Origin of the sequence: Loigolactobacillus backii, assembly GCF_003946275.1 — a bacterium.
In the GTDB taxonomy this organism is placed as follows: Bacteria; Bacillota; Bacilli; order Lactobacillales; family Lactobacillaceae; genus Loigolactobacillus; species Loigolactobacillus backii.
In genome coordinates this window covers 1-56,999 of record NZ_RHNQ01000006.1, presented here as the reverse complement: position 1 = coordinate 56,999, position 56,999 = coordinate 1, and the positions used below count along the sequence as shown (strand labels likewise).

The following is a 56,999-nucleotide window of genomic DNA, read 5'->3' as shown; positions in this document are numbered from 1 at the left end:
AGCTAAATGGTTAAATTAATTAAAATATGCCCTGTGATACCAAGGGATCAGTCTGTCTTCATACTTTCAAGTTTCAGTAAAGAATTTAATACAACTAAGAAAATTCGTGAAATACTAACTAGCTGGGGAATTCGATTATTGCCAACAAATTTAAAAACAGGTGTTTTCGCCGAAATAGGCCAAAATGATGGTCCAATACTTGGGTTACGAGCGGATATTGATGCATTGCCGATTGATGAGGCGGCAAATGTTACATTTCGTTCAAAAAATCCAGGAGTCATGCATGCGTGTGGTCATGATACACACATTGTTTCTTTACTAGGTGGGGCATATTTATTAAAGCAGCAGGAGCAAGTGTTGCCTGGAAGAGTGAGATTAATTTTTCAATTGGCCGAAGAGGCAGATGAAGGTGCACTTCAGGTGATTCATGATGGAAAAATTAAGGATTTGGCCGCCATTATTGGCTTTCATAACACACCTAATCAGCCCGTTGGCCAAATTGGCTTTAGAGCAGGAATCACTAGTGGAGCAATTGATAAATTTAAGGTTACATTGACTGGTATTGGTACACATGCTTCTGCACCACAAAATGGTCAGGATCCAATTGTTGCATTAGGTGCCGAGATTGGCGCCTTACAAACCGTTATAAGCCGTCAGATTGATCCCCTACAAGGTGGGGTGCTGAGCATAACACATGTAGCGGCGGGAAATACGTGGAATATTATTCCCGAGACGGCCTTTTTTGAAGGAACAGTCCGAACGACTGATAAAAAGATTCGTCAAACCATCAAGACGCATTTTTTTGATATTGTCAATAATACGGCGAAGGCCTACGGAACGACGGCCACAATCACTTGGTATACTGGTGATCCGTCTGTTGATAATGATAAAGAGTTAACACAGATCATGATTGACGAAAGCAGTCAGTTTACGACAACGTATGATTTACAACCACGATTAGGAAGTGACGATTTTTCTTGTTATCAAACTTATATTCCAGGCGTATACGCAAATATAGGGAACGGCGGTACTGTCAGTAATCACAATTCACGGTTTACGGCCGCCGATGAAACGGTTATTTATGGTACTAAGTTTTTTGAACGTAATGCGATTAGATTACTCAAAGAGTTATCAACCAATTAATATTGCAACGCCACTGTTGTTAATATCAATTTATTAGACTTTAAAGGAGGAATCATTAGTGTCTGAACAAGATTACGATACATTGAGAATTCATGCGGGTTATCGGCCTAAAGAACATTTATATGCATCTTCCGTACCAATCTACGAGACGGCGGCATTTGGTTTAGGTGATGCTCAAACCGCGGAAGAAATTGCAGCGGGGGTTAAAAAGGATCGTTATAGCTATTCTCGAGTGGGCAATCCAACCGTCAAAGTCCTTGAAGATAGAATAGCAGCTTTAGAAGGTGGAATTGGTGCAGTTGCAGTTAGTTCCGGGATGGCCGCTATTTCATACGCAATCCTGAACGTTGCTGAAGGAGGTGGCCGTATCATCGCGCCAATCAATATATATGGCGCTAGTCTTGATGAATTTAGAACTCTTTTACCTAAATTTAATATTAATTTTGATTTTTATGATGAAGTTAACGATTTAAAGCGGGTCAAACAATTGATTCGGCCGAATACCAAGGCAATTTATGTTGAAAGTATTGCCAACCCAAGTACGGAAATCGCTGATATTGAAGGGCTTGCTAAAATTGCACATGCTGCAGGAATTCCATTAATTGTTGATAATACATTGCCGACATCTTACTTGTTTAGACCATTTACTTTTGGTGCCGATGTTGTGGTATATTCGTCAACCAAGGGAATTAACGGACATGGAAATGCGATTTCTGGCTTAATTGTTGATCATGGGCAATTTGATTGGACAAATGGGCATTTTCCTCAGTTTACGGAAGATGAGTTCATTTTAACCGGCGAGTCGCAAGATACCAGTACTAGTTTTTCAACTAAATTTGGAGCAAATGCATTTATTGCGCGGATCAAAATGAAATATGCGCGCTTATTTGGTGGCACTTTAGGCCCTTTTGATGCGTATTTAGCCTTATTGGGTTTGGAAACAATCTCAGAAAGGTTAACAAAGGAAGTGCATAACGCTACAGCTATTGCACAATATTTACAGACTAATTCACATATTGAGCAAGTTTATTATTCTGGAATTGATAAAGCTGATCCATTATTAGCCAAATATTTTCCTAAGGGTATCGGGGGTATTCTGTCCTTTAAAGTGGCAGGCAATGAAGAACAAACAAAAAAGATACTTGATCAAGTAAAAATCTTCAATTATTTACCGAATATAGGGGATGTCCGTTCTTTGATTGTTAACCCAACACGGGTAACACATCGAGAAATCCCCAAAAATATGTTATTAAGGCAGCATTTAACAAACGAAGTACTCCGCTTATCGATTGGTTTAGAAAATGTGGAAAATCTTATATCTGATTTAGATCAGGCAATTACGAAGGCTTTTCAATAAAGATCACAAATATTTTTTGATGGATAGTCTTGTTAGATGCTATCAAAAATAGGTTTAAAACGTTTGAAAAAATGGGTAATACTAATTTTATAAATTAGTTATTCCTGAGAAGTATAAAATAATAAATGCTTTGAAGGATTACGCTTATTTCAATGTACTCGATTTTACGTACCTGTATTTAATTTAAATTTATGTATAGAAAAGAGATCAATTCTTAAAGAAATTGATCTCCATAAATCAGGAGGCCGGGACAAAAGTCCAGGCCTCTTACTATTTTCGGGCATTACTCTAGAACGTGCGCCAAAAGTCTGGATTAGCCTACGTTACGCAGTAAATTCAAAACCGACTCTTATTCCACGCTTTTTTTCAATAATTATCTATTCGGCAACGGGTGCTATCCAGTCAAGTGCAAGTAATTGGTGAAAGTGGCGACCAACTGGGACCCAGAGCTGCGCGTGTAAAATATTTTTTAATGATTCCCAAAATAATGGGTCATCTTGTTGTTTTTCTGAAGTATTAATTGTGATTAATTCGCCAAGTTCGTCTTGGGCAATAACTTTAGGGTAGGCCACTTTAACAATTTTTGCAGCGATAATATTTTTAATTGTTTTTCCATCATCTAAGAGCATTAAAATCATCCTTTTCTTGTGTTCAATGCGGGTGCTTTCTTGATTAGAACAACTTCAGTTTATCGATTAGAGATGATGAAAACCGGACAAAGCTATGATAAATGTGTGACGGATTGCTTAGGAATTATTTAAGTAGTCAAAGAAAAGCTTAAGTAGAAACGTATTAGCGTGTTCCAAAACCAGCGCGGGTGTGCTTGAAACCGCTTTTGCCAATAACGGCAACTGCGAAATAGAATCTAAGGTCTTTTTAAATATTTTCTAGCAATTAATTCGTAACTAAATACTTGGTTAAAAAATGGGCAACGTGGTTCTGATAACGAACAGGGTCTAGCCAGAAGCTTTCAACGTGAGAGGCACCCTTTACAATCCACAATTCGCGTGGGCCCTGAGTTGCGTCATAGTTACGAAAAGCCATGCTATGGGGAACATAAACGTCCTTATCACCATGAATAAATAAAATCGGCAAGTGATTTTTACTTAATTGACTAGTGGATTCAACATCGCTTAAGTAGTACCCCAGCCGGCGTTTATTGATCATGCTAACTAAAGGTACAAATGGATATTTTGGCAAGTGAAATTGTTTTCTAAGCAAATAGCTCAATTCGGCCTCAATACTTGAATAGCCACTATCGGCAATCAGAGCCTTGACTTGTGGCGGTAGCTTTTCGCCGCTCATCATTTCCACCGTTGCACCACCCATACTTGCACCGTACAAAACAATGACACTGTCAGTACCAAGTTTGACGATAATTTTATTCAACCATTCTAGATAATCAAGGCGATCTAACCAACCAAAATTGATGTAGTCACCAGCACTTTCGCCGTGGCTTCGGTCATCAGGTAGTAGGACATTGTAGCCAAGGTTGTAAAAAAGTTGGGCGTAATTCGCCATTATTTCGCCATCACCCTTGTAGCCATGTGAGATAATGACCGTCTGCTTGGATGGTTTAGGCGCCGGAATAAAATTAGCAACTAATCGATTTTCAAGATCATCAGGGTGAAGCACCCATTTTTCTTTTGGAATTTGTTTATACCAATCAACGTAATGGTAGTAGGCAGTTGCGTATTTTTGCTTATCAGCAGAAGTCTCAGGAATGTAATCAACGCGCTTAAAAGCGTAATCGAATAGTCGTAAACTAGCAGCAAGGGCGCTAGAGGCGACAACTGCCGGTGCGGCCAACTCAAGGATTGTTTTTTTCTTCATTTTTTTGGCCACCTCGTAAATTTAAAGATACAGATTGCAACAGTTATTATAAACTAATTTCCTTTCATTTGTCAGTTAACGTGCTCACGGACCGTGTGGGTGGGAAGCCCCATTCTGTCGTAAAAGAAAATTGGACAATAAAAGACCGGGATAAATTTAATTTTATCCCGGTCAATTAAATGGTAATTAAACGCCTAAAATTTCTGCGATTGCCTCTTGCATCGCATTTGGTTCTACTATTTGCTTGTGCAAAACTGGTGCGCTTCGCAGTTGTTCAATTGGTTTGGGTAGTGGCAAATTAATGAAGCTAGCCAGTGTTTCATCGGCCGGAATACCATCAACTGGTGCCGCCTTGCCGGATAGAGCTTGTAATACCGGGTTAGGAAATTTAAATGGACTAGCCGTTGAAACGACAACTGTTAAGGCTTTATCGCCAGTTGCTTCGTGATATTTACGGGCTACAGCAGAGGCAACAGCAGTATGGGGGTCAATCGTATACTGATTTTCCCGGAAGACACGATTAATTTCGTTAGTTGTCTCTAATTCGCTAGCATAATCCGCGTAAAAATCATCTAAGCTACGCCGCATATTATCGTTAACTTGATAGTTGCCAGTTTCGTTAAGTAACTGCATAAAAATTCGGGTTTGCTGATCATTTTTCCCACTAAGTTGGAAAATTAAGCGTTCAAGATTACTTGAAACAAGAATATCCATTGATGGCGAGGTTGTCACGTAGAACGGACGATTTTTGTCGTAGACGCCACTATTAAAAAAGTCAGTCAGAACATTATTTTTATTTGACGCACAAATTAATTTACCAATCGGGAGGCCAATTGCTTTGGCGTAATAAGCCGCCAAAATATTGCCAAAATTACCCGTTGGAACAGAAAAATTAACTTTATCGCCATTCTTAATGGCACCTTTTTTGAGTAACTGCGCATAGGCGAAGACGTAATAGGCAATCTGTGGAACCAAACGGCCAATATTAATCGAATTAGCCGAGGAAAACTGGAAATCTTTGGCGGCTAATTGTTTCCGAAACAAGGTATCATTAAAGATTTTTTTGACGTTAGTTTGTGCTTGATCAAAATTACCATCAATTCCCACAACGTGCGTGTTGGCACCAGTTTGCGTGACCATTTGTTGCTTTTGGATGCTGCTGACACCGTCTTTAGGGTAGAAGACAATAATTGAGGTTCCGGGAACATCGGCAAAGCCAGCCATAGCGGCCTTGCCCGTATCACCAGAAGTTGCCGTTAGAATGACAATCTCCTTATCCAGATGATTCTTCTTGGCGGCGGTAGTCATTAAATACGGCAGAATTGATAATGCCATATCCTTGAAGGCTAACGTTGGACCGTGGAAAAGTTCAAGAAAATAGCCGTCTTCAGATTTTTTTAACGGCGCAATGGCTGGTGTCGTAAATTTTTTATCGTAAGCCTTATTAATACAATCGCGTAATTCCTGTTCAGTAAAGTCAGTTAAAAAGGCGTGTAAAATTTGGTAAGCAACCTCTTGGTAAGGCGCATTGATTAATTTAGCAAAGTTAAGTTCAACTTGGGGTAGGTCAACAGGTACAAATAGGCCACCATCGGGAGCGAGTCCCTGTAAAATTGCCTGCGAGGCAGTTAATGCCTTTTCTTCAGGGCCACGAGTACTTCGATACAAGATTTCCATAGGTGATACCTTCCTTTGCATTTCTATTAATGAGAAATCAGTTAGAGTGTTTACCAAAATAATACCATATAACGTCCTTAAGTTGCGCTTATAAGTGAAAACATTAAGTAATTTTAGTAACCAATTGAAGAATGCTGTAGACGGTAAAAACTTTTTTAACCGCGTTTACACTAAGGAGACCAAGGAGATCCTAGTAAAAGTATCTTCTAATCACGATTTAGTTACTAAAATGGGCCTTAGAATTGTTATGGAGCAGTGTGAAAAATTGCTTCATACCTATTATCATTTTAGTGTAAGCGCGTCAATTAACGTTTAACAAGCAAAAAAATTAGGAAAATGTCTGCACGATTATAAAAGCATTAATAGAAGATTAATTTAATATTATAAAACGAGTTGACATTTCACATTTAGACGATTAATATAAATACCAACAACAAATAAAGTGTTTAAAGGAGGTCATCAATATGAATTATTTTTCAACTGCAAAATTGAATAAATCTAACCAAGAGATGGCCACTTTAGCACTTGCCCTACTCCTCTAACCAGGACTCTACACATCATCGTGTTGAGCCCTATTCGCGTTAGGAAGTAGGGCTCACAAGCAAAGCATTCAAGCCGAGCACCCTACTTTTTAAGTAGGGTGCTCGTTTTATTTTTCAGAGGTGCGTGTACTAGCGACAATTTACACGCTAACTAATTGCAAATAGAAAAGGAGAGCTTGAATATGAAAAAAATCCATTTTTTTGATACGACGTTACGCGATGGTGAACAGACAATTGGGGTTAACTTTAGCATTCAACAAAAGGTTGCAATCGCTAAACAATTAGAGAAGTGGGGCGTTGACGTGATTGAAGCAGGCTTTCCAATTGCTTCACCGCAAGACTTTGAAGCCGTCGCGGCCGTTTCAAAGGCTGTTGATCACACGATGATTACAGGGCTGGCTCGGTGTAAAAATGCCGACATTGATTCGTGCACCAAGGCAACTAAGGACGCCGCGATTAAACAAATTCATGTTTTTATTGCAACTAGTCCAATTCATCGCGAATCTAAATTACACATGACTAAAGAACAAGTGATTGAAAGTATTAGAGCACACGTCAGTTACGCCAAACAATTTTTTGATATTGTTCAGTTTTCACCTGAAGATGCAACTCGAACCGAACTTGATTTTTTAGCCGAGGCTTGTCAAACCGCGATTGATGCTGGAGCGACCGTTATCAATATTGCCGACACGGTTGGCTACACAAATCCAATTGAATACGGGCATCTATTTCAATACTTACAACAACATATTCAACAGTTTGATGACATTATTTTTTCTTCTCATTGTCATAATGACTTGGGGATGGCCACGGCCAATACGTTAGCTGCCATCGAGAATGGTGCGACCCGGGTCGAAGGGACGATAAATGGGATTGGTGAACACGCTGGTAATGTAGCCTTAGAACAAATTGCGGCTAATTTCTACGTCCGCAAAGACTATTATCAGTGCACCGACAACATCAATATGAAGGAAACGAAGCAAACAAGTGAAATGGTCAGTAATTTTGCTCAGATGCAAGTCGCCAATAATCAACCAGTAACAGGTGTTAATTGTTTCTCGATTGAATCGGGTATTCACCAAGATGGTTATCTGAAAAATCCGCAAACTTATGAAATTTTAACGCCAGAAACCGTGGGTATGAAAGCAACGGCATTGCCATTAGGTAAATTGTCAGGTAGTCACGCAATTATGGTGAAGTTAAATGAGATGGGTTATGACGTTAATCGGGAAGAAATGCGAACTATTTTTCCAATTTTCAAACGAATTGCTGATCAAACTAAGTTGGTTTCGGAAGATGATTTACACCGGATGATGACCGCCATTGCAAAAGATGGTGCCTGTGAAGAAACAGTTGTAAAGGAAGTGGTTTCGGCATGAGTTATGAAATTGCAATTTTGCCAGGTGATTACATTGGACCAGAAATTATGGCGGCCGGGCTAAAGGTTTTTGCGGCAGCGGCTAAGGTCACAAATTTTAATTATCACACTACCACGTACCCATTTGGCGGGGCGGCAATTGATCAGGTTGGTGAGCCACTACCGGCAGCAACTATTAGCGGTACCAAGGCGGCCGACGCAATTTTATTGGCAGCAATTGGTGGGCCTAAATGGGATCAGGCGCCTAAACGACCAGAGCAAGGATTACTAGCAATTCGCAAAGCCTTGAATTTATTTGCCAATATTCGACCAACTCACGTTAATCCAGCACTAGTTCAACGCTCACCGTTAAAGGCAGAAATTGCACAGGGGACTGATTTTGTTATTGTTCGTGAACTAACCAGCGGCATTTACTTTGGTGAACCACGCTACCAACACGCTGCTGAGGCACTTGACACAATGTATTATTCTCGTAAAGAGATTCAGCGTATTTTAAAGGCGGGTTTTGAACTGGCCAAGCAGCGGCGCCAACACGTTACAGTGGTCGATAAAGCAAATGTCCTAGCAACTAGTAAATTGTGGCGAGCGATCGCAAATGAGATGGCAACAGATTATCCCGAAATTCGGTTAGATTTTGAATATGTCGATGCCGCGGCAATGAAAATTGTGCAGCAACCCACTAATTTTGATGTGATTATTACAGAAAATTTATTTGGTGACATTTTAAGTGACGAGGCGGCAACGGTTACTGGTTCACTTGGCACAATTCCTTCCGAGAGCCGGGGTGATAGCGGCCCAAGCCTTTACGAACCAATTCACGGATCAGCGCCAGATATTGCCGGCAAAGGAATTGCTGATCCACTGTCGATGATTAACTCGATTACCATGATGCTGCGGAACTCGTTTCAGGAAACTCAGACAGCAGATTTAATTGATGCTGCGGTGACCGCAACACTGCAAGAAGGAATTCTTCCACCAGATTTAGGTGGAAAGGCAACAACGCAAGTAATGACGAAAGCAATTATTCAACATATTTAAACGAAAGCAGGTTTTTAAAATGGCACAAACAATGTACGACAAAATTTGGAATAAACACGTTATTAGTGGTAAAGCGGGTGAACCGCAATTAATCTACGTTGATCTTCACCTAGTTCATGAAGTAACGTCGCCGCAGGCTTTTGAAGGATTATGGGAAAACAACCGTAAAGTTCGGCGACCAGATCGTACATTTGCAACCATGGATCATAATGTACCAACTGAAGATATTTTTAACGTTAAAGACGTTATTTCCCGTAAACAAATGGACACTTTACGAAAAAATTGTACTGATTTTGGCGTTCGTTTGGCGGCAATTGGCGAAGAACAGCAAGTAATTATCCACGCAATTGGACCGCAGCTAGGGTTGACCCAGCCTGGTGAAGTCATTGTTTGTGGGGATTCGCACACTTCCACGCATGGTGCCTTTGGGTCGATTGCCTTTGGGATTGGAACTTCAGAAGTGGAACATGTTTTCGCAACCCAGACGATTTGGCAGGCCAAACCGAAAACAATGGGAATTCACGTTCATGGTGATTTTCAAAAGGGTGTTTACGCTAAAGATTTAGTTATGGCGTTAATTGCGCAAAATGGCGTTGATTTTGGAACGGGTTATGCGATTGAATTTTACGGTAACACGATTGAAAATATGTCGATGGATGAACGGATGACTTTATGTAATATGGTGATTGAAGGTGGTGCCAAGAGCGGGATTATTCGCCCGGATCAGACGACCTTTGATTACGTAACTGGTCGCGAATACGCACCAAAAGATATGGCCGCCGCTAAAGCATACTGGCAACAATTTTATACGGATGACGAAAGTGCTTTTGATGACCGAATGGACTTTGATGTTTCTAGTCTGGCACCTTACGTTTCTTGGGGGACTAATCCGGGGATGGCCGTTCCGATTGATCAGCCATTTCCAGAGCCAAAAGATATTAATGACCAAAAGGCTTATGACTATGAGGGCCTGAAGCCAGCGCAAAAGCCAGAAGAAATTGATATTGGTTTTGTCTTTATTGGTTCTTGTACTAACGGGCGTTTATCTGATTTAAAAATTGCCGCTAATATTTTAAAAGGGCGGCACATTAACCCAAAGATTACGGCGTTAGTTGTGCCGGCTTCTCGAGCCATTCGTGAAGAGGCCGAGCGACGGGGATACGATAAAATTTTCAAGGACGCTGGTTGTGAGTGGCGTGAACCTGGGTGCTCGGCATGTCTGGGAATGAATCCAGATCAAGTGCCAGCCGGAGTACATTGTGCATCAACTTCTAACCGTAATTTCGTTGGTCGCCAGGGAGTGGGGTCAATGACCCATTTGGCAAGTCCAGCAATGGTTGCAACGGCAGCAATATACGGGCACTTTGTTGATATTCGTAAACAAACAGTTACGGCTTAATTCAGAAGGGAAGAGAAAAAATGGAACCAATTACTGTACATACAGGAAAATCAGTTGCTTTAATGCGAAATGATGTCGATACTGATCAAATTATTCCGAAACAATTTTTAAAGAATATTCTAAAAACTGGTTTTGGTATTCACCTTTTTTATGATTGGCGCTATTTGAAAAATGGTCGGCCAAATCCTGATTTTATTTTGAATCAACCAACTTCAAAGGGAGCCACAATTCTAGTAACCGGGAACAATTTTGGTTGTGGTTCTTCACGTGAACACGCTGCTTGGGCATTAAAGGATTGGGGGTTTAAAGTTATTATTGCCGGCGGTTACAGCGATATTTTTTACATGAACTGTACTAAAAATGGTCTACTACCAATTGTTTTACCCCAAACGGCCCGCGATATTTTGGCCAAGGCGACGCCGGAAGAGACAATCACGATTGATTTGGTGCACCAACGCGTAAAGTACGCTAACCATGAATTTACTTTTGAAATCAATCCAACTTGGAAAGACAAGTTTTTAAAGGGAACTGATGATATTGATTTAACGATGACTTACGAAGACCAAATCACAGCATTTGAAGCAAAGATGCCGGTATTTGACTAAAAAATAGGCCTTTGCGCAAAATGTTTCTAAAAGAATGAGGAGGACCATGTTTCGAGTGCGCAGTTTAAGCGCTAGGAGAATGGCTATCATCCGAAGATAATTAGTTTGCGTGTCAACGCAAAGTGTTCCTATAAAATGAGGAGGAGATTCAATGGCAGCTCAAGCAATGAGTTTAGAACGGCGACTGGACCATACCAGCACAACGCCACTTTTTTATAAAATTTTTGCATTAGTTTCTGGAGGTATGTTTTTGGACGCCATTGATGTTTACATGGCAAGTGGTGTTGCCAGTGTTCTCCTGAAATCTGGCTGGTCAACTTTAATGAAAAACACAGTATTTTTATCAGTTGGGTTCCTTGGCCTCTTTATTGGCTCGTTGTTGGCCGGTTTTATTGGTGATTTGCAAGGCAGGCGCAAGGCCTATCAGGTCAATCTTGTTTTATTTGGCGGATTTACTTTTATTGGGGCATTTGCACCCAATATGAGCTTCTTGATTTTTTGTCGGTTTATGAGCAGCGTTGGGCTTGGTTCAGAAATCGTAACGGGCTATTCAATGCTAAATGAATTTGCACCGATTAAATCACGGGGACGTTGGTGTGCGGCTGCTTCCTTAATTGCTAACTGTGGTGCACCGATTACGATGTTGCTGTGTACGTTGATTATTCCTCGTTTTGGCTGGCGGATTATGTTCGTGATGGTCGGAATTTTTGCAATTGTGTTATGGATTTTACGCCGCGATATTCCGGAATCCCCACGTTGGTTAATCGCACACGGTAAGCGAGAACAGGCGGCCGCCATTATTGAAAAATTAGAAGACAATCAACCAATAATTGAGCAAGAAGAACAGGCCAAGGCACCAGCCGTTCACACCCCAAGGCTTGGAATTAGTTTACTAGTCGCAATTGTTGCCGTTTCAGCGACGATTATTTGCCAGTACACTTTTACAACCTGGGTGCCAACTTTATTGATTAAACGGGGAATTAATGTTGTTCACTCACTTGGATTTTCAACGATCATGATGTTAGGTGCGCCAGTTGGTGCCGCGATCGGTACTTTATTGGTTGATCGAATTGGTCGAAAATGGGTAATCGTTCCAAGTTTTATTCTAGTAGCAGTGTTTGGCATGCTATACGCTTACCAAACTACTTCTGTCGGTGTAATGATTGTTGGCTTCTTCTTAACCTGTTGTTTTTACGTTTTAATGGCCACCGTGGTCGCCGTCTACGTTGCTGAATTATTTCCAACTACTTTTCGTTTTCGTGGTTCCGGCATTGCTAACGGTATTGCAAAATTATTTACCGTTGCCATGCCGTACGCGGTAACTGCATTTTTGACCTGGTTTAGTCCCACGTTGATTTTTGTTATGATTAGCGGAATTGCTTTAATTGCGGCGGCTGTTGTCTGGTACTTTGGTCCAGAAACAAAACAGAAAATAATCGAATAACAAATAAGGGAGTTGGATAAAAGTCGGTTTGGAGTTTACGTTACGCAGTGAATCCAAATTTTTAGCGCATATTCTAGAAAATAGTAAGCGGCTGTGAAGTGAACCCCCGGTATTAGATTTTGGTCCAATACCGGGGGTTCACTTCACTGAGACAAAAGTCCCAGCTGCTTACTATTTTTAATTGAAACTTAAAGAGGGAATTAAGATGGAATGGAACGCACAAAAATATGATACAAAGCACGCTTTTGTGGCAAAATCTGCTGGCCGAATTACCTAAAACACCGCAGCATATTATTGATATTGGTTGTGGGACTGGCACACTAACAAATGAGATTGCTCGGGCCGGTCATCAGGTTGTTGGGATTGATCAATCGGCCAATATGATTAAACAGGCCAGAGCTAAATTTCCGCAATTGGACCTTCAAATAAAGAATGTTTTGCTGCCAGTAATGCAAACAGAAAGATATGATGTTGTATTTTCTAACGCAGTTTTTCACTGGATTAAGGATCAAGATAAACTATTACAAAATATTTTCACTTTATTGAAAGCAAATGGTCAGCTGATTTGTGAATTTGGTGCTGCCGGGAATATTGCTCGGATTCAGCAGGCTTTTCAGCATGAACTTACACAACTAGACCGGGAATACCATTCGCCGTTCTTTTTCCCGACGCGGCTTGATTACGCAACCTTATTGCGTAGCCATCAATTTAAGGTTGAGGAGATCACTGTTTATGATCGGCCAACAGTACTTGCAGGTGGCGCTGCTGGTTTGAAAAATTGGATTGAACAATTTTTTGCAACTGATTTATTTAAATTAAGTCAGGCGAAACAGACGTTGATCATCCACAATATGGTTCAAAATTTGAAGGACAGTTTGTGGAAACAAGATCATTGGGAGGCCGATTATCGCCACATTAAAGTACGGGCAAGTAAGTGATGTAGATTTTGGCGCACGTTCTAGAGTAATGATCGGAAACAGTAAGAGGCTAGGATTTTTGTCCCAGCCTCTTTGTGGATCTTATTAGCGTAATTAATTAATTTAGTTTAACGTCTTCATCGTTAGACTTAGCAACTTTACTACCCGTTAGCACCTTACCAATTGCTGGAATAGTGCCTAGGCTATCAAGTGATTTGTTAGGTAAAACAATGGTATTATTTTGTCCGGCGGCAACTTGTTCCATGGCTTCGACATTCTTATATTGAAGGAATAATTCACCGTTATTGGCTAAGGCCGAATTAATTTGGTTGATTTGATCACGGACAGATTCAGCGACCAACCGTTGACTTTCGGCCTTACCTTGAGCCTCAAGGACTTGCGTTTGTTTATTGGCTTCGGCCTCAAGAATGGTACTTTGTTTTTGACCTTCAGCTTTAGCAATTGCCGCTTGTTTGTAACCTTCAGCCTCGGTGATATTGGCCTGTTTTTCACGAGAAGCACGGAGTAATTTATTCATTGATTCTTGAATATCGCCGTCAACCTTAATCGAATCAATGTTGACCCGATCAACGTTTAGGCCGTAACCGGCTGTAGTTGACGCAATTTGTTGGAATAAAGTGGTATTAATCTTCTCGGTTCCATTTAAAACATCATTTAAATCCATGTTGCCGATGATGCCACGAAGGTTAGCCCGAGTATCCTGAACCATACTCAAAACGGAATTCTTATTTTTATAAACATAAGCATTGACGTCAGTAATGTGGTATTTCAGGGTTTCAGAAATCTTAACAACAACGTTATCCTTAGTAATAACTTCTTGTTCTTCCACTTTTAAGGGGATTTGTTTCATATTGACAATCTGTGTAATTCGGTAAATTATTGGTAAGACAACGTGGAAGCCTGGTTCTAATGTACGCACGTAAACACCAAGTCGTTCAACGATGCCAACCTCACCGGTATGAATAATAGCAAAAGTAGAAAAGAAAAGTATCCCAAATAAAATAAGTACAACTAAAACGATAACCCCAATGATCCAACCAAACATAATCAATTTCCTCCTTTTTAATACAATGAAACCTATTTATCTAAAAATCTTTCAGAATAGAGACTAGAACAAAAACCCCTAGCCGCTTACTACTTTAGACCATGCGCTAAGGTCGCGGGGTCCATGTGCCTGCTAAGCTAATGACTATAGTGCTGGTTATTGAAATTAGCCTTCGTTACGCACGTAAACCAAAAATCAATTTTTTTATCACGCTCGTGTTCTGAAATCATTTTTTACAAAAGTTCTACACCTAAAAATTGACCTAAATATTTCCTAAAAGTACTGCTGTCCGATTTGCTAGCCTGACTAGTCGACAGCTAATTTATGCTTTTTTCACCAAATAATTGATTAAAATTACGCAGTCAAATTTGAACACCTTTTAAGACATATTCTACTAACAAGGTTCCCACATAGTGTACCTTAAGTTGATTAGTTAAGATAGTGTAGTAATTAACAAATAGGCTAAAAAACGTCTAATTATTGTTTTATAATTAACGATTATAGATGGTAAATGTAAATTGGAATTTAGATTAGGTACTGGCTAAAAATTGAGCCGATAATTATTAATAACGGTAGCTTTTGAGTGACAAGCTAGTACTCTAAGTTGGTCTCCTGTTTACGAACGTACAATAATAAAGGAGTAACGCGAACAATTGTGACGGTATCACCAGCAGTGGCGGTATCTTCCACGAGATAATGGTACCAAATCCCGTAAAATTCGATAACGCCTTGTAAATCACTTGTTGTTAATTGAAAAGTTTGCCCTAATAACCGATCATCTAACATGTAATTGCCTCCTCCTATTATTTTACTCATTCTATGCGTCCGACTTCTGGATGACAATAGAAAGTAAATTTATTGTTGTAAGGTTTAGTTTACTTAGTAGCTCCCTTGTTAAGAAGGGAAACCAGTTGGTTATAGTTGACGTCTTGTTTTTATGAAGTAGAATCAAATTAGAATCAATAGTGCCAGTCAAAGGACGGGAGAAAATTTACATGAAAGTTGTTATTGTTGGCTGTACCCATGCTGGTACGGCCGCCGCTAAACAAATATTGGCTAGTTCTCCAAATACAGAAGTAACCGTTTACGAGCGCCACCAAGATATTTCATTCTTATCTTGTGGCATTTCGCTTTATCTTAGTGGCAAAGTTAAATCATTGGAAGAAATGTTTTACGCAACGCCAGAGGATTTAGAGCAGTTAGGCGCTAAAGTACGGACTAACTGTGATGTTTATGCTATTGACACTAAGCATAAAACACTTCGAGTTGAAGAGCTACAAACAGGGATTAAATACCAGGATACTTATGATAAATTAGTAATGGCAACTGGTTCGGTACCAGTTGTGCCGCCAATCGAAGGTGTTAGTTTGCCCGGAATTTTAATGTGTAAAGATTACGAGGATGCCAAGCAAATTTACCAGACGGCTAAGTCGGCTAAACGAATTGCAATTATCGGCGGAGGATACGTTGGTGTTGAGCTTGTTGAGGCCTATAGTCGGACTGGTCACGATGTTATGCTGATTAATGGGCTGCACCGACCTTTAAGTCATTACGTTGATGTACCGTTTGCTAAAGAAGTTGAAGCAGACATGAAACAGCATGGTGTTCAACTCTATTTAAATGAGGTTGCACACACTTTTGATAGTGATGATCAACATATTTACATTAAAACGAATAAGGCAGAACGTGAAGCGGATTTAGCGGTAGTTTGTGTTGGTTTTCGCCCGCAGACCGATTTATTAGAGGGCCAAGTTGAGCTGACAAAAGATGGTGCAATTCATGTTAATGATTATATGCAAACATCTGATCCAGATATCTTTGCGGCAGGTGATTCGGTTGCCGTTCACTTTAACCCAACCCAAACTGATGCGTACACACCACTGGCAACTAATGCAGTTCGGCAAGGTGCCTTAGTTGGAAGAAATATTTTTAAGCCAACACTAAAGTATTTAGGTACCCAGGCTACCTCAGCCTTACATTTGTACGGGAAAACTGTTGCATCAACTGGCCTAACCTTAGAACGGGCGCAAAAGCACGGCTTTACGGCAGCGGCGGTTGATCTAACGGATAATTATCGACCGGAATTTATGGAATCGACTACACCGGTGGAAATGCGTTTAGTTTACGATCAAAATGATCACCGAATATTAGGTGGTCAATTAGTTAGCAAATACGACATAGCTCAATCGGCCAATCTATTATCAGTTTGTATTCAAAATAAAAATACCATTGAAGATTTAGCATTTGTTGACATGCTATTTTCACCGTATGATGATCGACCATTTAATTATTTAAATTTACTAGGCCAGGCAGCAATGCAACAAGAAGAAGCACGTTAGTAACACTAAATAGCGCACAATTGCCGGATTTATTCTGGGCAATTGTGCGCTTATTTAATGGCATTGAACTGCTGCAAAGTAGAAGCTAAACTTTTTTTCAAATAGTTGCTAGCTAAAACCTAGCGATTAAATGGTAGAACTTGATCGATAATCAGGCCGCTTGCACGTAAAAACATAGTTGTGACAATTGGACCAACGTATTTAAACCCCCACTGTTTGAGATCACGGGCGACTTTCTCGGCAATTGGTGAGGTTGTTGGAATATCATCATCTTGCTGATAAGTGTTAACAATTGGTTGGTTGTTAACAAATCCCCAAAGATACGTGGCGAAGCTGCCAAATTCGGATTGGACTTGGTGGAAGGCTTGGGCGTTAGTAACCAAAGCGTATGCTTTCCGTCGATCGGGTATCATCCCGGGAGCGACTAAAGCTTTTTCAATATCAGTGCTTGTCATTTTGGCGACTTCAGTAGGTACCATTTTACAAAAATTTCGGCGAAAAACATCACGTTTCCCGGCAGCCTCCCACCAGGTTAACCCTGATTGAAACATACCAACTGCAAGTAATTGAAAGAGCAGTACATCATCGTGGGTTGCTGTCCCCCATTGTCTTTGGTAGGCCTCCACAGCAGGTCCTTGATTATAACGCAGCCGTTCAGGACTGGGCTGTTGGGGTTTTTTTGGCCGTTCAGGTTCACCAAATAGATTAATTTGTTCGTAAGCCATTTTAATACCCTCCTTGTCGATGTTTGCTTAGAAATAGCTGGTGTTAGGTCGAAATGATACGTAAGTTTTAAACTAAAACTTGAATTTGAAATCGAATATCAGTATGATAATACTATACGCGTCGGTAGTGTAATGGATAGCACGTGAGATTTCGGTCCTTACGATCGGGGTTCGATTCCCCGCTGACGCATAATTTGAGCATGGCTTAAGGATGAGGGTTAGTTCCTCATCCTTTTTTGTTGTCTAAGGCAGGATGGATGTTTAAACAATATTGGTGTGGGTTCTTTTCTGATTAATTTAACCTAAACGTGTTTAGCAAGCAGCTTTTGCGGATAAAAGGTTAGCTTTCTCTAAAATGAGAGCGTAAAATTTGGCAGGTAAGGACAACTTGGAGGTGACTTTTGTGTTAGAGGTGACAAATTTAAGCAAATCATTTGGTAGTGCCCAAGTTTTAAAACAGGTCAGTTTTAAAGCTCAGGATGGTCAAATATTGGGGTTGATTGGCCAAAATGGTGCTGGTAAATCAACCACTTTTCACAGTATTCTTAATTTCATTCAATTTACTGGCACAATAAGCTGGAATGGTCAGGCACTAACTGAAAAAGACTACAATATCATCGGTTATTTACCGGAAGAGCGTAGTTTGATGCCCAAACTAACGGTTCAGCAACAGATACGTTACTTGGCTCGATTAAAAGGGTACCAGACGGCAGATATCGACCGCCAAATACCAAAGTGGCTAGAACGTTTTGCGGTTAAAGGTGATAAAAAGGATAAGATCAAAAGTTTATCTAAAGGAAATCAACAGAAAATTCAGTTGATTTGTACGTTGCTCCACCAACCTAAGTTAATTATTCTGGATGAACCTTTTAGCGGACTAGATCCAGTCAACGCTGATTTGTTGAAGCAGGCAATTCTAGAGGCCAAGCAAGCAGGTGCGACAATTATTTTTTCCGATCACGATATGAGCAACGTGGAAGATCTTTGCGATCAAGTTTTGATGTTGAAACAGGGCAAGGTGGTACTAACCGGTGATTTACAGGCTGTTCGGGAGCAGTTTGGTCGTAATCGCTTATTCGTTAAGACGGATTGGTCAACAGAAAGGTTAGCGGCGTTACCCCACGTTATTCAGGTAGCACTGACTCGGGCGGGAACTTATCGGTTGACGCTGGATACTGAAAGTGCTGGCCCGGAAATTTTTACGGCGTTAACGCAGGGGCACTATATTCAAACGTTTGATCAACAACCGCCAACTTTAGACGAAATTTTTAGAATGAAAGCAGGTGCCACTGATGACTAAAACAGGAATTGTTGCTGGTGAAACATACGCACGACAGGTTAAGTCGTGGAGCTTCTTGATTCTAGTTTTGTCACCGTTTCTTTTTATATTATTATCGTTTGGGGTTGGTTATTTATCGGCCAGTACTAGCCAAGCTAGGAATACGATTGCAGTGGTTGCCAATGATTCAAACTTACGCCAGGAATTTATTCAAAGCAATACACTTCAGACAACCGGTAAACACGCTACTTTACCAACGGCCAAGCAAGCACTACAACAAAATAAAATTCAGGGTTATTTGGTTTTGAAAACAGAAAACAATCAAATCCAAGTGACATATCATGGTACAAAACAGTTAGAAAGTTCCGCTAAGCAGGCATTGCAGCAATTTGTAATCCAGAAACAACAACATTTGAATCAACAAGCGGCTAATTTAACTAGCCGCCAATTGCACCAGCTAAATCAGTTACCGCAAATTCAAGAAAAAGTTGAAAAAGGTGAATCCACTACTGATCTAGCAAAGTTGGTTTCATTTTGGGTGTTGCTTTTCCTAATGTACTTTATTTTAGTGACGTACACGTCTACAACGGCACAGGAAATTGCTTCCGAGAAGGGTACAAAGATTATGGAAATCATTTTTTCTAGTACTACTGCCCGCAAGTATTTTTACGGAAAGATGTTAGGTGTTTTTGGTGTCATCGTTACTCAGATTGCCATCTATTTAGTTGGTGGATTTGCGCTTTACGGGTTAGCACCCCATTTAGCAATCACCAAAACGCTTTTTCAACAATACCGTGATTTAATTGATCAAGTTTTAAAGAATTTCTTTTCGGTCAATTTACTCTATGTGTTGTTAGGGGTTGTTATTTTCACTATTTTGGCGGCCTTATCTGGTGCACTGGTAACGCGACCAGAAGATGCAACTAAGGCCGCACAACCAGCGCTCTATTTAGTCATGCTGGGTTTCTTTGGGGCGCTAACTCTAAATAAACAGGCAGAGTTGCTAGTGGTTAAAATTCTATCCTACGTGCCCTTTTTATCTTCCTTCTTTATGCCATTACGCGTTATCGATGGCTCAGTTAGTGGCCTGGAGGTGCTAGGCTCCTTAATCATTTTGGTACTTAGCATTGCGGGACTAACTTATTACGTTGGCGGTATTTACTCAGGTTTAATGCTTCAAACGGATAACGTCGGTTTCTGGAAGAGTTTTAAACGAGGAATTCAAATTCGCTAAAAAAGCAGTTGTGGCCATTTAATAGAGTTAGTCGGCCGCAGCAAGACTTTTTTTAAACATTAATAGATCCAAGGTTGGGATACCATTTTCAATGCTAGGCTGTTGGTGCGTTGAAAAGTAGTCGGCTTTAATTGCGTATAGGCGCATCCCCATTTTTTGATAAAAAGCAATATTTTTAAGGCTCGAATTAGCGGTACCAACTAATAATGTTTGGTAACCATGTTGTTGGTAGTAGCTGAAAAAGTGGCGCAAAGTATATTGCCCGAAACCCTGGCCCCGTTTATTGGCAATGATAGCTAAGTTCTTTAGCTCGATTGTGTGGTCGTTTTGGGGAACAAAAAGCGCCACGCCGATTGTTAAATCATCTAATTGTAAAGCAAATAGATCACCTTGATTTAGATAGGTTGTTATAGTTGTTTCGTCCTCGACGGCTAGAATCAAGTAAGGTAAATACCGTTCTTTATTATCAGTAATTAAATTAAAAGCTAACGCCATGATTTTCCCTCTTTTTAAAATGTGTTTAATTTTATGCTACAGTTCTACGGCAGAGGGTGCAAGTTATAGCAAGTTAAATTAAATATAGATATTCAAAGCAAATTAAATTTGTTATTCTAAAACTAATCTGTATGAGGGGAGTGACTTATTTGGCTGATAAAAAAGCGTTAAGCGATTATGAAGTTGATATTCCCCGTGTTGCGGAGTTGTTAGCGGATGAGGAAAGTTTGAAAACTTTTTTTGATGATCTGACGCCAGGCTACCAACGTGAATGGGCCCGTTACATTTACGGTGCAAAGGCTGAAGCGACAAAGAAACGACACATTGCGGATATGCGTAAAATCTTGGCCGCAGGGTATAAATCTAAGCGGGGCTACGGTCAGCGCGCAAAATAAAGTACCAACTAATTTACGCATTCAGGTAACCTAAAAAGCTTCCGGTAAGTCAGCGATATTTCTGACTTACCGGAAGCTTTTTAGTGATCTAACCGTTGAATGTTGGTATCTTTTTAAATGTGCTTTAGTGGAGTGTAGCGCTCATATTTAAATTATATTGCTATTAAAAATAATGCTTGTGCTGCTTGGCTACTTAATTACACGTGAATAAATGTAGTTAGGTTCCATTCCACCTTGGCAGTGGTTGAGCTTTGATTATTGATTAATTTAATCGTTTAGTTAATCCAATTGAGTAGGTTTAATGCTGCGCAACTTAGCGGTGCCTTTAATTAGCCATCAACAATGACAAAGGCGGCCATCACCTACTTGCAACGCAATAACTGGTTGACAGTAACTGCCAGAGACACAAATAACGCTTAAATGTTCCACTGCGCCCCGGAATAGAATCTCACCTGTTCTGGCTTGTTCCCGTTAAGTTTTGGCGTTCTGAAAACTAGCTAATATTTTTAAATATAGTTGCTACGTTGTACTAGGATCAGCTCGGAAAGTCATAATATTAGGTTAATTCGGCTAAGGCCTGGTGGAGTAATGGATCACAGGCGTAAAGGTAGAGTCCGTGAACACCACGTTTCATTAAAACGTTAATTGAGTTTAAAATAATTTTTTGTTGTGTTTGCTGAATCTGTTTTTGATCAGTAAAATCCGCCCGCCGTTTAAAGGCCTCGTGATCCTGGTAGTACTCTGGCCGAATTAAAAGTTGGTTCTTGGCTGGATCAAAGGAAACAGAGGGACCTAAAATAACACCGACGTAGTTTAAATCAAAACCCTGAATGGTGTAAATCGAACCGACTTCATTAATTGTTTCGGGACGTTCGGCCCAAGGAATGATTGGGTCCATATTTTTATCCCACGGCACTTTAAAGTGCTTTGTGGCCACGTAGTAAGTTTTTCCATCTAATTTATAAGGAAAGTCGGCAGTCGCAACTAAGCGGGCCAGATGAGTTTGATGATCACGTTGCTTTAATGTTTGGTAGAGTTGATTGGCATCGGAAAAAATACGAAAATCATAATTAGGATCTTGCGGAAGTGCCAGCAATTTTTGCTGTTTTGCAAAACCATCAATCCAGCGTAAAACACTGGTATTGGCGGCCACACGAAATTGCTGATCAAGGTGGTAAATCTGGTGAGTGTGTGTTCTTAAAATTTGCTGCAACATCTGCTGATTCCAGTAACTTTTCATTTTTAAAACTTGATCAGGATCGAAGACCAAAATAACAACGTGGCTATGCTTAATGATTTCCGTTAATTGATTATTTTGCCGAAATTGATTGTAGCGATCAGGCTTAGTTAATAATAAATGGGCTTCATCTACTAAAGTGATGTCGGCCCTTTCCTGTGACTTTGCCATTTGATTGATAAAGGGAGTTGGTTTAGCAAAATCTTTTTTTCGCAAATAAGGGAAATCTGCCGCAATTTGCTTATAGATTTTTAACATTTCAGGGTGATTTACTAGTAGGTAGTTGTTAGTGCGGTACAAGTAATCTGTTGGTTGGTGACTGGCCTTTTGTAGATCATTGAACAGAGAACTAAGGACAACACTTTTACCAGTGCCAGCATCACCAGTAATTACAAATAGGGCGGTTTTATCATCGTGTAAGTGTTGCTGGCAAAAGGTCAGTGCCTGCTGTTTCAATTGTTGTTGTTTTGGTGATAATGGTTTTAATGGACTTAATTTAGTTGTTGCCTGATTATTGCGAGTTGCTGGTTTCAAAATAACGCGACCTTTCCATAACTGTCAGTTATTTAATGGCAGTTAATAAATTTAAAAAATCGCCTAACAAAGGCGATTAGTGGTATTAAGGGATAAAACGATTAATTTCTTTTTGCAAATTATGTATCTCAAGCATTGTGATGCGCGGAAATATTCTAAAAATAAATGAAGCAAAATTATCATGGTGGTATTTATAGTTCATCTTACCAATAAAACGGCTTGGCTGCTCCGTAGGTTGTTTCTCGAGCACTTCTAAGTCGTAGGTAGCGCCGGGAATTAAATTAATGTAAGTAGTGGCAGTAATGTAGATCGCGTTAGGTGTCGTTTCAGATTTCATCATTGCAATCAGGCTTCCTTTATTCAAATTAGTAGTTCCATCATACAAACATACGTTCCCGATTGTCAAGGGCCATTTTTAATGAAAAATAATGAAAGCAAGTTAGGAAAGGGATTACTGCAAAAAAGATTTAGCACTGCTTATCTTTTTTGCGGCGCGCCTAGTCGATTTAAATTTTTTAAGGTAAAACCAAAGGATTCTGTTTAAAAAACACATTTGGTTCGTCCCAGCCTTATCTGGATTGTTACAAGTATTTAACGTCGGCTTTGGAATCCTGTGAAGTTAAAATTTTAGGGCCGTCTTTAGTAATCGCCAAGGTGTGTTCATACTGCGCCGCCGGGGAACCGTCCGCTGTAACGTAGTAGCGCCAAGTGTCGTGAGGAACGACTTTGGTTGCTAGCTGCCATGATCCAGTCACAATCATTGGCTCGATTGTGATTGTCATTCCTTCACGTAAACGAAGTCCACGACCTGCCTCGCCATAGTGGGGAATTGCGGGTTCTTCGTGGATAGATGGCTGAATCCCATGACCGATGAGGGTTCGAATATCACCAAAGCCATTTTCATCCTCGGCATAAGTTTGAATGGCGTGGCCAATGTCGCCAATGCGATTACCAATCACTGCTTGATCAATCCCGAGGTAAAGGGCCTTTTTAGTCACGCCCATTAATTTTTGAATTTCGGCCGAAACTTTGCCAACGGCGTAGGTCCAGCAGGAATCACTTTGGTAACCATCGTATTCAACACACATATCAACTTTGACAATATCACCATTTTTTAGGTTCAGGCCGCGCCGGGGAATGCCATGGGCAACTTCGCTGTTAACACTAATACAAGTTGCGTATTTGTAACCATCAAAGCCAATTTGTGAAGCCACGGCGCCGTGTGATTCAATATACTGGCGCGCAAATTTTTCAATTTCCCAAGTTGATAGGCCAGGCCTAATTAAGTTACGGAGACCCAAGTGAACACCGGCAAGAATAGCGCCAGATTTACGCATACCTTCAATTTCTCGTGATGATTTTAATGTAATCAAAAAAGTTCCTCCAAATAATTAAGCTTAATTTTAAGCGGTAAATAGCAAATAACACTATTTTAATCCTTTTTAGGTGAAATAACACGCCCGTCGCTACCGAATAACCTGATCCGTAATTTATTAATTGTTAGTCTAATTTTATTTTTTTCACAAGTAAAATATAGGCAGTATTTTGCCTAAAATAAGCGTACTATAAGTTTAGTCATTTTAAAAAGTAGGCAATGATGGATGTGGTTAATTGCTTGAAATAGGCAGGCAGATTAGGGTGAGAGACCATTTTTTCAGTACGCCTTTAAGCAAAATGATCGAATTTACACTGCTTATTCGCTAAAATAATTAGTATAAAATAAAAAAGAAAGAGGTTATCGACAGTGAAATTAATTGAAGTTCCAATCAAGGTTAACGTTAGCTTGCGTAAGATGATTCCGAATACGATTTCGTACCTGTATGGAAACACAGCAATCCGTTATTTTCGTAAGTATACGCTTGGCAATACCAGTGTTTATTATGTCGATAGTTTCCGTCGAATTGACGTTATTCTAACAAACACAACACGTAATATTCGGACGGACGAAATCGATTTTGTAGTGAATCAATTATTAAATGAACAAACACTTGGCGAAGTAACGCGCCTGAGTAAAGAAAAGATTGAGGCCGCGCGGCACCATAAGATCCGTAAAATGAAGGATATTGTGATTGCCGAAGCTAAGCCGCTTGAAAAGGACTAGAAATATGTTTTGTTTATAAATATTTAAAACCGAAAAAAGCAGGCTGGAACAAAGGTCGTTTTGAGTATACTGCGCAATGTAAACTAATCTAATAACCGCACTATGATTATTAAATTTTAGGCACGTGAACCTAGACTTTTGGCGCACGCTTTAGCGTAATGTTCGGAAAAATAGGAGGCTAGGACTTTTGTCCTAGCCTCCTTTTTGTCGTTTATTCTTTTAGTTAACGTTTAAAATCCATAAGAAGATCAGAAAGACAAAGAACAGGCCGTACATTAAAGGGTGGACTTCTTTGCGGCGACCGGCGGCGATCATGGTGATGGGGTACATGATGAAGCCTAAAGCAATACCATCAGAAATACTGTAAGTGAGGGGCATGCCCAACACAATTAGAAATGCTGGAATAGCAATTTCTAATTGTTGCCAATCGATTTGTTTCAATGATTGGGCCATTAATACACCAACGATAATTAATGCTGGCGCCGTTACTTGACTAGTAACAACGGATAAGAGTGGCGAGAAGAAAAGACCAACAATGAAGAGTAAGCCAGTAACTACGGCGGTGAGACCAGAACGACCACCAACTGCAATGCCGGCCGAAGATTCTACGTAAGCTGAAGTTGGTGAAGTTCCAAGCAGGGAACCAACTAACATTGAGGATGAATCGGCCAACAAGGCACGACCAACTCGGGGCATTTTATTGTCCTTCATAAAACCAGCCTGTTCGGCTAATCCGACTAGTGTACCTGCAGTATCAAAGAAGGTTACTAGCAGGAAGGTGAGCACCACGACGACCAGTTGCAATGAATTGATTTCCCCAACGTGGGTTAAAGCAACCATGAAAGTTGGGTGCATGCTTGGTGCGCTGGAGATAATTGCACTGGGTAAATGAATTAAGCCAGTTATTAAGCCGAGCACTGACGTTAAAACCATCCCGATAAAAATGGCACCAGGAACTTTTCGCGTCATCAGAATTGCGGTAACGATTAGGCCGAAAATGGTCAGCCAAGTGGTGCTAACGTTTAGCGAGCCTAAACCAACAACTGTTGATTTGTTGGCGACAATTAGGCCACCATCGTGTAAACCAATGAAGGCAATGAAGAGACCAATACCAGCCGCAATTGCTAATTTAAGATTGTGTGGAATAGCATTAATAATCGCTTCACGCAGTTTAAAGACTGTGATAATCATAAAAATGATTGAAGCAACAAAAACTCCGGCTAGTGCAGTTTGCCAGGGGATTTTCATTCCAATAACGACTGAATAAGTGAAGAAGGCATTGACTCCAAGACCAGGAGCGATTGCGATTGGGTACTTGGCCAAAATTCCCATTAATAAACAACCAAGTGAACTGGCTAGGGCAGTAGCGGTGAATACCGCACCCTTATCCATTCCTGAGGCGCCTAGGACACTAGGATTAACAAATAATATGTAGGCCATTGAAATGAATGTTGTGAAACCTGCAAGTACTTCCCGGCGGACGTTTGTTCCCAATTCATCTAACTTGAAATAATTCGAAATGTATTGCATGCTTAATCTCCCTTTTCACTTGATTAGTTAAGAATAAAGGCGTATTAATAAATATTGTTCGTGTTTAATCGGATGAACAAGTTCTATAATACTATTAAAATGATATATTTCAAGTATTCAAGAACAATTAGCGAAAATGTTTTGTTAAACGTTCAATTTTCATTAAACGACCATAACAATAAAATTAGGGTTGTAAGTTGGCAATAATTGGGAATTCTCTTATACTAAGAGCAATGAAGGATTAAATGGTGAAAATTAAGGTGAAGAAGAGTGAGCAAATGAACAAATTAGATTATCAAGCGCAATCGCAGTGGGCTTATGGTGCGGGAAAACAACAATCACCAATTGCTCTAGAAACGGTACCCCAAAATATTTTGGAGGCCGCCGATTTTTTAGAATGGCAGGGACCTTACTATGTTCAAGATGTCTGTGATAATGGCAATAATTTATTACTACACGGGCAGGGACACGCGCGGCTAGACCAACGTTTATTTCATTTAGTTCAACTGCATTTTCACGCGCCAGCTGAACACACAATTAACGGTGAGTTACGGGCCATGGAATGGCACTTTGTCCACACCGATGCTATTGGTAAAACAGCCGTTGTTGCTGTCAGTGCTGTTATTGGCCGCCCTAATCCGCAATTTGAACAAATCCTTGCGCAATACGAAACTGGCAAATTAACAACGTTTGCAGAAACTATTTTGGTAACCTCGCTCTTACCAACAACAGGCCTGATTTATCATTACGTTGGTTCATTGACGACACCACCATTAATCGAGGGTGTGGAATGGTACGTAGCGGAAAAGCCTTTTACGATTTCACAAGAACAGTTAGAACGCTACCAACAATTTTTTCCAAAAACGAATAACCGAACTTTACAGCCGTTGAATGATCGCCAAGTAATGCAATATGATTTAGGTAGTAACGACTAAATTTTATTTGGAAGTGGGATAAAAACCGGTTTTGGCGCACCTTTTAAAGTGTTTGATTGGGAATGCTTCAAAATGGATTCAAGTTGTGAACTGGCCGGAGAACGCTTATAATACAAAGCATTATTTGGCCACTTAAGCTGCGCTAGGAGAATTAAGGAGGAAATCAGCATGCTAACTGTGTTTGATGTACTAAAAATAATTCGGATCAATCACGATCAGTTGGACACACATCAAGTTGTGATGACACAAAGAGATGGTAAGCCTAATAGTGTTCTAACGGATTTATTGACGGACGTTGTCACTAAGACGCGGATGTTTGTTGATTTAGAGCAAATTCATTCTAGTACCGAATTGATCACAACTTTACGTGAAGTAACGCCATTACCTGAAGAAGTATTAACTGAGTACGACAAAATTTTAGGTCAGCCTGTCGTTACAATTAATTTTGCACCACGAAAAAGCCTCGTTGAATTGGTTTACGATGAATACGCCTATTAAAGCGTGTTTAAATTTTACTTTGGCCCGAAAAAAATGTTGCTGGTCGGTGGAGGGAACGGGACAAGACTCCTAGCCGCGTACTGTTTCCGAGCATTAGTCTAGAACGTGGGCCAAAAGTCTGAATTAGCTTACGTTACGCAGTGAACCCAAAACCGACTTTTGTCCCACTCCTATAAATAAACGTAGTGGCAAGTAAAGTATTAGAAAAATCGACTTTATTTGGCGCTATTTTTGGACAGCAAATGATTAGGATTTTAGTATTAATCCTTGTTAAAATAGGATTTAGATAAAAATGGGCAGAACCTTTCTGGAGGTGATCAGATGTTCGACAGCGTTGGAAAAGCAATTTTTGATCAGGAGCTCGTTTCGCGATCAAGTGATTTTACAATGGGAATTGAAGTCGAAATGCACCGAATTGATGAAAATGGCCGATTGAGTAAGGAACCTTACCCAAATAATCTCGGTGATCAGGCGGAAAATCAATTTATCAAAAATGATTTCGTCCAAACACAGTCAGAAGTTATTACGCCTCCGATTGCGCATTCGGTCTCGGCAATGAATTACCTGTTGGCGTTAAATAATACACTACGTAATGCTTTACAACCGACTGAACTACTGTGGCCGTTGTCAATGCCACCAGTTTTGCCGAAGGATAAGACAAATATTTCAATAGCGGCCACTGAACCTAAAAAGAAAAAATATTTAGAAGCAGTGGCCAAACGTTACGGCTTTACCAATGGACTACCGAGTGGGGTGCACATCAATCTAAGCATTGATCAACGCATTTTTGATATCGTTTATCCAGAAGTTGCGGATCGATTTAAAAATCGAACGGAAGTTGTTAACGCAATATACGTAAAGGTAGCACAACAATTTATGCGTTATCGGTGGTTACTCATTTACTTATTTGGGGCTAGTCCAATTGCTGAGGCTAATTATTTTAGTGCGGATAAGGCTCAGCCGGAACATCCCGTTCGCAGTTTACGTAGCAGTCATTACGGCTTTTATTATGAGTTTGTTGGTGATTATACATCAGTTGCTAAGTACGTTCAGGTAATTACGGACGCTGTCGCTTCGGATCGCTTACTATCTGAAAGCGAATATCATGGTAGCGTTAGGCTAAAAGGGACTGGCAAATTGGCCGATGTGCCTAAAAAGGGCGTTGATTACTTAGAATTGCGAATGTTAGATTTGGATCCAACCACTTCTGTGGGTATCCGAACGGAAACGGTGCGCTTTATTCGTATTTTAATGAGTTACTTCATGATGTCACCAGGAATTGCTACTGGTCAAGTAAATAAAGTTATGAAAAAATCGGCCGAAATGCTTGAAACGGTTGCTTTGGAAATACCAAACGAACCAACAGTTTATCAAGCGCAGGCCCAAGAATTTTTAGATCAATTACAATTGTTTGGTGATCAAGTTCAGTGGGGTCCTGAATACCAGGAAGTTATGGATGTAATGCGGGATCGTTTAGATAACCCGGAGCATACGCCGGCGGCTAACTTAGTTGGGCAAATGCATAACGGCTCTTTGACGGAGTATGCATTAAAAATGGCTCAGCGTTATCAAAAACGAGCGTTACGCAATATTGAGCCATTTAACGGCTTTAAGCAAAAACCAACTTTGGACGAAAGTGAACTACGTCGTGATTTGTTTAAAGGTAATTGGGAACCGCGAAATTAAGGTTAGGTAAATGCGCGGAATCTGATCGTTCTTCCAAATACTCCCTAGTTTAAAGCTAAATAGACAGTAACCATGTGTAAAGTGGTTACTGTCTATTTAGATGCTGTCAATTTTAGGGTAAGTACACTCCCTAAAAATGCTAGTCAGTTAAATAAAGGCGCCGCAAATCTTTAATGTCCTGCCTAGAGAATTTCAATTCATTTTGCAAGTAGTGTTCAGTGTCTCCCGAAAGGGCCTTAATCGTAGCAAAAACTGCATCAAAGTTAGCGTCTTCTACGGTTAATACTTGGTTCATTCGGTTGGTCATATCTTCACTGGCGTTTTTGGCGACAATTTGGTCGATGCTATTGACATTGTCAGTACTAAAAATCATGTTGGTCAGCAAATAATCGCGCTTAATGATTTCCGGCTTAACTTGTAAAGCGGCCAAAACAAGCATGGCACCGGCACCAGTACGATCTTTACCGGCTGCACAGTGGAAGACCACGCTCTTTTTATCGGTTGGTGTGGCCAGCATCGCCGCAAATAATTTACGCCAGGCCAGCTGAGCGTGGGGGTCAACGATCATTTGCTGATAAGTTTGGGAAAAAAAGCCAAAGGACGAATCTGCTAACTCAACATTTAATCCTTGCAAGCTGTTTTGATCGGTAAAAGGGTAAACTGGTGCTGCTTCATAGTTGGTTGTGTCCGGTAAACGATCAGGAAACATGTCAATTTCGCCAGCCGAACGTAAATCAATATCATAGTGTAGACCGTACTGTTTGAGGAAAGCAAGATCCTTAGCTGTAAGGTCCCTTAAACTACCTGATCGTAAAATCTTCTGCCATTTGACCTGGCGCCGGTTGATTGTTTCATAACCACCAAGCTCGCGAAAATTAACGCCACCGTCTAACTGTAAAACACGCTGTTGCTGCATAGCTACACTTCCTTTGCTTTTAATTCATTATAGCCGCTTTTAGAGCAAAGGGCATGTAACTAGCAGTTGATTAAGTGAACTAAATACGCACCAAATTCTTGCGTGCCTAAAGTTGTTGCAGTGGTGAGGTTCTGGGCAAAATCGCTAGTAACGTGTTTAGTTTGAATTGCGGTTGCGATTGCTTGCCGAATTGTAGTCGCAACATCCGTCCAACCAAGGTAGTCAAAGAGCATTGCCCCGGATAATAGCAAGGAACTAGGGTTTAACTTATTTTGCCCGGCAAACTCAGGGGCCGTTCCGTGAGTTGCCTCAAAAACGGCGGTGCCAGTATCGTAGTTAATGTTACCGCCCGGGGCAATACCGATTCCACCAACTTGAGCGGCCAGTGCGTCCGATAAATAATCACCATTTAAATTTAACGTTGCAATGACACTATAATCTTCCGGGTGTAATAAAATTTGTTGTAAAAAGTTATCGGGTAATTTGTCGTTGATAATCACCTTGCCTGTCTTTTTTGCTGTTTTAAGAGCTTCATTTGCTGCTTCTTTTCCCGAAATTTTAGCCAACTTATCGTACTGTTTTTGGGTAAAAACTTGTTCTGGAAAGGCGGACTCGATAGCGGCGTAACCCCAATTTTTAAAGCCACCTTCCGTGTATTTCATAATGTTGCCCTTATGAACTAGCGTCACGGTGGGCAGCTTGTGTGCTAAGGCGTAGTTGACCGCCGCAATAACTAAACGTGCCGTTCCTTCCTGTGATACTGGTTTGATGCCAAATGCCGAGGTTGTTGGAAAGCGAACTTTCGCCAACTCATCATGTGCAGCGAGAAAGGCCTTTAGCTCTTGTGCTGCAGTGGAGTCCGCCTTGAATTCAATACCGGCGTAGATGTCTTCGGTGTTTTCCCGAAAAACTGTCATCGCCACTTTTTCAGGGGTCTTAACCGGTGATGGTGTTCCTGAAAAATAATGAATTGGTCGGACACAGGCAAATAAATCTAAGGTGTGACGAATTTGAACGTTAAGTGAACGAAAGCCTTTACCGATTGGGGTTGTCAGTGGGCCTTTAATGCTGACCAACCCTTTTTTCATTGTGGCCAGTGTTTCTTTTGGTAGGTAATTACCCGTTTTTTGGTAGGCCTTGCCACCCGCAAGGACTTCTTGCCAAACGATCTTTTTTGTTGTGCCGTAATTTTTTCTGACGGCCGTATCAAACACTGGTTGTGCTGCGTGCCAGATTTCGGGACCAATACCGTCTCCTTGAATGAAAGGAATAATTGGATCTTTCGGAACTACTAATTCTTTTGTTGTGGCGTTAAAGGTTAGCCAAGTTGCCATAATAAATCCCCCTAAAATGAGAAAATGATTTTAAAATTAGCTTGTTTTTAATCATATTTTAATGTAACATCTTTTTACATAAGAAACAAGTTTAATTATTAAGGGGTGGTTAAATGTTTCAAACACTTATTTTGGCACTAATACCCATTATTTTTACGTTAGGTTTAGGTTATTTTGCTGCGTGGCGTGGCACTTTTGATGAGCAAGCTAGTAGTATTTTTGTTACGTTGATTATGTCCTACGCGTTACCGCTAAGTGTTTTTTCAGGAATTTGGGGGACACCACGCCAACTTATTATCAAAGATAGATCCGTTGTGCTCTGGTTGTTGTTGGCAATGGTAATTTGTTATCTCATTTTGTTCTTGGGCTATTATTTTATTGGTCATCAATCACGTTCGCTGGCTGCATTACGAGCAATGGCAGTGGCCGATCCCTCAGTTCCCTTTGTTGGTTCGGCGGTCTTACCGTTACTATTTGGCAGTAATTTGAGTGCCATCGATATTGGTATTTGTAGTTTAATTATTAATCTCTTGGCGCTACCGGTGACGATTTACTTATTAGAAAGTGATCAACTTGCAGAGTCACATGAGCAAGGCCTTCTTCGTACATTTAAGAAGCCATTAGTGTGGGCCTCGTTGCTTGGCTTTATTTTGGTTCTGGCTGGTTCAACAATGCCAGCTAGTCTAGCAAACAACTTCACGCTGTTAGGTAAGGCCGCGGGCGGGGTTGCTATCTTTGCGGCCGGAATCGTTTTACAAACTAGAAAAATTCACTTGACCCTACCTGTGATCGGCAATGTTTTTTTGAAAAATATTTTATTTCCACTGATTGTCTGGGGCGTTCTAATCTTATTACAGGTTCCCGTTCAGGCTCGACGACTAGTGGTAGTGACGCTGGCAATCCCAATGGCAACCATGCCAACCGTTTTGGCCATTCAATACCAAGTTGCTGCATCAGAAATGGCCTCAACACAGTTTTTAAGCACGGTTGTTTCCTTTGTGACGATGGGATTTTTCATGATTGCAGTTTAAAAATAAAAAAATACGACCTAAGCTTAACGCTATAAAAATTCCACTTCTTTTGAAATCAGATTTATAGCGTTGATTTTGTCGTATTTTTATATTTAAGCCAATTTTTTTAGCAATTCATCTAGATGATTGATTACTTGGATTGATGAGCGATTTTTAGGCATTTCCTGTGAATTACGATTAAGCCAAATCGTTTGCCAATTTTCTGGTAGAGTTGGTAAATAGTTACCCGTTATATGAATATGATCGGCTGCACCAACACCTAATTGTTGCAGTTGCCTCGTTACCTGATCGAAGAACGCTGCCTGAGGTTGGTAACAGTGCAGATTTTCAGCTAACCAGAATTGATCAAAGGAAACCTTAAAGTTTGCCAAATTATGCTCTAGAATTGGGCGCGGTAAATTGGATAAAAGTCCTAACTGGTAACCATTTTCTTTAAGTTGCGTTAAGGTCTTAGAAACCTCGCGGAAACTTGGTAAATTATGGTAAACTTTCATTAAATCAGTGACGTGTGTCGTTAAGTTGTTAACCTCAAATACGGTTTCGCAGGCTTTCAAGGCCTGGCGAACTATTTCTGAATAGGGGATAAACGTTGTCCGCATTAATAATTGATATTCATTTTGAAGATAGACTTTTTCTAATTCCTTGGAACTTTTACCACTTAAAACAGCGAGATCACCAATTGCTGCGTAAAAGGGGTCCGTATTAATGAGTACATCCTGGTCGGTAAAGGTAATTATTTTTGCCATATTCGGTTAAACTCCTTTTTTTGTAAGCAAGAGTGCGTTAAAAAATGCCTGTATTCAAACATTATAACGTAGTCGGTGCTAATCATTGGTTATTGCCGCATGGAATTGGGTACTTTTTCCGCCACGCTTCAAACTAATTCTAGCGCGTGGGTTAGAGGTCGTAAAGTTGGGCCATCAGTTGGGCAATTTAATCCGACCAACGACTGATGTTCTAGCGCCGACCAACGCATAGAATGAAAAAGCTTTGTAAATAAGCGAATTACATAAAAAATGAAAAAGGAGGCCGTATTGTGAGCTTTTTAGAATTAAAGGATGTCCACAAGGCCTATCAATTAGCGGATAAAACTAAGTTTCCAGTTTTAAAGGGAATCAATTTAAGTTTTGAACGCGGAGAATTTGTTTCAATTCTTGGTGAATCTGGGGGTGGGAAGACCACCCTAATGAATATTATTGGTGGTTTAGACCACCAATACACCGGGGATGTTTTGGTTAATGGAAAGTCAACTAGAACCATGTCGGAGAAAGAGTTGGATAATTACCGCCGCCAAACAATCGGTTTTGTTTTCCAAAACTTTAATTTGATCAGTCATTTATCAATTTTAGATAACGTGATGGTCAGCCTGGAAATGACCAAGTTAACGCACAAAGAGCAAGTGCAAACGGCGACTGATCTGTTAAAACGAGTCGGTTTAGGTGAGCACATCAAAAAATACCCTAATCAATTATCAGGGGGTCAAAAACAGCGAGTGGCGATTGCCCGTGCTTTAGCCAGTGATCCGGATATCATTATTGCTGATGAGCCAACGGGGGCACTTGATTCAGGCAATTCACACGAAATCATGGATTTGCTAAATGGAATTGCCACGGACGGCAAGCTCGTTATTTGTGTGACGCACTCGCAAGAAGTTGCCAATTACGGAACGCGAATTGTTCACATGGTTGATGGATTAATCGACCAGGATCAACATTTAAAGGACGCGTTTCCTGTAAAGGGGACTAAAGCAAGCACGGCCACGCACCATTTGAGCTTTCGGGCTAACTTCAATATGGCGATGAAGCATATGCGCTATAATTTAAAACGTAATGTTTTGATTGTGTTTGGTGGTGCCATCGGAATTCTGAGTGTGCTGTTAATGCTATCGTTGGGACGTGGTGTTCAAGGCTACATGAACCACGAAATCTCCGGGCAAATTAATCCCCAAAGTATCCAGGTAACGCAAAAGACTAAGTCAACGGACCCTAATTCGGTTAAGATGACGCAAACTGATTACGCAAAAATGACAAAGATGGCCAATGTTTCTTCAGTTGAACGTGGTTTCTTTGCCCAGGGTGCTCAAGTTCAGTATGCTGGTAAAACTGATTCAATTTCGCTTTTCCAAACTTATAATAAAACGATCTTGGATAAGAGTTTGTCAATTGGCCACCAACCAACTGGATTAAATGAAGTAACAATTACTAAAGATCTGGCCAAAAAGTACGATAAGGCCGACTATAAAAAAATGGTGGGTAAGAAGATTACTTTCTTTGTTAATACCTACGATGCACAAAAGAAGCCAATTGTTTTATCCCGCCAAGTAACTGTTAGCGGAATTACAACTGGCCAAAGTGGTGCGACAATTAGTTACAATACATTGCAAGCTATGTTTAAAGAAAAGAATTTAACGCTAAAGCCTAATTTCTTAACGGTTAACGTTAAGGGATTGACTAACGTTAAGCCGGTTCAGGATAAAATTAAAGCGGATAAATATCAGATTACCGGTGCTGGGGCCATTTTAGATTCAGTTAATACGTACGTTAAGCTGGCCTTCTACGTGTTAGCCGGAATTGCTGGTATCTCGCTGTTGGTATCTGCGATTATGATCATTGTGGTCCTTTACATCAGTGTTTCTGAGCGGACCAAGGAAATTGGCATTTTGCGGGCATTAGGTGTTCGCAAGACCGATATCCGGACCCTTTTCTTCGCGGAGTCGTTTTTGATTGGGTTGTTTTCAAGTATTATTGGGGTGATCGTGGTGTGGTTGGCACAACTTGGTATCAACCACGCAACGGAAAGCTTCATCCACTATAATATTATTCAGTTAACACCTGGTTACATTGCTTTTGGGATCATTGTTAGTGTTGTGATCAGTATCTTAGCGGCAATCGCACCGGCCGGCAACGCAGCAAAATTAGACCCAGTTGAGGCCTTATCCCACGATTAAATTAGTACCAATATAATCATTTGAAACTAGAAACAGTAAGAGGCTAGGATAAAAGTCCTGGCCTCTTACTGTTTCTAAATGCTGCTATAGTACGTGTGCCAACAGTCCGGGTTCACGTACCTAACTACAGCTAATCCAATAATCATGGTACGGTTGTTGGATTGGCTTATGCTACGCAGTAAATCTAGAATCGCCTTTTGGCCCACCCCTGCCTATTTATTTTGCGCCGCTGTGATTATAATGATTTCCCCAAGTGGCCATTGCTTCAATCACTGGTTGTAGCGTTGCACCTAAAGGAGTCAAACGATAGTAAATATTTTTGCTAGGTGTTTCTTGAATAACTATTCGATTGATTAGCCTATCTTTCTGTAATTCTTTTAGTTGTAACGCCAACATTCGCCGCCCAATACTGGGAATAGCCCTTAATAACTCACCAAAATGAGTTGCGTCTTGATAAATTAGATGATAAAGAATAACCCCTTTCCATTTACCGGCAATAAACTGTAAGGTTGAAGCAACTGGACACCCAGGAGCGCAATCGTAAATTTGTTGTTTCATAGTTAGCTTTAAAACTCCTTTTACGGGTACAATTAGAGTAGTATCAAAAATTACCCTTATTGTATTCCTTATTTTTTGTTAGTACAATTGAGCCATAAATAATGAAGAGAGGTTGAATTTAATGACAAAAATGAAAGCAGTTGGTTATTACAAAGGTTTACCGATTACTGATTCCGCCAGTTTTCAAGACGTATTGGTTGAAAAACCGCAACCGCAGGCTAATGATTTATTGGTTAAAGTGCTTGCTGTCTCGGTTAATCCTGTGGATACTAAAATTCGGCAGAGCACGCCAGAACAGACCCAGGTTAAGATTATTGGTTATGATGCTGTCGCCGAAGTCGTGGCAGTTGGTACTGCCGTAGAGGATTATCAGGTTGGTCAGCGCGTTTACTATGCTGGAACAACTCAGCGACCTGGTAGTGATGCTGAATTTCAGTTAATTGATGCCCGTTTAGTGGCGTTAGCACCGGAGAAGTTAACTGTTAGTCAGGCCGCAGCGTTACCTTTAACAGCCCTGACGGCCTACGAGTTACTTTTTGAAAAAATGGGCCTAATCCCGGCTAAGAACGCAAATAATGGTAAAAGCCTATTGGTTATTAATGGTGCTGGTGGGGTTGGTTCATTGGCAATTCAATTGGCAAAGTGGGCTGGTCTAACCGTCATCGCAACCGCCAGCCCTAAAAACCATGCTTGGTTAAAGGAGTTAGGGGCTGACTATGCAGTTGATTACCATCAAGATCTACAGCAACAAATCACTGCTTTAGGTTTTGATCTACTCGATAATATTGTTATTTTACATTCTACGGCACGTTATTTTGATTTGGCCGCCGATTTAGTGGGACCTTTTGGCCACGTAGGTTCAATTGTCGGGACAACTGAAAAGCTTGATTTGGCTAGGCTAAAGAATAAAGCGGCCAGTTTTGATTGGGAGTATATGTTTGCCAAATCTGACTATAATTATCAATTGGCCTCACAAGGCGCCATCTTGAAACAGATCTCAAAATTGTTAGATCAAGGCGTGTTGCGGACAACACTAACTCAAACAATCACTACGGGTATCAACGCAACTACCATGAAAAAGGCGCACGCAATCGTTGAAGCAAATGCAATGGTAGGAAAATTAGTTGTTACAGGACCATTTAACGGTTAACTTAAAAAAGATTGGATGTTTTTCTAAAAGGCACGTGAAGCCGAACTTTTGGTGCACGTTCAGAGTAACGCTCGAGAACAGCAGGAGGCCAGGATTTTTGTCCTGACCTCCTCTTTTTGATTAATATAATAGATTAATTATCGAAAACTTTTCAATCCATAAAATTTTCATGCAAATTCAGTAGTGCCCCGTGGTATACTAATTACTTGTGTGCAACATTCAAGTGCATAAACTTACATATACCTGAGGAGGAGAAGTTGTGGTTCATCAGTTGTTAGCAGAGTTCATGGGTACGGCACTCATGATTATTTTTGGTGTCGGCGTTCATTGTAGTGAAGTTTTGAAGGGAACCAAGTATCGTGGTTCAGGACATATTTTTGCGATTACTACTTGGGGATTTGGTATTACAATTTCATTATTTATTTTCGGAAATGTTTGTATTAATCCGGCAATGGTATTAGCACAATGTCTATTGGGTAACCTCAAGTGGTCGCTATTTTTACCGTATTCAATCGCCGAGGTCCTCGGTGGTGTTGTCGGTGCGGTAATTGTTTGGATTATGTATGCTGATCACTTTAAGGCCTCAGAAGATGAAATTTCACCAATTACGATTCGTAATTTATTTGCAACGGCGCCTGCTGTCCGCAATCTACCCCGTAACTTCTTCGTGGAATTTTTTGATACATTTTTATTTATTTCTGGTATTTTGGCCATTTCACAAATTAAAACGCCGGGAATTGTACCGATTGGTGTTGGTTTGCTGGTTTGGGCGATTGGTATGGGCTTAGGCGGACCAACAGGATTCGCCATGAATCTGGCTCGTGACATGGGTCCCCGAATTGCCCACGCAATACTACCAATTAAAAATAAGGCGGATAGCGATTGGCAGTACGGTATTTTAGTTCCAGGGATTGCGCCTTTTGTTGGAGCTGCCTGTGCTGCGTTATTTATGCACGGATTTTTCCATATTGTTTAATAACCGGATAATTTTAAAGTGAAACTGGTGTGGTGACGATAGTGAGTAGAATTGAAGTACGAGTGGCGACAAAAGGGGATTTGCCAGTGATGGCACAAATCTATTTGGAAGATCGCCAACGTTATTTTAGTTGGGTACTTAATCCACAATTAACGGATTTAGTGGCAGAAACGAAACGTGAACGATTAATTGTTGCGCTAATTGATGATCAAGTGGTTGGTTTTGCGGCCTTATATGAGCTCATCAGTTTTGTGCATCTTTTATTTGTGGCGCCGCAATCTCAACAGCAAGGCGTTGGATTAGTTTTAATTAAAGCACTCAGACGGATGGCACGTGAACCGCTGACACTTAAATGTGTCCAGCGTAATAGTTCTGCATTAGCTTTTTACCAGCAAATTGGTTTTGTGATCACTAAGGATAATCAATATGCGACACCACCGAACTTCACCTTAAAACTAGTTCATCCTGATTGGAATTAGCCAGTAATATTTAAACACTTTTTTGTTAAACGCTTATCAAATTAAAAAATAATTGAATATTTTGAAACGTGAATGATCGGCTATCTTGCTGTGTGGTATAACTTTAAATCGTACATTAAAGATAGACGATTAGCTCACGTTTTTTTGTGGAAAGGATTTGCCGGAATTCCTTGCGTCCGTAGTAATTTTACGTTACAGTAGACAGAGTACGTGAAACATTAAATGTTTCACGAAGCTTAGGAAAAGGTGGATGTAAATGACTCCAACAGCATTTAAAGCTGCATTGGCTGAACACGATATTCAGCTGAGTGACCAACAAATGGCTCAGTTTGCAACTTATTTTAAATTATTGGTTGCAACTAACGAAAAGATGAATTTAACTAGTATTACCGATGAAGCAGGGGTTTATTTAAAACATTTCTATGACTCACTAACACCAAGTTTTTACGTAGAATCATTGCGCCACGAAGCATTAACAATCTGTGATGTTGGTGCCGGTGCTGGCTTTCCATCGTTACCCTTGAAAATTGCTTTTCCACAATTGAAGATCACAATTGTAGATTCACTGAATAAACGAATTAAATTTTTAAATGAGCTTGCTGCCGCGCTTAATTTAAGTGACGTTGCTTTTTATCATGATCGGGCAGAGCTTTTTGGTAGCAAGCGTAGTGAGCACCGCGAAAGCTTTGACTTGGTCACTGCACGGGCAGTAGCTAGGTTAAACGTTTTAAGCGAGCTCTGTTTACCGCTTGTTAAAAAGGGGGGCCAATTTATCGCCTTGAAAGGCCAGTTACCTGCTGCCGAATTAACCGAGGCCAAATACGCAATTCATTTGTTAGGTGGTAATCTAGCAACTAACGAGGCCTTTGAGCTACCTGATAATGGTGGCGCGCGGCAGTTATTGACTATTGTTAAGCGCCGCCAAACACCTAAGCGCTATCCAAGGCGGGCAGGTGTCCCCAATAAGGAGCCGCTAGTTGAGAAACCACTGAATTAAATCACAAAAATGAAGGAGTATTAATCATGGCGCTTTCGTCATTTTTTGGCAATAATCACCATAAAACTGAAGTTACCAATAAAGTTGTCTTAATTCCAACTGCACAAATTGTCCCTAATCGATTTCAACCACGTCAAGTTTTCAACGCCGCTAAAATTTCTGAATTGGCGGACACAATTCGGCAACATGGATTACTACAACCGATTGTTTTACGTAAATACCATCAAGATCACTATGAAATTGTCGCCGGTGAACGTCGTTTTCGGGCAATTGCTGAATTAGGCTGGGAAAAAGTGTCGGCAATTGTTACGCCCCTTGACGATCAAGAGACTGCATCAATGGCCCTGATTGAAAATTTACAACGGGAAGAATTAACGGTTATTGAAGAGGCGCGGGCTTACCAAAAGCTAATGACGTTGAATGAACTCACCCAGGAAGCGCTGGCAAGGCGAATCGGTAAGAGTCAATCGTTTGTCGCAAATAAATTACGTTTGTTAAAATTGGCACAGCCAGTTCAAGATGCGTTGCTGGCCCAAGAAATAACTGAACGGCACGGTCGTAGTTTGTTATCCTTGAATACAAGGTTTCAAATAAAAATGCTAGCTAAAATTAAAACTGAACACTTAACCGTTAAACAAACAGATGAACTAATCAAAACCGTTTTACAGACGGCAAAATTACCTAAACAAACTGGTAGTACAAAACAAGCAAAGAAGCCGCTGACTAAGCGGCAAACTAAGTCTGCGATTGCGGCAATTAGGCGGTCCCTACAGTATTATCAGGACGCTGGGATGGCCGTTAAGGAAAATGAAGAGAATTTGGCGGATGTGTACCGAATTACAATTGAGTTGCCAAAAAAATAGTTGAAAGAGGTGAGGACCACTCATGACACAAATTATTGCCGTAGCGAACCAAAAAGGTGGTGTTGGTAAAACAACTACCACAATTAATTTGGGCGCTTGCTTGGCAGATTTGGGACAGAAAGTTTTACTAATTGACGCTGATGCTCAAGGAAACGCCACAAGTGGGGTTGGAATTGAGAAGGGTACAATTGATAAAGATATCTATGATGTCTTAATTGATGAGTATCCGCTGGCGAAAGTCATTCAACCAACGCAACGTGAAAATTTAGATATTGTGCCCGCAACGATTCAGTTGGCCGGGGCAGAAATTGAATTAACAACGCGAATGGCCCGGGAATCACGTTTGAAAACAAGTCTCAAGGCGATTGAAGGACAGTATGATTTCATTTTGATTGATTGTCCACCGTCGCTAGGTAATTTAACGATTAATGCTTTTACGGCCAGTCATTCGATTTTAATCCCTGTACAAAGTGAGTATTATGCACTGGAAGGGCTAAGCCAGCTTTTAAATACGATTCACCTAGTTCAAAAACATTTCAATCCCCAACTCAAAATTGAAGGTGTCTTGTTAACCATGTATGATGCGCGAACTAATTTAGGTGCTGAAGTGGTGGCGGAAGTTCGCAAATATTTCCCGGAAAATGTTTACCAAACCATTATTCCGCGTAATGTTCGGCTATCGGAGGCACCCAGTCACGGGTTACCAATCATTGATTACGATCCCCGATCAAAGGGTGCAGAAGTCTACCAAAAATTGGCAAAGGAAGTGCTAACAGCCAATGGCAAATAAACAACATAAAAGTTTGGGCCGGGGAATGGACGCACTATTCGCGGACATCGATAATTTTGACGAAAAAAAAGCAACCGAAACGGTCGTTGAAATAGCGTTGCCGGATATTCGTCCCAATCCTTATCAGCCTAGGAAAATGTTTGATCAAACTGCGTTAAATGAACTCGCAGATTCAATTAAGAAGAATGGTGTTTTTCAACCAATTATTGTGCGCCAAAGTATTAACGGGTACGAAATTATTGCTGGTGAACGGCGTTTCCGTGCTTCAAAATTAGCCAATAAAACGATGATTCCGGCGATTGTGCGTGAAGCCGACGAAACACTTATGCTGGAAGTTGCCGTTTTAGAAAATTTACAGCGGGAAGACTTAACACCAATCGAAGAAGCCGAAGCCTACGCAACTTTGATGAAAAAGTTAAAGCTGACGCAAGCCCAAGTTTCCGCTCGTTTGGGTAAAAGTCGACCGTATATTGCCAATTATTTACGTTTGCAAACTTTGCCGACGGAAGTGAAGTTGTTACTTCAAGACCAGAAGCTGTCAATGGGGCAGGCCCGGACACTACTTGGCCTGCATGATAAGCATAAAATGGTAGCACTGGCCAAACGCACAGTAAAAGAAAGTTTGACTGTCCGCCAATTAGAGAAAATCGTAAACGAACTCAACGCCGAAAAGCCAGCAACAAAGGTAGCATTAGAGAAATCACCTTATCTGCGGGCTAGCGAAACACGCCTGCAGGATAAGTTTGGAACTAAAGTTAATATTGCAGCTCACGGTGAAAAAGGTAAAATTGAGATTGGTTATCTATCGACCGACGACCTTAATCGAATCTTAGAAATATTGGGTGTTATCGACGATTAAATGTAACCATTGAGGAGGCCGTTTAATGTTTGATTTAAATGACATTGTGGAAATGAAAAAGCCCCATGCGTGTGGAACAAACCGTTGGAAGATTATTCGGATGGGCGCCGATATTAAGATTCAATGTACAGGCTGTCAACACATTGTGCTCATGTCGCGCCGTGATTTTACCAAAAAAATGAAAAAAGTTTTGGAAAAAGCACCTAAAGATGAAAAAGATTAGCAAATGTTTTGTTTTATGCGAAAATGCAGTACAATCCTGATTTTTAGGCGGCTACGGTGAGCCTTTCTGCGTGGCTGGGAATATTATTTTAAATTAGAAAACTTAAAGAAGAGAGTGACATAAAAATGGCTTTAACAGCAGGTATCGTTGGGCTACCCAACGTTGGTAAGTCAACATTATTTAACGCAATTACAAAGGCCGGTGCCGAAATGGCGAATTATCCATTTGCAACAATCGACCCTAACGTTGGAATGGTGGAAGTTCCTGACAAGCGTCTGGATCGAATTCAGGAAATTATTCCGGCTAAAAAAGTTGTTCCAACTACTTTTGAATTTACAGATATCGCCGGAATCGTTAAGGGTGCTAGTAAAGGTGAAGGCCTTGGAAATAAATTCTTAGAGAATATTCGCCGTGTAGATGCGATCGTGCACGTTGTTCGGGCATTTGACGATGATAATATTACCTCAGTTACTGGAACTGTTGATCCGCTGGATGATATTGATACAATTAACTTGGAACTTGGTTTGGCCGATTTAGATAGTGTTAATAAACGATTGGTCAAAGTTGAACGTGATGCTAAGTCACGTGACAAGGACATACTTGCTGAGCTGGCTGTTCTGCAAAAAATTAAACCAGTACTTGAAAACGGCGATTCGGTTCGTTCAATTGAGTTTGATGAAGATGAACAAAGGATCGTCAAGGGGTTATTTTTATTAACTGCTAAGCCGGTTTTATACGTTGCTAATATCGCCGAAGATGATATGGCGGCGCCAGAAGAATCAAAGTACGTTAAGCAAATTGAAGATTACGCAAAAAAAGAAGGCGCCAAAACAATTGGTGTTTCAGCGAAAACCGAAGAGGAAATTGCAGAATTAGATGACGCTGACAAAGCAGATTTTCTTGAAGCGGAAGGGGTCGCGGAGTCTGGGCTAGATCGTTTAATCCGTGCTTCTTATCATTTATTAGGCCTAGGGACCTTCTTTACTGCTGGTGGCAAGGAAACCCGGGCTTGGACGTTTAAGCGTGGTATCAAGGCACCACAAGCAGCAGGTATTATTCATTCTGACTTTGAACGTGGCTTTATTCGTGCCGAAACCTTCTCATTTAGTGATTTGGATGAATTAGGTAGTATGGCGGCAGTTCGTGAGGCCGGCAAATTACGGCTTGAGGGAAAAGATTACGTTGTTCAAGATGGCGATATTATTGAATTCCGCTTTAACGTCTAACGGAAAAGCGGTATAAAGCACGGTTACACTAAATTAGCATGGAAAATACTAATAAAGGTATTTTCCAAACGCGACCTAAATAGAAAAAGACCAGTTTTGGCACGTCCAAGCTAATTTAAAAAATGCCTTTATAAAATAAATTTCTACAGCTGAAATAATCATCAAAAATAGGAGCGTGACAACGTGAGCGAAGAAGATGAATCAAAACGTAATGAAGGTGTACAAAAACACGATAAGCCGGCACCAAAAACGCCAACTGAAATGGTTGATCGTTTAACCAAACGGAATGCGGAATACATGTTTCGTTTGAAAAAGGCGTTAACGGAGACCAAGTTAACTGCGGAACAACAGACGCAAGCCTACAGTGAAATGTTACCCCAACTAATTGAAGGCCAAAAGAAGGGGCAAACGGCGCGCCAACAATTTGGTACGGTTACTGAACGTGTCCAAGCGATAGTTGATGGTCCCAAAAAGGGCCGCGAAGCCAATACTAATCGTTGGTTAGTGATGTTGGATAACACACTGATGATTTTCATGATTTTTACGTTAATGTATGGGATCACCGGAATGCTTTCAAAACAGCCGCAAAAAGAAGCAGCGATGGGTATCTTATCTCTAGTAATTGTTTCGCTTGCGGCTGGCTTTGGTTCCGAAGAATTAATGCGATTAATCGGACCACGCGATAAAAAGAAAAAGCGCATGGCTTGGTGGAAACTGTTATTAATGGGTGTTGGTGGCTTTATTGTTTTGATGTTGGTTTATATAGTAACATCAATGATTCCAGGTCCACTTAATGCCGTCTTACCAGGTGTTGTTTACTTAGTACTTGGTGCCTTAACCTTTGTGGTACGTTTGTACTTGAAGCGTCGGTTTAATATTCAAGGGACAATGTTTTAATACTTTTTAAATAAAAGATAGAAAATGCAAAAGGTGGCAGGACAAAATTCAATTTTGTCCTACCACCTTTTTATTGACCTCAAATATTTTTATTGATAACTGAACGTTACTGCTCTTTAGTTATCCCGTGGGACTTGAATGGTAGTTAGGTGATCTAACGTCATTCGTTGTTTAAGTGCATCGATAATTTTTATGCCGGAGCTAGTACCAATTCGTTCAGCACCTGCCGCCAACATAGCCAAAAAATCATCGGAGTTGCGAATGCCACCGGCGGCCTTGACCTTGACGTGTTCGCCAACAGTCTGTTTCATTAACCGAACGTCGGCCAAATTAGCGCCGCTTGGGCCGAATCCAGTTGCCGTTTTAATAAAATCGGGTTGAACATCACGGGCAATCTCAGCCATTTTTTGAATTTCGGCCTTAGTTAGGTAAGAATTTTCAAAAATCACTTTACACAAAATATTTTTTGAGTGACAGGCAGTGACAATTGTCTGCATTTCTTTTTCAAGGTAGGCGTAATTTTTGTTTCTTAATTCAGTAATGTTAATGACGTAGTCAATCTCGTCAGCACCGTTTTCAATAGCATCTTTAGTTTCAAAAAGTTTTGCGGCGATCGTTGTTTGGCCAAAGGGAAAACTAATTGCGGCACCGGTATGGATATCAGTACCTTGTAATAAATTAGCACAAAATTTAGTTTGAACTTGGTTGATTGCCACCATTTTGAAATGGTACTGGCGGGCTTCAGCGCAAAGCTTTCCCATATCACTAGGTGTTGCGTCAGCGTGTAGATTGGTGTGGTCAATGAATCGGGCGAATTGATCAAGTGTATATTCTGACATAATAAACCTCCAATTTAGTGTATATGAAAACCATAACCTTTCTAAGCAAGCGCTGTCAAATTAATATTAGGTGGCGGCCGAGCATGTTTGAAAAGGCCATTATCGCAAGTATAGTTAGGCCAAATATTAGTAAAAGTCATTTCCGAACACGACCTAAGTTAGTTTTTAAAAGAGTCACTTGTGATGTAGGCGGTATTCAAAATTAAATGTGTTTGCTATACTTAAACGACTAATAAAGAAATACCATAACAGCAAGAAAATATTTGTTTGGGACACTTTAACGCTGCAAAATTCAACTAAATCAGGCTTTAAGCGCGTTATCTAGCGCGCTTAAAAAAAGGAGGACACTTAGATGGCTACTATCTTATTTTTTGTAAAGATTCGAAAAAATGAATCAGTAAACGTTTACTAGAATGGTCGATTAGACAATGTTTTGATCGGCCATTAATAAAGGAGATCAAAATATGAAAGACAACTGGCAACACCGAGCATACCTATTTCTATTTAGCCAAAACATATCATTATTTGGTTCAATGGTGACTGGATTCGCAATTACTTGGTATATTTCGCTTAAAACTAATTCAGGTATCTGGCTTTCACTAGCAACAGTCTGTACACTTTTACCACAAATCATTGTGGCTCTGATAGGTGGAAGCCTAGCGGATCGCCATTCACGTAAGTGGTTAATTATTTTCTCTGACGGTGGGATTGCGTTGGCAACATTGGTTTTACTAATCCTGTTTAGTTTAGGCCAGCAAGCAATGTGGCTATTATTAGTTTTTGCAGCCATTCGCTCGATTGGCCAAGGATTACAGCAGCCTGCGGTCAGTTCGGCTTACCCGCAACTGGTGCCCAAAAGTAACCTCACGCAAATTAATGGTTTGAACCAAACCTTGATGTCACTATCGAACATACTGGCGCCGGTTATTGGGGGCCTAATTCTTGCAAATTTTAATCTAAAGTTTGCGTTTTTAATCGATATTGTTACAGCCATGGTCGAAATCGTTTGCTTATTAAGTCTTAAATTTCCACAGTTTATCCAAGTGGAAAATGAGCGGCCAACTATTCGTCAAACGCTGTTCGGTGGTCTGCGTTACGTTCAGCAGACAACCGTTTTAAAACATTTGTTATTTATTTATACAAGTACCTTTTTATTTATGGTGCCGGTCATGGTTTTAAGTTTACTGCTAATTCAACGGCGGTATGGTGCCACCGTTACTAATCTAACGTGGCAGGAAGTTATTTGGGCAAGTGGCTCGATTATTGGTGGATTGGTCATCACCAAACAAAAGAAATTTAAAAATAATCAACAAGTGTTAACTATCTCGGTCGCTCTTTTTGGCGTAATCATGGCAGCCATGGGAATTGTGCCAAACTTTATTGGTTATCTATTTTTGGCCTTTGGTTGTGGATTAATGATGCCTTATATGATGACCGCGCAAACAGTGATTATTCAAAATACAACGACGGAACAATGGATGGGGCGTATCTTTGCAGTTTTTCAGGTCGCCAGTAATCTGATGATTTTGGTTGGGACGCTCCTGTTTGGCCCACTTGCTGATTATTTACCAGTCCAATGGCTATTTATTCTCTGTGGTAGTTTGATGCTATTGTGTGCTTTGATTTATCGGCAAGTTACTAAGGTTGTTAAGCCGTAGATTAAAAAGCGATTAAAAATAATTGTTGACAGCTCATTGATATTACATTATTCTATTATCATTATCTTAATTTGAAGGGAGGTCATCATAGTGAATCAATTAAATAATCAATTAGTTCAGGTGGCCTCCGTAAATCAAAATACAGCCCTCCTACTCAAAAGCAAGGACCTAACAAAGTAATCTAACTTGTTTAGATGAAAAATGTTAAGCCCTTATTCTGCTTTTTAGTAATGAGGGCCCACGACTGTTTACCTCATTCCTAATCGAATGAGGTTTTTTTATTAGAAAAATGAGGGGGATAGCGATTATCGACTAGGTATAACAAACAACTAAAAAGGGAGATTGATTATGATGAAAAAAGGGACAAAACGAATTATGGGGATTATGGCGGCCATTTTATTAAGTGGTACTTTGGCGGGTTGTGGCAATGCAAGTTCCAGCAATAAAGGCAATGAGGCCGGCAAGACAATCAAAATTGGGGTCAATATGGAGTTGTCTGGGTCGGCCGCTGCCTACGGTAATACGCAAAAACAAGGGATTCAGTTAGCCGTTGATCAGATTAACCAAAAGGGTGGTATTAAAGTTGACGGTAAAAAGAAAAAGGTTCAATTAGTAGTTCGTGATAATAAAACAAATAGTTCGGAAGCAACTTCAGTCGCGGCAAAGTTAGTTAATAATGATAAGGTGGTTGCTGTTGTTGGGCCCGCGACAACTAACGCTGGTACCGCCGCAATTCCAAATATGACCAAGGCAGCCGTGCCACAAGTTAGTCCTTCCGCAACCGATCCAAATTATACCTTAGACAAAGATGGTAAGGTGCAACCGTATGTATTCCGGGCTTGTTATCAAAATAATTTCCAAGGTAAAACGGGTGCCAGTTTCACCGAAAATAATTTACACGCTAAGCGGGCCGTTATACTGGCTGATAAATCTAGTGATTACGGCACAGGTTTAACTGAGGCTTTTAAGAAAAATTATAAAGGCAAAGTTGTGATGACGCAGTATTTCCAGGAAGGTGATAAGGATTTTAATGCGGCCTTGACTCAATTAAAATCAAAGAAATTTGATGCTATTTACGTTCCAGGTTACTATTCTGAGATTGGCCTGATTATTAAACAAGCGCGGCAGATGGGAATTAAACAGCCAATCGTTGGAACTGATGGGATGGCCGATCCTAAATTAGCCCAGATCGCTGGTAACAAGAATGCAAATAATGTTTACTACACAACACCATTCTCCGCCAAAACGGCTACCGATGATACTCAGGTTCAGAGCTTTATGACGGCCTTCAAAAATAAATTTCACACAACGGCCCCAACTTTTTCGGCTTTAAGCTATGATTCGGTTTATATGATCAAACAGGCCATTGAAAAAGAAAATTCAACTAACTCAGTCAAAATTGCAACTGGTTTGGCCCATTTGAAAAACTTTAATGGCGTGACTGGTAAAACAACAATTGATAAGGAGCATAATCCGCAAAAGCCGATTGCCGTTGAACAATTAACTGACGGAAAAGTGACTAAGGCCTACGCAATTAAGTAGGTTTAACTGCTTGGCCAAGATTTATTAAGTGGCACCGGTATGTTAAACTTAATGTGGTGGTTCGAAAAATGCCCACCTAAAAAAACTAGAATCGAGGTTAGATTCATGGAAAAAACACAGATAAAGACGGCGACCTTAACGAAGGCTGGCTTAATTGCTGGACTGTACGTTGCAATTTCACTTGTAATTGCGCCTTATAGTTTTGGTGCCGTTCAGTTTCGTTTTGCAGAAATGTTCAATCATTTGGCCGTTTTTAATAAACGCTATATTTGGGCTTTGACGCTAGGCTGTTTAATTACTAATTTCTTTTCTCCGCTAGGTGTTATTGACGTTGTTTGTGGAACGTTGGGCACCTTAGTGATGACAACGATTAGTTATTTTGTCAGCCGTTACGTTAAATCTGTTGCGCTAAAACTGACGATTAGTACTGTAGTTTGCACGTTAGCAATGTGGAGCGTTGCCTTGGAATTACACGTTATTAATCACCTACCATTTTGGCCAACTTATTTGACGGTGGCTATTGGAGAATTGGCTTCAATGGTCGTTGGTGGTTTCTTGATTTATGCCGTTTCACGCCAAATTGATTTAACTAAATAAGATTTTAAACGGACAGATCAAAAATATTGGTTCTTGTAGATTAACTTAATTTATTGGTTAATTAAGTTGAATGCAGGCTGGTATTTTTGACCTGTTTTTTTGTGTCATTACAGGTGCCAATAAATAAGTTTCCTGATCTATTTTTAAGACTGCTAAAAAAATACGGGAAAGCTTTTATTGGGCCTCCTTTTCTGGTATATTAAGTTTATACGTAAATTAGAATGAATCTAATAAACTAGTGAGTATCATTAGTCTTAATTTTAGTAAGGAGAGGAACAAAATGCCAATTGATATTAATAATGCACAGGATGTCTATAAGGATGCCGGTGACAACATTAATTTTACAACATTATTATTAAAGCGTACGAACCAAGGCGCTGAACTGGAGGCAGTTCAAGAGCTGGCAGAACGAATTCCGGCCGTGATTCGTAGCATGAATGTGCGTTACCCGAAGGCCTATTTAAAGGTTACTTTTGGAATTGGCTCTAGTGCTTGGGATTACCTCTTTCCTGCAGCGGCTAAGCCCAAAGAGTTGGTTGATTTTGAGCAAATTGAAGGTCCTAAGTATACTGCTGTTGCCACACCGGGCGATCTTTTTTTCCACGTTCGTGCACATGAAATGGCGGTTGTTTATGAAGTGATGGACCAATTGATGCAATTTATCCGGCCGGTAACAACAGTGGCCGATGAAACGCACGGTTTTCGCTATTTTGAGGGTCGGGCCGTCATCGGTTTTATTGACGGAAGTGAAAATCCAGATCCAGGTGAAGCGGCCGAGTATGCATTAGTCGGTGATGAGGACCCAGAATTTATTGATGGTTCTTACGCCTTTGCCCAAAAATACATTCATAATATGAAGGCTTGGAATAAAACCACTACTGAGGATCAAGAAAAGACAATTGGGCGGAAAAAATATTCTGATTTAGAATTATCTGATGAAGAGAAAGCAAAGAACGCCCACAATGTTGTTTCGCAGGATAACGATGGTGGGGTAGAACATAAGATTGTTCGCATGAACGTTCCTTTTTCTAACCCCGGTAAGGAAGTTACGGGAACTTATTTTATTGGCTACGGTCATTACACAGTAACGCGGCGGATGTTAGAGAGCATGTTTACTAACAGCGACCGACTACTTGATTTCAGTACACCAATTACTGGCGCGGTATATTTTGTTCCTTCAAAATCCATTTTAGATAAGATTAGCGCTGGGGAACTTTAAGCTTGATTGAAACATACTGTTCACTTACATGGTTCGCAAAAGTAAAAAAGGCCACTTGATAGGAGGGCCTTTTTTGCTGCCCAAAATATACTTGTGGCTAAATGTGGCATACTAGATCGTAGTTTAAAATAATGTTACTAATAGCTTTCTAACCAATATCGAGAATTTAAACGGTTACTTTCCAGATAGAAAAATTTAAAGGAGCAAATAGCATGGAGAAGTGGTCACCACAAAAAATTAAATTGTTTCAGGAAAAATTATTAGATTGGTATGATCAAGAAGGTCGTGATTTACCTTGGCGTAAGGATCATGATCCCTATCATGTATGGGTTTCAGAAATCATGTTACAGCAAACGCAAGTTAAGACGGTGATTCCCTATTATCAACGATTCATGACGCTATTTCCAACGGTTAGTGCGCTGGCAGCGGCACCGGAGGATCAATTATTAAAGGCCTGGGAGGGGTTAGGCTATTACTCCCGGGTGCGAAATATGCAAAAGGCAGCTCAACAAATTATGGCCGATTATGGAGGACAGTGGCCGAATACTGCAGCTGAATTGCAAAAATTAAGTGGTATCGGGCCATATACGGCTGGCGCAATTGCTAGTATTGCCTTTGATGAAAAGGTTCCTGCAATTGACGGTAATGCATTTCGCGTTTTTTCACGATTATTTGAAGTTGATGTGGATATTACGAAACCACAAGCCCAGCCGGTTTTTTATTCACTTATTGAAGAAGTTATGCCGGCAGAACGGCCCGGAGACTTCAACCAAGCCATTATGGATCTAGGCTCAAGTTATATGACGGCCAAGAATCCAGATAGTGAGCACTCACCCGTGAAGGAATTTAATCAAGCTTATTTAGACGGTAAAGAATTGGCTTACCCAGTTCGGACAAAAAAGCCCCGCCCAGTGCCAGTTAATTACGTTGCGTTAGTTATTAAAACGCCGCAGGGCTATTTGTTAGAGCAACGTTCAAGTAAGGGAATGTTAGCCAACTTATGGACCTTCCCACTGGTGAAGTGGCAGGATTTAAGTGACGACGAGGATCTAAAAACGGTGGCACTTCCCCAGCTAGCGACAGATTATTTGGTTAGTACCAGCAATTTACGCTTGAAGTTCCGTTTATTACCGGCAAAAATAGTTACGCATACTTTTACCCACCAGAAATGGTCACTAACTTTATTATTTGCAGAAACAACCACCAAACAGGACCTAAGTTTCTTCCCCGGTCGTTTAATTAAGGCCAGCGATTTTGCCAGCGTAACTTGGCCCAAGGTACAACAAAAGCTATGGGATGAGTACCAGAAAAGTTTGTCCGTTGATTAAATGAAGTTGTTAAGTACAAATAATTGTGCTTTAGGTTGACCACCGCTATAATGATTTTATTTCCAAAAACTTTGGCATAATCTACCAAATAGATAACAATAAGTAATACTAAAGAATCTAGGAGGATCATTTAAAATGGCAAAATTAACTCAGGCGATGAAGGACATGCTAACCAATAATTTGGCTTATATTGCAACAGTAGATGATGATGGAAATCCGGATATTGGACCGAAAATGTCATTACGAGTGCTTGATGATTCGCATTTAATCTATAATGAAATGACGGCCAAGCAAACGATGCGCAACATTGCGACTAATGGTAAGGCAATTGTTGCTGCGGCGAGCCTAGATAATATGAAAGGTTTTCGTTTTGCCGGAACTGCCAAACTATATACGACTGGCCCGTACTTTGATAATGCTATGGAATGGGCGAAAGTAGGGCATCCAGCCCCTAAGTCTGCCGGAGTCATCACCATCGACAGAATTTATACATTGGATGCCGGACCATTAGCAGGCGAATTAGTTCAAGAATAATAAAGTGCGCGACTGGTTAAGATTATTGGCCGGTCGTGCTTTTTTTATGCCTTTTAGGACTTAAAGCAGGTACTGTTCCAAGATGGAGGGGTAAAAATGGCTAAAATAATACAGAGCACGGATGTTATTTACCAAGATAAATTAGGACTTACTTTGGATGTTTATCGAAATCAGGAGCAACAAAATGGTGGTGCTCTAATCGATTTACATGGTGGTGGCTGGTTTCGTGGTGATAAGGCTAAGGATCGTGACTTGGCCATGCAGTTGGCGCAACTGGGTTACCTAGTTGTGGTTCCTAACTATCGCTTAACGCCGCTTGCCTATTTTCCCGAACCAATTGCAGATGTAGCTGCCGTGGTGGAATGGCTTCGACAAAGTAAGGAGATTTTTGATCGGCAACGCATTGGTGCAATTGGATCTTCAGCGGGTGGTAATCTGGCCATCGAGTTAGCAATTCGTTATGGTATTCCCGCCGTTTCATGGTCAGGCATTATTGAAATCGATGACTGGCTAGAGAACCATAAGGACGTTGTTGCAGCTGCCGATACAAAACAAGATTTTGTGAAAACTGCCAGTGCAAAGATTAATCAAAGTGGCGCTAATGATTCGTTTTATAAATGGTTTGTTTTAAATTATTTAAAAAATAATGTTAAACAGGCCGGTGCAGCATCGCTAGTTCACCGTTTAAGTGTGACTACTGGCCCGTTATTTTTGGCAAATTCACTGAATGAGTTTGTGCCAACCGCTGGTGTTCTAAATCTACAACGCCGGTTAGTTGAATTAGGGGTGCCAACAATGACCAAATTATTGGCCGGTAGCGAACATGCTAAAGGCTATTTAGAACGGGTAATGCCCGCAACACAGGCATTTTTGGCTGAGTTTGTTTAGTCGGCGAGTGGTTAAAGGTTTATAAGGTAGGCAAAAATTTTTCTAGCGGCCGCTAGTAGTGGCAAGTTAGGCAACCGTTTCTTTTCCAAACACGACTTAAATTCAGGATTATTTTAATCAATATTTAACAATGAATTTAGTCTTGAAACACTAATTAAATACCGCTTTGAGCATGTCGAAACGTAGGTAGTCTTTAAAAACAGACTTGACAGATTAAAAAATAGCTACTATAGTTTTATTAAACTTTAATTTAAATATCATAATGTACTGACGAGAAGAGTAGCAATTGACCGAATTAAAAGAGACCTTCTGCTTGCTGCAAGGAAGGAATTGGGTGGTTGTGAAAATGAACTTTGAGTATGTAATTAGGTTCACGCTTAATTACCGTCTGGCCAACGATAAGTGGTCACTACTTTCGCGAATAGTGGGGTAGTTGAGGCGCTTTTTGCGTAAAAATAGGTGGTACCACGATTAATAATCGTCCTTGGATTCTTTGGAATCCAAGGACTTTTTTGTTGGTCTTGATCATATTTCAAAATATTTCTGTTAGTAATTCTGATCGATTTAATAAAAAATGAGCGCCTTTTAGGCACACTTTAATTTGTAAATTAATAAAGGAGATTTTTTCATGTCATTAACTGATTTGTTCCAAAAGAAAACGGTTTTCTCGTTCGAGGTTTTTCCACCCAAGGCAACAACACCGGCGGAAAAATTACAGGCAACCTTACATAACCTTCAAGCGATTCACCCCGATTTTATTTCGGTTACCTTGGGTGCGGGCGGCACTGGTCGCTATGGGGCAACGGTGGATATTGCCGATATGATTCAAAATCAATTAGGTATTACGGCTGTTTCGCATATTCCTGGTCTTTATTTGAGCGAGGATGATGTGCTAAATTTACTGCAAAAACTTGCCGAACGGAATGTTCACAACGTATTGGCTTTACGCGGTGATCGAGTTCCCGGCCGCGAACCACTAGGCGTATTTAAGCACGCGGATCAGTTAACCACCTTTATTAAACAAAATAGTGATTTCGACGTCATGGGTGCATGTTACCCTTATACGCATAAGGATGCGACGTCGGGCGTTGCTGACATTCAACATTTGGCCAATAAAGTAGCAGCCGGCGCAGACCATTTAATTTCGCAGATTTTCTTTGACAATAATCAATTTTATAATTTCCGTGAAAAGGCCGAACTGGCCGGAATTAATGTGCCGATTGAAGCTGGTATTATGCCAGTCACTAATAAACGGCAGATTGAAAATATCACCTCTGTTGCGGGTGTTCCTTTACCAGAAAAGTTCACCTGCATGATGGAACGTTACGCAGACAATAAAGAGGCGTTACGGGATGCTGGAATTGCCTACGCAATCGATCAGATCGTTGATTTAGTTGCTCAGGGGGTTGATGGTGTTCATCTATACACGATGAATAACAGTTACGTTGCGCAACGAATTTGGGACGCAACGGCCTCACTATTTCAGGCTTCGGCAACAACGACAAAGTAGCACTTTAACTTTACCCCCGGTATTGGACCGAAATTCAATACCGGGGGTTTTACTATGACCAAATATATTACGCAATTCAAGCTTTATGTTATTAAGGCCTAGCTGGCTTCTTCACTGGGCAGCAAATTGAATGCCGGCAAGTTCTAGTTGTTCTAAATAATGACTTAGGCCTGCCAATGGTCGACCTGAATAAAGGACAATTTTTGCTTTCTAGGTAATAGCAGTTTGGATCGCATGAATTGTAGTCGTTGTCAGCTCATTTTGTGAATTCAGTAAAATTCTACCAACTCCGATTGCAATCATTTTTATTGGCAGATGCGTTTTCTCCTTTTATCCTTGGTAGGATTAAACGGTTAATTCAATTTGATTGCCTTCAGGATCACAGACGACGCTTTCGTAATAGTTATCGCCAGTGACACGTGGCCCGCTCAAATGTTGATAGCCGGCTTCGGTAATTTTGGCTGATAATGTGTCAACGGCTTGTCTAGAACCTAAAGCAAAGGCCAAATGCTGATAACCCAGCGGATATCCAGTTAAGCGACTTGAATTGAGATCAGCCCGGGTGCAGACTTCTAAACGCGCACCATCTGAAAAAGTTAAAAACTGTGAAGTAAACGTTGTTCGCGGATTGTGATATTTTGCCGATGCCACAGCACCGAAGTATTTTTCGTAAAAAGAAACGGTTTGTTCAAGTTTTGATACAAATAATCCAACATGTTCAATTTTCATTATTTTCACCTCAAATAATTACTTTTGTAATAGCAGATTGTAAGAACCTAGAAGTTGGTGAAAAAGGTAATCCAAAAACGATTTTTAGGGATGAAAAAGAGGTCTAACGGTAATCTTTCACGCCTTTAGACCTCTTTGCTTATTCCTTTGCCGTTTTTTCTAACCATTCGGTATCGTCAGGGCTGCGGCTACCACGTTGATTTTTATCAATTGCAGCGATTTTGGCCATTTCTTCATCGGATAGGCTAAAATCAAAAATGTCGCGATTTTGTTGGATTCGATTTTCATGGATTGATTTTGGAATGACAATTTCACCACGTTGTACGTGCCAACGTAAAATGATTTGTGCCGTTGACTTGGCATGCTTTTTAGCCAATTCAGTTAAGGTAGGGTCATTAAGAACGTTGCCCTTTCCTTGACCTAACGGGCCCCAAGCCTCGTGGGCAATATTATGTTTTGCCATGAAGTCGTGTAGTTCTTTTTGCTGGAAGTAAGGGTGCGTTTCAATTTGGTTAACAACTGGAACAACCTCAGTGTGAGCCATTAGGTCTTCTAGATGGTGAATCTGGAAGTTAGAGACCCCAATTGCCCGAATTTTACCGGCGTGATACAGTTCTTCCATAGCTTTCCAACTCTCAATGTAGTTAGGACTTGGCCAGTGAATTAAATACATGTCCAGATAATCAACGCCTAATCGTTTCAAAGAAGCATTGAAGGCAGCCTTTGTTTCTTCATAGCCGTGATCGCTGTTCCATAGTTTAGAAGTAATGAACAAATCTTTGCGGTCAAGCTTGCTTTCTTTGATCGCCTCACCAACGGTCGTTTCATTTTCGTAAATCATTGCCGTATCAATGTGGCGGTAATCGGCGGCAAGCGCCCATTTAATCGATTGTTTGAGTTCGTTAGCGTCTTTGACTAAGAACACACCAAGACCGAGCTGGGGAATCTTAACACCGTTATTTAAAGTTACGTTAGGAATCTGATTATTCAAGTTGTGCCACTCCCTTTGTTAGTATTTGCTGGCTCATTTGCGTAAATTTGTTTGGAAAAAATAGAATCTAAGCGCCTTTCTAAACACTCTTTAGTTTAGCAGACTGGCCTTAAGCTTCAAATCTTTTCGTTTTATGGTAAGCTAATATTTGGGGGTTCAAATGGATAAAGAAAAAGATATGGCGCTAATCAATGCGGTTGTTGAAGCAGTATTAGCACCAGAATTTACTAAAATTCGGCGCTGGCTTGCCCAGCACCCTGAACCAGTGGGTGATCATTTAAAGTGGCAAGTATGGGTTGGCCACCGGCGGCAAGCAATTGGGCGTTATGAGGATAAAGTAACGAATACCACCGCAATTGCAATTCAGTCGGTTAATCAATTAGAAAAACAGCGCTCAATAAAAAAAGACAAGTAACTTCTGTTTTTCAGAAATTACTCGTCTTTTTTATTATGAACTAAAGGTTGAAAGTATCAAAATGGACCGTAACCATTGATGCCAAACGGTTATGGCACATTATATTACTAATTTCC

Annotated in this window: 55 protein-coding genes and 1 tRNA gene; 38 read left to right on the top strand and 18 right to left on the bottom strand. The window is 40.5% G+C overall.

All coding sequences use genetic code 11. From position 1 onward, the window contains the following. Nucleotides 1–6: 6 nt before the first annotated feature. Entirely contained in the window at nt 7–1,143 is a 1,137-nt protein-coding gene (locus EKM61_RS02390) for an amidohydrolase (RefSeq protein WP_075168903.1), read from the top strand. A gap of 58 nt (nt 1,144–1,201) precedes the next feature. Beyond that, the gene (locus tag EKM61_RS02385) at nt 1,202–2,500 is read left to right on the top strand and encodes an O-acetylhomoserine aminocarboxypropyltransferase/cysteine synthase family protein (protein ID WP_068225834.1); all 1,299 of its coding nucleotides are present in this window, start codon (nt 1,202–1,204) and stop codon (nt 2,498–2,500) included. A 377-nt stretch (nt 2,501–2,877) separates the two neighbouring features. Here the strand turns inward: EKM61_RS02385 and EKM61_RS02380 are convergent, their stop codons facing one another. The 3 genes from EKM61_RS02380 to thrC all read right to left on the bottom strand — a co-directional run bounded on the left by EKM61_RS02380 (nt 2,878) and on the right by thrC (nt 6,010). Continuing rightward, a complete protein-coding gene (locus EKM61_RS02380; RefSeq protein ID WP_068225835.1) occupies nt 2,878–3,129 on the bottom strand; it encodes a hypothetical protein in 252 nt (83 codons plus the stop codon). Nucleotides 3,130–3,394: 265 nt separating this feature from the next. Continuing rightward, entirely contained in the window at nt 3,395–4,333 is a 939-nt protein-coding gene (locus tag EKM61_RS02375; RefSeq protein WP_068225836.1) for an alpha/beta hydrolase, read from the bottom strand. 186 nt (nt 4,334–4,519) lie between these two features. Continuing rightward, nucleotides 4,520–6,010 carry a threonine synthase gene (gene thrC, locus EKM61_RS02370; RefSeq protein WP_068225808.1) on the bottom strand — a complete coding sequence of 497 codons (1,491 nt, stop codon included), beginning with the start codon at nt 6,008–6,010 and terminating at the stop codon, nt 4,520–4,522. Nucleotides 6,011–6,734: 724 nt separating this feature from the next. Between thrC and EKM61_RS02365 the strand changes: the two genes are divergently transcribed. The 6 genes from EKM61_RS02365 to EKM61_RS02340 all read left to right on the top strand — a co-directional run bounded on the left by EKM61_RS02365 (nt 6,735) and on the right by EKM61_RS02340 (nt 13,354). Next, complete coding sequence (locus tag EKM61_RS02365) at nt 6,735–7,931, top strand: 2-isopropylmalate synthase (protein ID WP_068225807.1); 1,197 nt, start codon at nt 6,735–6,737, stop codon at nt 7,929–7,931. After that, nucleotides 7,928–8,968: a 3-isopropylmalate dehydrogenase gene (gene leuB / locus EKM61_RS02360; RefSeq protein ID WP_068225806.1), complete on the top strand. Its 1,041-nt coding sequence runs from the start codon at nt 7,928–7,930 to the stop codon at nt 8,966–8,968. Before EKM61_RS02365 ends, leuB begins: the two co-directional genes overlap by 4 nt. 19 nt (nt 8,969–8,987) lie before the next feature. Continuing rightward, on the top strand, nt 8,988–10,367 hold the full coding sequence (gene leuC / locus EKM61_RS02355; RefSeq protein ID WP_068377125.1) for a 3-isopropylmalate dehydratase large subunit: 1,380 nt from the start codon (nt 8,988–8,990) through the stop codon (nt 10,365–10,367). Nucleotides 10,368–10,387: 20 nt separating this feature from the next. Next, complete coding sequence (leuD, locus tag EKM61_RS02350; RefSeq protein ID WP_068225804.1) at nt 10,388–10,972, top strand: 3-isopropylmalate dehydratase small subunit; 585 nt, start codon at nt 10,388–10,390, stop codon at nt 10,970–10,972. Between the two features lie 151 nt (nt 10,973–11,123). Then, nucleotides 11,124–12,416, top strand: coding sequence for an MFS transporter (locus tag EKM61_RS02345; protein WP_068225803.1), 1,293 nt, complete (start codon nt 11,124–11,126; stop codon nt 12,414–12,416). A gap of 227 nt (nt 12,417–12,643) precedes the next feature. Then, the gene (locus tag EKM61_RS02340) at nt 12,644–13,354 is read left to right on the top strand and encodes a class I SAM-dependent methyltransferase (RefSeq protein ID WP_225359724.1); all 711 of its coding nucleotides are present in this window, start codon (nt 12,644–12,646) and stop codon (nt 13,352–13,354) included. Between the two features lie 97 nt (nt 13,355–13,451). Here the strand turns inward: EKM61_RS02340 and EKM61_RS02335 are convergent, their stop codons facing one another. Together EKM61_RS02335 and EKM61_RS02330 are read right to left on the bottom strand one after the other, a co-directional pair. Further along, complete coding sequence (locus EKM61_RS02335) at nt 13,452–14,399, bottom strand: SPFH domain-containing protein (RefSeq protein WP_068225802.1); 948 nt, start codon at nt 14,397–14,399, stop codon at nt 13,452–13,454. 591 nt (nt 14,400–14,990) lie between these two features. After that, nucleotides 14,991–15,185: a hypothetical protein gene (locus EKM61_RS02330; protein ID WP_068225801.1), complete on the bottom strand. Its 195-nt coding sequence runs from the start codon at nt 15,183–15,185 to the stop codon at nt 14,991–14,993. A gap of 209 nt (nt 15,186–15,394) precedes the next feature. Between EKM61_RS02330 and EKM61_RS02325 the strand changes: the two genes are divergently transcribed. Next, nucleotides 15,395–16,738 (top strand): FAD-dependent oxidoreductase, encoded by a 1,344-nt coding sequence (locus EKM61_RS02325; protein ID WP_082918537.1) that lies wholly within the window; start codon nt 15,395–15,397, stop codon nt 16,736–16,738. 119 nt (nt 16,739–16,857) lie between these two features. Here EKM61_RS02325 and EKM61_RS02320 read toward each other — a convergent pair whose 3' ends face one another. Beyond that, a complete protein-coding gene (locus tag EKM61_RS02320) occupies nt 16,858–17,463 on the bottom strand; it encodes a DNA-3-methyladenine glycosylase I (RefSeq protein WP_082918536.1) in 606 nt (201 codons plus the stop codon). A gap of 118 nt (nt 17,464–17,581) precedes the next feature. Here EKM61_RS02320 and EKM61_RS02315 point away from each other — a divergent pair. The 3 genes from EKM61_RS02315 to EKM61_RS02305 all read left to right on the top strand — a co-directional run bounded on the left by EKM61_RS02315 (nt 17,582) and on the right by EKM61_RS02305 (nt 19,976). Then, nucleotides 17,582–17,653, top strand: a tRNA-Arg gene (locus EKM61_RS02315). A gap of 213 nt (nt 17,654–17,866) precedes the next feature. Continuing rightward, nucleotides 17,867–18,763, top strand: coding sequence for an ABC transporter ATP-binding protein (locus tag EKM61_RS02310; RefSeq protein WP_068225800.1), 897 nt, complete (start codon nt 17,867–17,869; stop codon nt 18,761–18,763). Continuing rightward, nucleotides 18,756–19,976: an ABC transporter permease gene (locus EKM61_RS02305; RefSeq protein ID WP_068279115.1), complete on the top strand. Its 1,221-nt coding sequence runs from the start codon at nt 18,756–18,758 to the stop codon at nt 19,974–19,976. The genes EKM61_RS02310 and EKM61_RS02305 overlap by 8 nt, the downstream gene beginning before the upstream one ends. Before the next feature lie 27 nt (nt 19,977–20,003). Here EKM61_RS02305 and EKM61_RS02300 read toward each other — a convergent pair whose 3' ends face one another. Continuing rightward, nucleotides 20,004–20,471: a GNAT family N-acetyltransferase gene (locus EKM61_RS02300; RefSeq protein ID WP_068225798.1), complete on the bottom strand. Its 468-nt coding sequence runs from the start codon at nt 20,469–20,471 to the stop codon at nt 20,004–20,006. A gap of 149 nt (nt 20,472–20,620) precedes the next feature. Between EKM61_RS02300 and EKM61_RS02295 the strand changes: the two genes are divergently transcribed. Further along, nucleotides 20,621–20,866: a YdeI/OmpD-associated family protein gene (locus tag EKM61_RS02295; RefSeq protein ID WP_082918535.1), complete on the top strand. Its 246-nt coding sequence runs from the start codon at nt 20,621–20,623 to the stop codon at nt 20,864–20,866. A 556-nt stretch (nt 20,867–21,422) separates the two neighbouring features. Here EKM61_RS02295 and EKM61_RS02290 read toward each other — a convergent pair. From EKM61_RS02290 to map, 3 genes are all read right to left on the bottom strand, one after another. Further along, complete coding sequence (locus tag EKM61_RS02290) at nt 21,423–22,637, bottom strand: DUF2075 domain-containing protein (RefSeq protein WP_068225796.1); 1,215 nt, start codon at nt 22,635–22,637, stop codon at nt 21,423–21,425. 85 nt (nt 22,638–22,722) lie between these two features. After that, nucleotides 22,723–22,977 carry a hypothetical protein gene (locus EKM61_RS02285; RefSeq protein WP_068225795.1) on the bottom strand — a complete coding sequence of 85 codons (255 nt, stop codon included), beginning with the start codon at nt 22,975–22,977 and terminating at the stop codon, nt 22,723–22,725. Nucleotides 22,978–23,218: 241 nt separating this feature from the next. Continuing rightward, complete coding sequence (gene map, locus EKM61_RS02280; RefSeq protein WP_068225794.1) at nt 23,219–24,010, bottom strand: type I methionyl aminopeptidase; 792 nt, start codon at nt 24,008–24,010, stop codon at nt 23,219–23,221. Between the two features lie 371 nt (nt 24,011–24,381). On the opposite strand from map, the gene EKM61_RS02275 reads away from it, so the two are divergent. After that, complete coding sequence (locus tag EKM61_RS02275) at nt 24,382–24,738, top strand: DUF1827 family protein (protein WP_068225793.1); 357 nt, start codon at nt 24,382–24,384, stop codon at nt 24,736–24,738. 219 nt (nt 24,739–24,957) lie between these two features. On the opposite strand, the gene EKM61_RS02270 is transcribed toward EKM61_RS02275, so the two are convergent. After that, nucleotides 24,958–26,268 carry an NCS2 family permease gene (locus EKM61_RS02270; protein WP_068225792.1) on the bottom strand — a complete coding sequence of 437 codons (1,311 nt, stop codon included), beginning with the start codon at nt 26,266–26,268 and terminating at the stop codon, nt 24,958–24,960. Nucleotides 26,269–26,513: 245 nt separating this feature from the next. On the opposite strand from EKM61_RS02270, the gene EKM61_RS02265 reads away from it, so the two are divergent. The 3 genes from EKM61_RS02265 (at nt 26,514) to EKM61_RS02255 (ending at nt 29,387) form a co-directional block, all read left to right on the top strand. Then, on the top strand, nt 26,514–27,203 hold the full coding sequence (locus tag EKM61_RS02265; RefSeq protein ID WP_225359725.1) for a carbonic anhydrase family protein: 690 nt from the start codon (nt 26,514–26,516) through the stop codon (nt 27,201–27,203). A gap of 168 nt (nt 27,204–27,371) precedes the next feature. Beyond that, a complete protein-coding gene (locus tag EKM61_RS02260) occupies nt 27,372–27,701 on the top strand; it encodes a hypothetical protein (RefSeq protein WP_068225791.1) in 330 nt (109 codons plus the stop codon). A gap of 321 nt (nt 27,702–28,022) precedes the next feature. After that, nucleotides 28,023–29,387 carry a glutamate--cysteine ligase gene (locus EKM61_RS02255; RefSeq protein ID WP_068225790.1) on the top strand — a complete coding sequence of 455 codons (1,365 nt, stop codon included), beginning with the start codon at nt 28,023–28,025 and terminating at the stop codon, nt 29,385–29,387. Between the two features lie 139 nt (nt 29,388–29,526). Here EKM61_RS02255 and EKM61_RS02250 read toward each other — a convergent pair whose 3' ends face one another. Beyond that, nucleotides 29,527–30,303, bottom strand: a complete 777-nt coding sequence (locus EKM61_RS02250; protein ID WP_068225789.1) for a tyrosine-protein phosphatase — start codon at nt 30,301–30,303, stop codon at nt 29,527–29,529. A 59-nt stretch (nt 30,304–30,362) separates the two neighbouring features. Next, on the bottom strand, nt 30,363–31,637 hold the full coding sequence (gene icd / locus EKM61_RS02245; RefSeq protein ID WP_068225788.1) for an NADP-dependent isocitrate dehydrogenase: 1,275 nt from the start codon (nt 31,635–31,637) through the stop codon (nt 30,363–30,365). 113 nt (nt 31,638–31,750) lie between these two features. Between icd and EKM61_RS02240 the strand changes: the two genes are divergently transcribed. Continuing rightward, nucleotides 31,751–32,668, top strand: a complete 918-nt coding sequence (locus tag EKM61_RS02240) for an AEC family transporter (protein ID WP_068225787.1) — start codon at nt 31,751–31,753, stop codon at nt 32,666–32,668. Nucleotides 32,669–32,760: 92 nt separating this feature from the next. Here the strand turns inward: EKM61_RS02240 and EKM61_RS02235 are convergent, their stop codons facing one another. Next, on the bottom strand, nt 32,761–33,414 hold the full coding sequence (locus EKM61_RS02235) for an HAD hydrolase-like protein (protein ID WP_068225786.1): 654 nt from the start codon (nt 33,412–33,414) through the stop codon (nt 32,761–32,763). Nucleotides 33,415–33,704: 290 nt separating this feature from the next. On the opposite strand from EKM61_RS02235, the gene EKM61_RS02230 reads away from it, so the two are divergent. Then, nucleotides 33,705–35,615, top strand: coding sequence for an ABC transporter ATP-binding protein/permease (locus EKM61_RS02230; RefSeq protein ID WP_068225785.1), 1,911 nt, complete (start codon nt 33,705–33,707; stop codon nt 35,613–35,615). A gap of 216 nt (nt 35,616–35,831) precedes the next feature. Here the strand turns inward: EKM61_RS02230 and EKM61_RS02225 are convergent, their stop codons facing one another. Continuing rightward, on the bottom strand, nt 35,832–36,173 hold the full coding sequence (locus tag EKM61_RS02225; protein WP_068225784.1) for a winged helix-turn-helix transcriptional regulator: 342 nt from the start codon (nt 36,171–36,173) through the stop codon (nt 35,832–35,834). Nucleotides 36,174–36,303: 130 nt separating this feature from the next. Here EKM61_RS02225 and EKM61_RS02220 point away from each other — a divergent pair, with 130 nt between their 5' ends. From EKM61_RS02220 to EKM61_RS02175, 10 genes are all read left to right on the top strand, one after another. After that, nucleotides 36,304–37,323, top strand: a complete 1,020-nt coding sequence (locus tag EKM61_RS02220) for a zinc-binding alcohol dehydrogenase family protein (protein WP_082918584.1) — start codon at nt 36,304–36,306, stop codon at nt 37,321–37,323. A 259-nt stretch (nt 37,324–37,582) separates the two neighbouring features. Beyond that, nucleotides 37,583–38,299, top strand: a complete 717-nt coding sequence (larD, locus tag EKM61_RS02215; RefSeq protein ID WP_068225782.1) for a D/L-lactic acid transporter LarD — start codon at nt 37,583–37,585, stop codon at nt 38,297–38,299. 41 nt (nt 38,300–38,340) lie between these two features. Further along, nucleotides 38,341–38,778: a GNAT family N-acetyltransferase gene (locus EKM61_RS02210; protein WP_225359726.1), complete on the top strand. Its 438-nt coding sequence runs from the start codon at nt 38,341–38,343 to the stop codon at nt 38,776–38,778. A 256-nt stretch (nt 38,779–39,034) separates the two neighbouring features. Then, nucleotides 39,035–39,775, top strand: coding sequence for a 16S rRNA (guanine(527)-N(7))-methyltransferase RsmG (rsmG, locus tag EKM61_RS02205; RefSeq protein ID WP_068279106.1), 741 nt, complete (start codon nt 39,035–39,037; stop codon nt 39,773–39,775). A gap of 26 nt (nt 39,776–39,801) precedes the next feature. After that, a complete protein-coding gene (gene noc, locus EKM61_RS02200; RefSeq protein WP_068225780.1) occupies nt 39,802–40,638 on the top strand; it encodes a nucleoid occlusion protein in 837 nt (278 codons plus the stop codon). A 22-nt stretch (nt 40,639–40,660) separates the two neighbouring features. Then, the gene (locus EKM61_RS02195; RefSeq protein ID WP_068225779.1) at nt 40,661–41,428 is read left to right on the top strand and encodes a ParA family protein; all 768 of its coding nucleotides are present in this window, start codon (nt 40,661–40,663) and stop codon (nt 41,426–41,428) included. Beyond that, nucleotides 41,418–42,287, top strand: coding sequence for a ParB/RepB/Spo0J family partition protein (locus tag EKM61_RS02190; protein ID WP_068225778.1), 870 nt, complete (start codon nt 41,418–41,420; stop codon nt 42,285–42,287). Before EKM61_RS02195 ends, EKM61_RS02190 begins: the two co-directional genes overlap by 11 nt. A 25-nt stretch (nt 42,288–42,312) precedes the next feature. Beyond that, complete coding sequence (locus EKM61_RS02185) at nt 42,313–42,510, top strand: DUF951 domain-containing protein (protein WP_068225777.1); 198 nt, start codon at nt 42,313–42,315, stop codon at nt 42,508–42,510. Nucleotides 42,511–42,635: 125 nt separating this feature from the next. After that, nucleotides 42,636–43,736, top strand: a complete 1,101-nt coding sequence (ychF, locus tag EKM61_RS02180) for a redox-regulated ATPase YchF (RefSeq protein ID WP_068225776.1) — start codon at nt 42,636–42,638, stop codon at nt 43,734–43,736. 183 nt (nt 43,737–43,919) lie between these two features. Then, nucleotides 43,920–44,633 carry a DUF1129 domain-containing protein gene (locus EKM61_RS02175; protein WP_068225775.1) on the top strand — a complete coding sequence of 238 codons (714 nt, stop codon included), beginning with the start codon at nt 43,920–43,922 and terminating at the stop codon, nt 44,631–44,633. 116 nt (nt 44,634–44,749) lie between these two features. On the opposite strand, the gene deoC is transcribed toward EKM61_RS02175, so the two are convergent. Next, complete coding sequence (deoC, locus tag EKM61_RS02170) at nt 44,750–45,472, bottom strand: deoxyribose-phosphate aldolase (RefSeq protein ID WP_068279104.1); 723 nt, start codon at nt 45,470–45,472, stop codon at nt 44,750–44,752. Between the two features lie 464 nt (nt 45,473–45,936). Here deoC and EKM61_RS02165 point away from each other — a divergent pair, with 464 nt between their 5' ends. The 8 genes from EKM61_RS02165 (at nt 45,937) to EKM61_RS02130 (ending at nt 54,748) form a co-directional block, all read left to right on the top strand. Then, a complete protein-coding gene (locus tag EKM61_RS02165) occupies nt 45,937–47,130 on the top strand; it encodes an MFS transporter (protein ID WP_068225773.1) in 1,194 nt (397 codons plus the stop codon). 348 nt (nt 47,131–47,478) lie between these two features. Beyond that, the gene (locus EKM61_RS02160) at nt 47,479–48,672 is read left to right on the top strand and encodes an ABC transporter substrate-binding protein (protein WP_068225772.1); all 1,194 of its coding nucleotides are present in this window, start codon (nt 47,479–47,481) and stop codon (nt 48,670–48,672) included. Nucleotides 48,673–48,777: 105 nt separating this feature from the next. Beyond that, complete coding sequence (locus EKM61_RS02155) at nt 48,778–49,269, top strand: QueT transporter family protein (protein WP_068377120.1); 492 nt, start codon at nt 48,778–48,780, stop codon at nt 49,267–49,269. 280 nt (nt 49,270–49,549) lie between these two features. After that, complete coding sequence (locus EKM61_RS02150; protein WP_068225770.1) at nt 49,550–50,488, top strand: Dyp-type peroxidase; 939 nt, start codon at nt 49,550–49,552, stop codon at nt 50,486–50,488. 212 nt (nt 50,489–50,700) lie between these two features. Beyond that, nucleotides 50,701–51,816, top strand: coding sequence for an A/G-specific adenine glycosylase (gene mutY / locus EKM61_RS02145; protein ID WP_068279096.1), 1,116 nt, complete (start codon nt 50,701–50,703; stop codon nt 51,814–51,816). Nucleotides 51,817–51,951: 135 nt separating this feature from the next. Beyond that, nucleotides 51,952–52,350, top strand: a complete 399-nt coding sequence (locus EKM61_RS02140; protein ID WP_068225768.1) for a pyridoxamine 5'-phosphate oxidase family protein — start codon at nt 51,952–51,954, stop codon at nt 52,348–52,350. Nucleotides 52,351–52,446: 96 nt separating this feature from the next. Continuing rightward, nucleotides 52,447–53,238, top strand: coding sequence for an alpha/beta hydrolase family protein (locus tag EKM61_RS02135; RefSeq protein WP_068225767.1), 792 nt, complete (start codon nt 52,447–52,449; stop codon nt 53,236–53,238). Nucleotides 53,239–53,866: 628 nt separating this feature from the next. Further along, nucleotides 53,867–54,748: a methylenetetrahydrofolate reductase gene (locus EKM61_RS02130; RefSeq protein ID WP_068225766.1), complete on the top strand. Its 882-nt coding sequence runs from the start codon at nt 53,867–53,869 to the stop codon at nt 54,746–54,748. Between the two features lie 345 nt (nt 54,749–55,093). Here the strand turns inward: EKM61_RS02130 and EKM61_RS02125 are convergent, their stop codons facing one another. Both EKM61_RS02125 and EKM61_RS02120 read right to left on the bottom strand, forming a co-directional pair. Next, nucleotides 55,094–55,477 (bottom strand): VOC family protein, encoded by a 384-nt coding sequence (locus EKM61_RS02125; RefSeq protein ID WP_068225765.1) that lies wholly within the window; start codon nt 55,475–55,477, stop codon nt 55,094–55,096. Nucleotides 55,478–55,616: 139 nt separating this feature from the next. Beyond that, complete coding sequence (locus tag EKM61_RS02120) at nt 55,617–56,468, bottom strand: aldo/keto reductase (RefSeq protein WP_068225764.1); 852 nt, start codon at nt 56,466–56,468, stop codon at nt 55,617–55,619. Nucleotides 56,469–56,628: 160 nt separating this feature from the next. Between EKM61_RS02120 and EKM61_RS02115 the strand changes: the two genes are divergently transcribed. Further along, the gene (locus EKM61_RS02115; RefSeq protein ID WP_068225763.1) at nt 56,629–56,883 is read left to right on the top strand and encodes a hypothetical protein; all 255 of its coding nucleotides are present in this window, start codon (nt 56,629–56,631) and stop codon (nt 56,881–56,883) included. Nucleotides 56,884–56,999 lie beyond the last annotated feature (116 nt).

Bases quoted from the DNA above. Each gene is read 5' to 3' on its own strand.
- EKM61_RS02135 (WP_068225767.1), top strand. From the start codon at position 52,447: ATGGCTAAAATAATACAGAGCACGGATGTTATTTACCAAGATAAATTA.
- ychF (WP_068225776.1), top strand. From the start codon at position 42,636: ATGGCTTTAACAGCAGGTATCGTTGGGCTACCCAACGTTGGTAAGTCA.
- EKM61_RS02150 (WP_068225770.1), top strand. From the start codon at position 49,550: ATGCCAATTGATATTAATAATGCACAGGATGTCTATAAGGATGCCGGT.
- EKM61_RS02320 (WP_082918536.1), bottom strand. From the start codon at position 17,463: ATGGCTTACGAACAAATTAATCTATTTGGTGAACCTGAACGGCCAAAA.
- EKM61_RS02190 (WP_068225778.1), top strand. From the start codon at position 41,418: ATGGCAAATAAACAACATAAAAGTTTGGGCCGGGGAATGGACGCACTA.
- EKM61_RS02305 (WP_068279115.1), top strand. From the start codon at position 18,756: ATGACTAAAACAGGAATTGTTGCTGGTGAAACATACGCACGACAGGTT.
- noc (WP_068225780.1), top strand. From the start codon at position 39,802: ATGGCGCTTTCGTCATTTTTTGGCAATAATCACCATAAAACTGAAGTT.
- leuB (WP_068225806.1), top strand. From the start codon at position 7,928: ATGAGTTATGAAATTGCAATTTTGCCAGGTGATTACATTGGACCAGAA.
- EKM61_RS02185 (WP_068225777.1), top strand. From the start codon at position 42,313: ATGTTTGATTTAAATGACATTGTGGAAATGAAAAAGCCCCATGCGTGT.
- EKM61_RS02365 (WP_068225807.1), top strand. From the start codon at position 6,735: ATGAAAAAAATCCATTTTTTTGATACGACGTTACGCGATGGTGAACAG.
- EKM61_RS02140 (WP_068225768.1), top strand. From the start codon at position 51,952: ATGGCAAAATTAACTCAGGCGATGAAGGACATGCTAACCAATAATTTG.
- EKM61_RS02165 (WP_068225773.1), top strand. From the start codon at position 45,937: ATGAAAGACAACTGGCAACACCGAGCATACCTATTTCTATTTAGCCAA.
- EKM61_RS02300 (WP_068225798.1), bottom strand. From the start codon at position 20,471: ATGGCGTTAGCTTTTAATTTAATTACTGATAATAAAGAACGGTATTTA.
- EKM61_RS02345 (WP_068225803.1), top strand. From the start codon at position 11,124: ATGGCAGCTCAAGCAATGAGTTTAGAACGGCGACTGGACCATACCAGC.
- mutY (WP_068279096.1), top strand. From the start codon at position 50,701: ATGGAGAAGTGGTCACCACAAAAAATTAAATTGTTTCAGGAAAAATTA.
- EKM61_RS02160 (WP_068225772.1), top strand. From the start codon at position 47,479: ATGATGAAAAAAGGGACAAAACGAATTATGGGGATTATGGCGGCCATT.
- EKM61_RS02195 (WP_068225779.1), top strand. From the start codon at position 40,661: ATGACACAAATTATTGCCGTAGCGAACCAAAAAGGTGGTGTTGGTAAA.
- EKM61_RS02270 (WP_068225792.1), bottom strand. From the start codon at position 26,268: ATGCAATACATTTCGAATTATTTCAAGTTAGATGAATTGGGAACAAAC.
- EKM61_RS02390 (WP_075168903.1), top strand. From the start codon at position 7: ATGGTTAAATTAATTAAAATATGCCCTGTGATACCAAGGGATCAGTCT.
- EKM61_RS02115 (WP_068225763.1), top strand. From the start codon at position 56,629: ATGGATAAAGAAAAAGATATGGCGCTAATCAATGCGGTTGTTGAAGCA.
- EKM61_RS02220 (WP_082918584.1), top strand. From the start codon at position 36,304: ATGAAAGCAGTTGGTTATTACAAAGGTTTACCGATTACTGATTCCGCC.
- EKM61_RS02380 (WP_068225835.1), bottom strand. From the start codon at position 3,129: ATGCTCTTAGATGATGGAAAAACAATTAAAAATATTATCGCTGCAAAA.
- EKM61_RS02235 (WP_068225786.1), bottom strand. From the start codon at position 33,414: ATGGCAAAAATAATTACCTTTACCGACCAGGATGTACTCATTAATACG.
- EKM61_RS02225 (WP_068225784.1), bottom strand. From the start codon at position 36,173: ATGAAACAACAAATTTACGATTGCGCTCCTGGGTGTCCAGTTGCTTCA.
- deoC (WP_068279104.1), bottom strand. From the start codon at position 45,472: ATGTCAGAATATACACTTGATCAATTCGCCCGATTCATTGACCACACC.
- EKM61_RS02325 (WP_082918537.1), top strand. From the start codon at position 15,395: ATGAAAGTTGTTATTGTTGGCTGTACCCATGCTGGTACGGCCGCCGCT.
- EKM61_RS02260 (WP_068225791.1), top strand. From the start codon at position 27,372: ATGCTAACTGTGTTTGATGTACTAAAAATAATTCGGATCAATCACGAT.
- EKM61_RS02330 (WP_068225801.1), bottom strand. From the start codon at position 15,185: ATGTTAGATGATCGGTTATTAGGGCAAACTTTTCAATTAACAACAAGT.
- EKM61_RS02285 (WP_068225795.1), bottom strand. From the start codon at position 22,977: ATGATGAAATCTGAAACGACACCTAACGCGATCTACATTACTGCCACT.
- EKM61_RS02335 (WP_068225802.1), bottom strand. From the start codon at position 14,399: ATGTTTGGTTGGATCATTGGGGTTATCGTTTTAGTTGTACTTATTTTA.
- EKM61_RS02130 (WP_068225766.1), top strand. From the start codon at position 53,867: ATGTCATTAACTGATTTGTTCCAAAAGAAAACGGTTTTCTCGTTCGAG.
- EKM61_RS02375 (WP_068225836.1), bottom strand. From the start codon at position 4,333: ATGAAGAAAAAAACAATCCTTGAGTTGGCCGCACCGGCAGTTGTCGCC.
- leuC (WP_068377125.1), top strand. From the start codon at position 8,988: ATGGCACAAACAATGTACGACAAAATTTGGAATAAACACGTTATTAGT.
- leuD (WP_068225804.1), top strand. From the start codon at position 10,388: ATGGAACCAATTACTGTACATACAGGAAAATCAGTTGCTTTAATGCGA.
- rsmG (WP_068279106.1), top strand. From the start codon at position 39,035: ATGACTCCAACAGCATTTAAAGCTGCATTGGCTGAACACGATATTCAG.
- EKM61_RS02255 (WP_068225790.1), top strand. From the start codon at position 28,023: ATGTTCGACAGCGTTGGAAAAGCAATTTTTGATCAGGAGCTCGTTTCG.
- EKM61_RS02125 (WP_068225765.1), bottom strand. From the start codon at position 55,477: ATGAAAATTGAACATGTTGGATTATTTGTATCAAAACTTGAACAAACC.
- EKM61_RS02155 (WP_068377120.1), top strand. From the start codon at position 48,778: ATGGAAAAAACACAGATAAAGACGGCGACCTTAACGAAGGCTGGCTTA.
- EKM61_RS02240 (WP_068225787.1), top strand. From the start codon at position 31,751: ATGTTTCAAACACTTATTTTGGCACTAATACCCATTATTTTTACGTTA.
- EKM61_RS02340 (WP_225359724.1), top strand. From the start codon at position 12,644: ATGATACAAAGCACGCTTTTGTGGCAAAATCTGCTGGCCGAATTACCT.
- thrC (WP_068225808.1), bottom strand. From the start codon at position 6,010: ATGGAAATCTTGTATCGAAGTACTCGTGGCCCTGAAGAAAAGGCATTA.
- EKM61_RS02250 (WP_068225789.1), bottom strand. From the start codon at position 30,303: ATGCAGCAACAGCGTGTTTTACAGTTAGACGGTGGCGTTAATTTTCGC.
- EKM61_RS02265 (WP_225359725.1), top strand. From the start codon at position 26,514: ATGGTGAAAATTAAGGTGAAGAAGAGTGAGCAAATGAACAAATTAGAT.
- icd (WP_068225788.1), bottom strand. From the start codon at position 31,637: ATGGCAACTTGGCTAACCTTTAACGCCACAACAAAAGAATTAGTAGTT.